Source organism: Neobacillus sp. SAB-20_R2A, from assembly GCF_049568635.1.
GTDB classification, from domain to species: domain Bacteria; phylum Bacillota; class Bacilli; order Bacillales; family Cytobacillaceae; genus Neobacillus; species Neobacillus citreus.
In genome coordinates this window covers 92,501-149,367 of the sequence record NZ_CP145895.1, presented here as the reverse complement: position 1 = coordinate 149,367, position 56,867 = coordinate 92,501, and the positions used below count along the sequence as shown (strand labels likewise).

General features: G+C 43.3%; 66 protein-coding genes, 3 rRNA genes and 2 other annotated features (2 of these 71 running past the window's edge). All 69 genes read right to left on the bottom strand.

The genetic code is table 11. The features are described from left to right. Positions 1-249: the 5' portion of a 30S ribosomal protein S9 gene (gene rpsI, locus V5M37_RS00840; protein WP_127484434.1), read on the bottom strand. The gene continues 144 nt to the left of window position 1, outside the view; only the first 249 of its 393 coding nucleotides appear in the window; the start codon lies at positions 247-249; its stop codon lies off the left edge, out of view. A 19-nt stretch (positions 250-268) separates the two neighbouring features. Next, positions 269-706, bottom strand: a complete 438-nt coding sequence (gene rplM / locus V5M37_RS00835) for a 50S ribosomal protein L13 (RefSeq protein WP_213148253.1) — start codon at positions 704-706, stop codon at positions 269-271. Between the two features lie 241 nt (positions 707-947). After that, entirely contained in the window at positions 948-1,685 is a 738-nt protein-coding gene (gene truA, locus V5M37_RS00830) for a tRNA pseudouridine(38-40) synthase TruA (protein ID WP_423800342.1), read from the bottom strand. A gap of 13 nt (positions 1,686-1,698) precedes the next feature. Next, positions 1,699-2,496 (bottom strand): energy-coupling factor transporter transmembrane component T family protein, encoded by a 798-nt coding sequence (locus tag V5M37_RS00825; protein ID WP_423800341.1) that lies wholly within the window; start codon positions 2,494-2,496, stop codon positions 1,699-1,701. Beyond that, on the bottom strand, positions 2,493-3,362 hold the full coding sequence (locus V5M37_RS00820) for an energy-coupling factor ABC transporter ATP-binding protein (protein ID WP_423800340.1): 870 nt from the start codon (positions 3,360-3,362) through the stop codon (positions 2,493-2,495). The genes V5M37_RS00825 and V5M37_RS00820 overlap by 4 nt, the downstream gene beginning before the upstream one ends. Next, positions 3,338-4,177: an energy-coupling factor ABC transporter ATP-binding protein gene (locus V5M37_RS00815; RefSeq protein ID WP_213148257.1), complete on the bottom strand. Its 840-nt coding sequence runs from the start codon at positions 4,175-4,177 to the stop codon at positions 3,338-3,340. The genes V5M37_RS00820 and V5M37_RS00815 overlap by 25 nt, the downstream gene beginning before the upstream one ends. A 354-nt stretch (positions 4,178-4,531) precedes the next feature. After that, on the bottom strand, positions 4,532-4,894 hold the full coding sequence (gene rplQ / locus V5M37_RS00810; RefSeq protein ID WP_423800339.1) for a 50S ribosomal protein L17: 363 nt from the start codon (positions 4,892-4,894) through the stop codon (positions 4,532-4,534). Between the two features lie 41 nt (positions 4,895-4,935). Beyond that, entirely contained in the window at positions 4,936-5,880 is a 945-nt protein-coding gene (locus V5M37_RS00805) for a DNA-directed RNA polymerase subunit alpha (RefSeq protein ID WP_213121064.1), read from the bottom strand. A gap of 173 nt (positions 5,881-6,053) precedes the next feature. Next, the gene (gene rpsK, locus V5M37_RS00800; protein ID WP_046524788.1) at positions 6,054-6,443 is read right to left on the bottom strand and encodes a 30S ribosomal protein S11; all 390 of its coding nucleotides are present in this window, start codon (positions 6,441-6,443) and stop codon (positions 6,054-6,056) included. Between the two features lie 22 nt (positions 6,444-6,465). Beyond that, positions 6,466-6,831, bottom strand: coding sequence for a 30S ribosomal protein S13 (rpsM, locus tag V5M37_RS00795; RefSeq protein WP_213121065.1), 366 nt, complete (start codon positions 6,829-6,831; stop codon positions 6,466-6,468). A 21-nt stretch (positions 6,832-6,852) separates the two neighbouring features. Further along, positions 6,853-6,966, bottom strand: coding sequence for a 50S ribosomal protein L36 (rpmJ, locus tag V5M37_RS00790; RefSeq protein ID WP_000868344.1), 114 nt, complete (start codon positions 6,964-6,966; stop codon positions 6,853-6,855). Between the two features lie 35 nt (positions 6,967-7,001). Then, a complete protein-coding gene (infA, locus tag V5M37_RS00785) occupies positions 7,002-7,220 on the bottom strand; it encodes a translation initiation factor IF-1 (RefSeq protein ID WP_007085268.1) in 219 nt (72 codons plus the stop codon). Positions 7,221-7,502: 282 nt separating this feature from the next. Beyond that, positions 7,503-8,153, bottom strand: coding sequence for an adenylate kinase (locus V5M37_RS00780; protein WP_423800338.1), 651 nt, complete (start codon positions 8,151-8,153; stop codon positions 7,503-7,505). A gap of 66 nt (positions 8,154-8,219) precedes the next feature. Beyond that, complete coding sequence (gene secY, locus V5M37_RS00775; RefSeq protein WP_423800337.1) at positions 8,220-9,515, bottom strand: preprotein translocase subunit SecY; 1,296 nt, start codon at positions 9,513-9,515, stop codon at positions 8,220-8,222. Beyond that, positions 9,515-9,955, bottom strand: a complete 441-nt coding sequence (gene rplO, locus V5M37_RS00770; protein WP_213148262.1) for a 50S ribosomal protein L15 — start codon at positions 9,953-9,955, stop codon at positions 9,515-9,517. The genes secY and rplO overlap by 1 nt, the downstream gene beginning before the upstream one ends. A gap of 32 nt (positions 9,956-9,987) precedes the next feature. Continuing rightward, entirely contained in the window at positions 9,988-10,170 is a 183-nt protein-coding gene (gene rpmD / locus V5M37_RS00765; RefSeq protein WP_213148263.1) for a 50S ribosomal protein L30, read from the bottom strand. A gap of 13 nt (positions 10,171-10,183) precedes the next feature. Beyond that, positions 10,184-10,684, bottom strand: coding sequence for a 30S ribosomal protein S5 (rpsE, locus tag V5M37_RS00760; RefSeq protein WP_213121070.1), 501 nt, complete (start codon positions 10,682-10,684; stop codon positions 10,184-10,186). A 23-nt stretch (positions 10,685-10,707) separates the two neighbouring features. Continuing rightward, positions 10,708-11,070, bottom strand: a complete 363-nt coding sequence (gene rplR / locus V5M37_RS00755) for a 50S ribosomal protein L18 (RefSeq protein WP_213148264.1) — start codon at positions 11,068-11,070, stop codon at positions 10,708-10,710. Between the two features lie 32 nt (positions 11,071-11,102). Then, entirely contained in the window at positions 11,103-11,639 is a 537-nt protein-coding gene (gene rplF / locus V5M37_RS00750; protein ID WP_423800336.1) for a 50S ribosomal protein L6, read from the bottom strand. Positions 11,640-11,670: 31 nt separating this feature from the next. Beyond that, the gene (gene rpsH / locus V5M37_RS00745; RefSeq protein WP_213121073.1) at positions 11,671-12,069 is read right to left on the bottom strand and encodes a 30S ribosomal protein S8; all 399 of its coding nucleotides are present in this window, start codon (positions 12,067-12,069) and stop codon (positions 11,671-11,673) included. Positions 12,070-12,100: 31 nt separating this feature from the next. Beyond that, on the bottom strand, positions 12,101-12,286 hold the full coding sequence (gene rpsN / locus V5M37_RS00740; RefSeq protein ID WP_009499044.1) for a 30S ribosomal protein S14: 186 nt from the start codon (positions 12,284-12,286) through the stop codon (positions 12,101-12,103). 23 nt (positions 12,287-12,309) lie between these two features. Next, on the bottom strand, positions 12,310-12,849 hold the full coding sequence (gene rplE, locus V5M37_RS00735) for a 50S ribosomal protein L5 (protein WP_213148266.1): 540 nt from the start codon (positions 12,847-12,849) through the stop codon (positions 12,310-12,312). A gap of 26 nt (positions 12,850-12,875) precedes the next feature. After that, positions 12,876-13,184, bottom strand: coding sequence for a 50S ribosomal protein L24 (gene rplX, locus V5M37_RS00730; protein WP_213121075.1), 309 nt, complete (start codon positions 13,182-13,184; stop codon positions 12,876-12,878). Positions 13,185-13,221: 37 nt separating this feature from the next. Continuing rightward, positions 13,222-13,590: a 50S ribosomal protein L14 gene (gene rplN / locus V5M37_RS00725; protein ID WP_038538479.1), complete on the bottom strand. Its 369-nt coding sequence runs from the start codon at positions 13,588-13,590 to the stop codon at positions 13,222-13,224. Positions 13,591-13,628: 38 nt separating this feature from the next. Next, positions 13,629-13,892, bottom strand: coding sequence for a 30S ribosomal protein S17 (gene rpsQ, locus V5M37_RS00720; protein ID WP_066321295.1), 264 nt, complete (start codon positions 13,890-13,892; stop codon positions 13,629-13,631). Positions 13,893-13,916: 24 nt separating this feature from the next. Next, positions 13,917-14,117: a 50S ribosomal protein L29 gene (gene rpmC, locus V5M37_RS00715; protein WP_213121076.1), complete on the bottom strand. Its 201-nt coding sequence runs from the start codon at positions 14,115-14,117 to the stop codon at positions 13,917-13,919. Beyond that, positions 14,107-14,541: a 50S ribosomal protein L16 gene (gene rplP / locus V5M37_RS00710; RefSeq protein WP_423800335.1), complete on the bottom strand. Its 435-nt coding sequence runs from the start codon at positions 14,539-14,541 to the stop codon at positions 14,107-14,109. The genes rpmC and rplP overlap by 11 nt, the downstream gene beginning before the upstream one ends. 2 nt (positions 14,542-14,543) lie before the next feature. After that, positions 14,544-15,200: a 30S ribosomal protein S3 gene (rpsC, locus tag V5M37_RS00705; RefSeq protein ID WP_213148268.1), complete on the bottom strand. Its 657-nt coding sequence runs from the start codon at positions 15,198-15,200 to the stop codon at positions 14,544-14,546. A 3-nt stretch (positions 15,201-15,203) separates the two neighbouring features. Next, on the bottom strand, positions 15,204-15,545 hold the full coding sequence (rplV, locus tag V5M37_RS00700; RefSeq protein ID WP_213121079.1) for a 50S ribosomal protein L22: 342 nt from the start codon (positions 15,543-15,545) through the stop codon (positions 15,204-15,206). A 17-nt stretch (positions 15,546-15,562) separates the two neighbouring features. Continuing rightward, positions 15,563-15,841: a 30S ribosomal protein S19 gene (rpsS, locus tag V5M37_RS00695; protein WP_213121080.1), complete on the bottom strand. Its 279-nt coding sequence runs from the start codon at positions 15,839-15,841 to the stop codon at positions 15,563-15,565. 60 nt (positions 15,842-15,901) lie between these two features. Then, complete coding sequence (gene rplB, locus V5M37_RS00690) at positions 15,902-16,732, bottom strand: 50S ribosomal protein L2 (protein WP_423800334.1); 831 nt, start codon at positions 16,730-16,732, stop codon at positions 15,902-15,904. Positions 16,733-16,759: 27 nt separating this feature from the next. Further along, entirely contained in the window at positions 16,760-17,044 is a 285-nt protein-coding gene (gene rplW / locus V5M37_RS00685; RefSeq protein ID WP_277398412.1) for a 50S ribosomal protein L23, read from the bottom strand. Continuing rightward, positions 17,044-17,667 carry a 50S ribosomal protein L4 gene (gene rplD, locus V5M37_RS00680; protein WP_213121082.1) on the bottom strand — a complete coding sequence of 208 codons (624 nt, stop codon included), beginning with the start codon at positions 17,665-17,667 and terminating at the stop codon, positions 17,044-17,046. Before rplD ends, rplW begins: the two co-directional genes overlap by 1 nt. Before the next feature lie 29 nt (positions 17,668-17,696). Beyond that, positions 17,697-18,323: a 50S ribosomal protein L3 gene (gene rplC, locus V5M37_RS00675; RefSeq protein WP_423800333.1), complete on the bottom strand. Its 627-nt coding sequence runs from the start codon at positions 18,321-18,323 to the stop codon at positions 17,697-17,699. Positions 18,324-18,361: 38 nt separating this feature from the next. Beyond that, positions 18,362-18,670 (bottom strand): 30S ribosomal protein S10, encoded by a 309-nt coding sequence (rpsJ, locus tag V5M37_RS00670; RefSeq protein ID WP_034676072.1) that lies wholly within the window; start codon positions 18,668-18,670, stop codon positions 18,362-18,364. A gap of 382 nt (positions 18,671-19,052) precedes the next feature. Next, positions 19,053-20,240: an elongation factor Tu gene (gene tuf / locus V5M37_RS00665; RefSeq protein ID WP_213148272.1), complete on the bottom strand. Its 1,188-nt coding sequence runs from the start codon at positions 20,238-20,240 to the stop codon at positions 19,053-19,055. A 127-nt stretch (positions 20,241-20,367) separates the two neighbouring features. Continuing rightward, a complete protein-coding gene (gene fusA / locus V5M37_RS00660) occupies positions 20,368-22,449 on the bottom strand; it encodes an elongation factor G (protein ID WP_423800332.1) in 2,082 nt (693 codons plus the stop codon). 48 nt (positions 22,450-22,497) lie between these two features. Next, positions 22,498-22,968, bottom strand: a complete 471-nt coding sequence (gene rpsG, locus V5M37_RS00655) for a 30S ribosomal protein S7 (RefSeq protein ID WP_213148274.1) — start codon at positions 22,966-22,968, stop codon at positions 22,498-22,500. Between the two features lie 39 nt (positions 22,969-23,007). Next, positions 23,008-23,430, bottom strand: a complete 423-nt coding sequence (rpsL, locus tag V5M37_RS00650) for a 30S ribosomal protein S12 (protein WP_213121087.1) — start codon at positions 23,428-23,430, stop codon at positions 23,008-23,010. A gap of 103 nt (positions 23,431-23,533) precedes the next feature. Continuing rightward, positions 23,534-23,782 carry a 50S ribosomal protein L7ae-like protein gene (locus V5M37_RS00645; protein ID WP_213148275.1) on the bottom strand — a complete coding sequence of 83 codons (249 nt, stop codon included), beginning with the start codon at positions 23,780-23,782 and terminating at the stop codon, positions 23,534-23,536. Between the two features lie 134 nt (positions 23,783-23,916). After that, positions 23,917-27,516, bottom strand: coding sequence for a DNA-directed RNA polymerase subunit beta' (gene rpoC / locus V5M37_RS00640; RefSeq protein WP_423800331.1), 3,600 nt, complete (start codon positions 27,514-27,516; stop codon positions 23,917-23,919). A gap of 127 nt (positions 27,517-27,643) precedes the next feature. Further along, positions 27,644-31,204: a DNA-directed RNA polymerase subunit beta gene (gene rpoB, locus V5M37_RS00635; protein ID WP_423800330.1), complete on the bottom strand. Its 3,561-nt coding sequence runs from the start codon at positions 31,202-31,204 to the stop codon at positions 27,644-27,646. A 245-nt stretch (positions 31,205-31,449) separates the two neighbouring features. Continuing rightward, positions 31,450-32,058, bottom strand: coding sequence for a class I SAM-dependent methyltransferase (locus tag V5M37_RS00630; RefSeq protein ID WP_423800329.1), 609 nt, complete (start codon positions 32,056-32,058; stop codon positions 31,450-31,452). Between the two features lie 109 nt (positions 32,059-32,167). Further along, positions 32,168-32,530: a 50S ribosomal protein L7/L12 gene (rplL, locus tag V5M37_RS00625; protein ID WP_213148279.1), complete on the bottom strand. Its 363-nt coding sequence runs from the start codon at positions 32,528-32,530 to the stop codon at positions 32,168-32,170. A gap of 55 nt (positions 32,531-32,585) precedes the next feature. Then, entirely contained in the window at positions 32,586-33,086 is a 501-nt protein-coding gene (gene rplJ / locus V5M37_RS00620; RefSeq protein ID WP_423800328.1) for a 50S ribosomal protein L10, read from the bottom strand. Between the two features lie 33 nt (positions 33,087-33,119). Beyond that, positions 33,120-33,264: a sequence feature (ribosomal protein L10 leader region), on the bottom strand. A 62-nt stretch (positions 33,265-33,326) separates the two neighbouring features. Continuing rightward, entirely contained in the window at positions 33,327-34,025 is a 699-nt protein-coding gene (rplA, locus tag V5M37_RS00615; protein WP_217037297.1) for a 50S ribosomal protein L1, read from the bottom strand. A 114-nt stretch (positions 34,026-34,139) separates the two neighbouring features. Next, positions 34,140-34,565 carry a 50S ribosomal protein L11 gene (rplK, locus tag V5M37_RS00610; RefSeq protein WP_042453928.1) on the bottom strand — a complete coding sequence of 142 codons (426 nt, stop codon included), beginning with the start codon at positions 34,563-34,565 and terminating at the stop codon, positions 34,140-34,142. A gap of 416 nt (positions 34,566-34,981) precedes the next feature. Continuing rightward, complete coding sequence (gene nusG, locus V5M37_RS00605; protein ID WP_213148282.1) at positions 34,982-35,515, bottom strand: transcription termination/antitermination protein NusG; 534 nt, start codon at positions 35,513-35,515, stop codon at positions 34,982-34,984. A gap of 173 nt (positions 35,516-35,688) precedes the next feature. Further along, the gene (secE, locus tag V5M37_RS00600) at positions 35,689-35,871 is read right to left on the bottom strand and encodes a preprotein translocase subunit SecE (protein ID WP_423800327.1); all 183 of its coding nucleotides are present in this window, start codon (positions 35,869-35,871) and stop codon (positions 35,689-35,691) included. Positions 35,872-35,919: 48 nt separating this feature from the next. After that, the gene (gene rpmG / locus V5M37_RS00595) at positions 35,920-36,066 is read right to left on the bottom strand and encodes a 50S ribosomal protein L33 (protein ID WP_213148283.1); all 147 of its coding nucleotides are present in this window, start codon (positions 36,064-36,066) and stop codon (positions 35,920-35,922) included. Positions 36,067-36,179: 113 nt separating this feature from the next. Further along, complete coding sequence (sigH, locus tag V5M37_RS00590; protein ID WP_213121098.1) at positions 36,180-36,830, bottom strand: RNA polymerase sporulation sigma factor SigH; 651 nt, start codon at positions 36,828-36,830, stop codon at positions 36,180-36,182. 71 nt (positions 36,831-36,901) lie between these two features. Continuing rightward, positions 36,902-37,411 (bottom strand): NYN domain-containing protein, encoded by a 510-nt coding sequence (locus V5M37_RS00585; RefSeq protein WP_213148284.1) that lies wholly within the window; start codon positions 37,409-37,411, stop codon positions 36,902-36,904. A 3-nt stretch (positions 37,412-37,414) separates the two neighbouring features. After that, the gene (rlmB, locus tag V5M37_RS00580) at positions 37,415-38,164 is read right to left on the bottom strand and encodes a 23S rRNA (guanosine(2251)-2'-O)-methyltransferase RlmB (RefSeq protein WP_213148285.1); all 750 of its coding nucleotides are present in this window, start codon (positions 38,162-38,164) and stop codon (positions 37,415-37,417) included. Then, entirely contained in the window at positions 38,161-38,586 is a 426-nt protein-coding gene (locus tag V5M37_RS00575; protein ID WP_423800326.1) for a Mini-ribonuclease 3, read from the bottom strand. Before V5M37_RS00575 ends, rlmB begins: the two co-directional genes overlap by 4 nt. A gap of 5 nt (positions 38,587-38,591) precedes the next feature. Next, positions 38,592-39,989, bottom strand: coding sequence for a cysteine--tRNA ligase (gene cysS, locus V5M37_RS00570; protein ID WP_423800325.1), 1,398 nt, complete (start codon positions 39,987-39,989; stop codon positions 38,592-38,594). After that, the gene (gene cysE, locus V5M37_RS00565; protein WP_423800324.1) at positions 39,970-40,638 is read right to left on the bottom strand and encodes a serine O-acetyltransferase; all 669 of its coding nucleotides are present in this window, start codon (positions 40,636-40,638) and stop codon (positions 39,970-39,972) included. Before cysE ends, cysS begins: the two co-directional genes overlap by 20 nt. Positions 40,639-40,699: 61 nt before the next feature. Then, positions 40,700-40,961 (bottom strand) — a binding site (T-box leader). A 43-nt stretch (positions 40,962-41,004) separates the two neighbouring features. Further along, a complete protein-coding gene (gltX, locus tag V5M37_RS00560) occupies positions 41,005-42,465 on the bottom strand; it encodes a glutamate--tRNA ligase (RefSeq protein ID WP_423800323.1) in 1,461 nt (486 codons plus the stop codon). A gap of 73 nt (positions 42,466-42,538) precedes the next feature. Beyond that, positions 42,539-43,021 (bottom strand): 2-C-methyl-D-erythritol 2,4-cyclodiphosphate synthase, encoded by a 483-nt coding sequence (gene ispF / locus V5M37_RS00555; RefSeq protein WP_423800322.1) that lies wholly within the window; start codon positions 43,019-43,021, stop codon positions 42,539-42,541. Positions 43,022-43,024: 3 nt separating this feature from the next. Further along, positions 43,025-43,714 (bottom strand): 2-C-methyl-D-erythritol 4-phosphate cytidylyltransferase, encoded by a 690-nt coding sequence (ispD, locus tag V5M37_RS00550; RefSeq protein ID WP_423800321.1) that lies wholly within the window; start codon positions 43,712-43,714, stop codon positions 43,025-43,027. Positions 43,715-43,731: 17 nt separating this feature from the next. Then, positions 43,732-44,820, bottom strand: coding sequence for a PIN/TRAM domain-containing protein (locus V5M37_RS00545; RefSeq protein WP_423800320.1), 1,089 nt, complete (start codon positions 44,818-44,820; stop codon positions 43,732-43,734). 194 nt (positions 44,821-45,014) lie between these two features. Then, on the bottom strand, positions 45,015-46,088 hold the full coding sequence (disA, locus tag V5M37_RS00540; protein ID WP_213148292.1) for a DNA integrity scanning diadenylate cyclase DisA: 1,074 nt from the start codon (positions 46,086-46,088) through the stop codon (positions 45,015-45,017). 3 nt (positions 46,089-46,091) lie between these two features. Next, positions 46,092-47,474 carry a DNA repair protein RadA gene (gene radA, locus V5M37_RS00535; protein ID WP_423800319.1) on the bottom strand — a complete coding sequence of 461 codons (1,383 nt, stop codon included), beginning with the start codon at positions 47,472-47,474 and terminating at the stop codon, positions 46,092-46,094. A gap of 109 nt (positions 47,475-47,583) precedes the next feature. Then, positions 47,584-50,025 (bottom strand): ATP-dependent protease ATP-binding subunit ClpC, encoded by a 2,442-nt coding sequence (gene clpC, locus V5M37_RS00530; RefSeq protein ID WP_423800318.1) that lies wholly within the window; start codon positions 50,023-50,025, stop codon positions 47,584-47,586. Between the two features lie 4 nt (positions 50,026-50,029). Then, positions 50,030-51,112, bottom strand: a complete 1,083-nt coding sequence (locus tag V5M37_RS00525; protein WP_213148295.1) for a protein arginine kinase — start codon at positions 51,110-51,112, stop codon at positions 50,030-50,032. A 2-nt stretch (positions 51,113-51,114) separates the two neighbouring features. Next, on the bottom strand, positions 51,115-51,663 hold the full coding sequence (locus V5M37_RS00520; protein WP_423800317.1) for a UvrB/UvrC motif-containing protein: 549 nt from the start codon (positions 51,661-51,663) through the stop codon (positions 51,115-51,117). Between the two features lie 20 nt (positions 51,664-51,683). Beyond that, on the bottom strand, positions 51,684-52,145 hold the full coding sequence (locus tag V5M37_RS00515; RefSeq protein ID WP_213148297.1) for a CtsR family transcriptional regulator: 462 nt from the start codon (positions 52,143-52,145) through the stop codon (positions 51,684-51,686). A gap of 243 nt (positions 52,146-52,388) precedes the next feature. Next, positions 52,389-52,505, bottom strand: a 5S ribosomal RNA gene (gene rrf, locus V5M37_RS00510). Positions 52,506-52,744: 239 nt separating this feature from the next. Further along, positions 52,745-55,679: ribosomal RNA gene (locus V5M37_RS00505) — 23S ribosomal RNA — on the bottom strand. 203 nt (positions 55,680-55,882) lie between these two features. Then, positions 55,883-56,867: ribosomal RNA gene (locus tag V5M37_RS00500) — 16S ribosomal RNA — on the bottom strand; it runs 565 nt beyond the window's last position. Together the 16S, 23S and 5S rRNA genes form the textbook arrangement of a ribosomal RNA operon.

The window sequence follows — 56,867 nt, the reverse complement described above, 5'->3', positions numbered from 1 at the left end:
AATACCGTGGCGGATTGCGCCAGCTTGACCAGTGTAGCCGCCGCCGCTTACGTTTACAAGAACATCGTAGCTGCCAACAGTTTCAGTAGCTACTAATGGTTGTCTTACAACAACACGTAAAGCTTCGAATGGGATATAAGTGTCGATGTCACGATCGTTAATAACAATTTTACCTGTGCCTGGAACTAAGCGTACACGAGCAACTGAGCTCTTACGACGGCCAGTACCGATATATTGAACTTGTGCCAAGTTAATTCCCTCCTCTTAATTAACCGCGAAGTTCGTAAACTTCAGGTTGTTGTGCTTGGTGTTTATGTTCTGCACCAGCATAAACGTGTAATTTTTTGAACATTTGACGGCCAAGAGAATTCTTTGGAAGCATGCCTTTTACAGCTTGCTCAAGCATTTTCTCAGCATAGTTCGTACGCATTTCAAGAGCAGTTCTCTGCTTTAAACCGCCTGGGTGATTTGTGTGACGGTAGTAGATTTTGTCGTTTATTTTGTTACCAGTTAATTCAATCTTAGATGCATTAAGAATGATGACATGATCACCAGTGTCAACATGTGGTGTATAAGTTGGCTTATGTTTACCACGTAGGATAGATGCTACTTCAGAAGCAAGACGTCCAAGAGTTTTGCCCTCAGCATCAACTACGTACCATTTGCGCTCGATATTGTTGGCATTTGCCATAAACGTTGTACGCATGAGTTTCCCTCCTATTAAATCGTAAAAATAATATTTTCGCACCTTCACTGGCTATTTCCGTTCAATTCTGTTCCGGGAATGAACAGGACGCCACTTTGTGCAGTCATTTTCAAAAGCTATATTTTCAATCACGATGAAGACTTTCCGGGGCTTTATCGTGGGATTAAAAACACACACATATAATATAATAAATACTTAAGGTAAAATTGTCAAGAAGATGTTACACCTGGATGGGTTGTTTTTAATAAAGCACTTCCCAAAGGTATAACCCACGCGCTGGAGCGGTTTTTCCAGCAGCAGACCGGTCCTTCTTTTCCAAAATGGAAGGAATTTCTTCAGGTGACAGGTCACCAGATCCAACCGCCAACAAAGTCCCCACAAGAATCCGCACCATGTTGTATAAAAAACCATTGCCGACAAAGCGGATAGTCAAAAGATCGCCATCCAATAAAAAGTCGATCTCCTTAATTGTCCTAACCTTGTCCTGAACCTCCGTCTTAGCGGCGCAAAAGCTGGTAAAGTCATGGGTTCCAAGCAGATACCTGCTTGCCTTCCGCATTGCCTCCAAGTTCAAAGCATAGGGATAGCGGTACACATAATTCCGCTGAAACGGGTCCCTAAAACCCGATAATTGCAATTGATAACGGTATTCCTTTCCCGCAGCATCAAAACGTGCATGAAACGCATTATCAGCCTTGTCAACAAATAAAACGGCCAAATCCTCTGGAAGCAAAGAATTAAGGGCAACTACCCAGCGATCTTCGGGAATTGCCAGCGGTGAATCAAAATGAATCACCTGCCCCTTGGCATGGACCCCCGCATCCGTTCGGCCGGAAGCAGTTACCTTCACAGGGACGCCCTTATGAATTTTCGCCAGGGCTGATTCAAGCTCTGCCTGCACCGTCCGCCCTTTTGGCTGGACCTGATAACCAAGAAACCCGGTGCCGTCATATGAAATAATTGCTTTATACCTCTGCATCAGCCTATCTCCATTATGAACGTAATAGGACCAACAAAATCGTTAATACTGCAAGAAGAACGATTTGTACGGTATCTGCCGCAGCCCAGCTTAACTGGCGGTATTTCGTCCGGCCTTCTCCGCCGCGGTAACCCCTTGCTTCCATGGCGACCGCCAGCTCCTCGGCACGCTTAAAGGAACTGACAAACAGCGGAATGAGAAGCGGAATAACAGCCTTGATCCGCTCTTTTAGAGGACCGCTTGCAAATTCCACACCGCGGGCAATTTGTGCTTTCATAATTTTGTCGGTTTCCTGCATAAGAGTTGGAATAAACCGTAATGAAATCGACATCATTAGTGCCATTTCATGAACAGGAAAGCGGATTTTCTTTAAAGGATTTAATAATGTTTCTAATCCATCCGTTATCTCAATCGGAGTCGTCGTTAACGTCAACAAGGAGGTCATTAAAATTAAAAAGAAAAATCGCAAAGAAATAAAAATTCCCATCTTGAGGCCTTCTTCGTAGATCTTCACGGGCCCCCAGTGAAAAAATAGACTGCCACCTTTAGTAAAAAACAATTGCAGAATAAAGGTAAACAGAACAAGCCATATGATCGGCTTCAGACCGCCATATAAAAACCGAATAGGAATTTTTGATAATCCCAGCATTAAAAAAGTATATATACCAATAAGTGCATAAGTTAGCCCATTGTTTGCCAAAAAGATGACACAAACAAACAAGAAAATAATAATCAGTTTGGAACGAGGGTCCATTTTATGAATAAGAGAATCAGCCGGTACATAGCGTCCAAAAATCATTTTTTCCATCATGAGCGGACACCTCTCTTTAAACGTTCTGAAATGGCAGCCGATAGCTCTCCAATGGAAAGGTAAATTTTATCCAGCTTACTGCCTATTTTTTCTTCAAGCTTCAGCTGAAAACGGACCACCTCAGGTACATCTAGTCCCATTTGAATTAATTCGGCAGTCTCTGAGAAAATCTCTTCTGGAGTACCCTTTTTGGCGACCCGGCCTTGCTGCATGATGACGATTTGGTCAGCATACCTTGCCGCGTCCTCCATGCTGTGAGTGACAAGAATAGTTGAGAGGCCCCTCTCTTTATGAAGAGAATAAAACATATCCATAATCTCTTTTCGGCCGCGTGGGTCCAGACCAGCAGTAGGCTCGTCCAAAACGATGACATCAGGGCCCATTGCCAATACCCCGGCAATCGCAACCCGCCGCATTTGTCCGCCAGAAAGATCGAATGGTGATTTCTCTAAGATTTCTTCACCGAGTCCAACCTGTTTTAAGGCAACTCGTGCCCGCTTTTTTGCCTCTGATTCGGAAACGCCAAAATTCATCGGACCAAAAATAATATCCTTTTCCACTGTTTCCTCAAATAATTGATGTTCAGGGAATTGGAATACAATTCCGACCTTTTGCCGGACTGTCTTTAAATTTTTATTTTTTTGATGAGCCTTTATTTCCTGGCTCCCAATTAGCACCGTTCCTTCTGTCGGCTGCAAAAGAGCATTTAAATGCTGCAAAACAGTGGATTTACCTGAGCCGGTATGGCCGATTAAAGCGAGATAGGTTCCGGATGGAATATCAATCGAAACATCGGAAATAGCAAGTCTTTCAAATGGGGTATTAGCTTGATAACGGTACTCTACAGATTTAAGCGAGATGTCCATAACTCTGTCACCAACTCTTCTTCCGATAAATAATTCTTTGTAAACGTAAGACCCATTTGACGAAATGCCTTTGTCATTTTCACTGAGAATGGAATATCCAGCCCCAGTTCAATTAATTCCTCATCAAGTGAGAAGATTTCTTCGGGAGTACCCTCCCGGTAAACCTCTCCTTTATTCATCACAATAATTCGGTCAGCTTTCGCCGCCTCATCTAAATCATGCGTAATGGAAATAACCGTCAACTGTTTTTCAGCCTTTAAATCTCTAACCGTTGCTAAAACCTCTTCTCTTCCTCTAGGGTCCAGCATTGATGTTGCTTCGTCTAAAATAATGATTGCGGGTCGTAACGCCAGAACACCTGCTATCGCGACACGCTGCTTTTGACCGCCCGAGAGATGGTGGGGCTCTTGATATAGAAATTGATCCATCTTCACCTTTTTCAAGGCATCCTCAACACGATGAACCATTTCATTCCGTGGTACCCCCATATTTTCTAAACCAAAAGCCACATCATCTTGGACTGTGGTTCCGACGAATTGATTATCTGGATTCTGAAAGACCATTCCCAGTTGTTTTCGGATATCCCAGATTGTCTCTTCATTCAAAGGTAAACCGCAGACGGTTATTTCACCGGACTTAGGAAACTGCAGCCCATTAAGAAGCTTGGCCATCGTAGATTTACCGGAACCATTATGACCGACGATCGCCAGCCACTCACCTTCAAAAATATCAAATGTAACATTATTTAAAGCATACCGTTCCTGATCATCATATTGAAACGAAACTTCCCTCAAACTGACGATTGACTTTTTCATCCTGCTCCCCCCTCGCCTCAACTCTGCTCTTTATTATAAAAAAGCCCATATATACAAAAAAAGCCTGCACCTCATCCCCAGGCAGGAACGATTTTCAACTGCCTTTACAAAACATTTCCAATTAGGAAATAGGAGGAGGTGCATGAGCTAGACGAGTCGCAAAAAAGATTACCAAAAGTTATTCTTTCCGGAAGCAAATGGTGCTTGCTTATTTCGCTCCAGCTAGTGGAGTCACGCTCATCGTAACGCTCTTTTTGGCTTGGTTCGTACATATATACTTGTTTTTACAGAAAAAGGGCAAAGAACAAGTTTGTTCTTAAACTGTCCAATACCCTTGTTGTCTGTTAGAAAATATTAAACTAACTCGATAATAACCATTGGTGCACCATCACCGCGGCGTGGTCCAAGTTTCATAATGCGGGTATAGCCGCCTTGGCGCTCTTGGTAACGTGGAGCAATGTCAGTGAAAAGCTTTTGTAATGCATCTGTACCTGTTTCAACATTTGCTACTTCGTTACGAACGTATGCAGCAGCTTGACGACGGGCATGTAGGTCACCGCGTTTGCCAAGAGTGATCATTTTCTCAACAGTTGAGCGAAGTTCTTTCGCACGGGTTTCTGTTGTTTCAATGCGCTCGTTGATGATTAAATCAGTTGTTAAATCACGAAGCATAGCTTTACGCTGTGCGCTTGTGCGTCCTAACTTTCTGTATGCCATGAAGGGTTCCCTCCTTTTTGAAGTCGTTAAACGGATTTAGACTAGTCGTCTTTACGTAAGCCTAATCCAAGCTCTTCTAGTTTTGCCTTCACTTCTTCAAGTGATTTGCGGCCTAAGTTACGTACCTTCATCATATCTTCTTCAGTCTTATTCGCTAATTCCTGAACAGTGTTGATGCCTGCACGCTTTAAGCAGTTATAAGAACGAACGGATAGATCGAGTTCTTCAATGGTCATTTCAAGAACTTTTTCTTTCTGATCTTCTTCTTTTTCAATCATGATTTCAGCATTTTGTGCTTCATCAGTAAGACCAACAAAGATGTTTAAATGCTCAGTCAAAATTTTCGAACCAAGTGCAATCGCTTCTTTTGGCCCAGTGCTTCCATCTGTCCAAACATCAAGCGTTAGCTTGTCATAGTTTGATAATTGACCAACACGGGTGTTTTCTACCTGATAAGAAACACGAGCAACAGGAGTGTAAATGGAATCAATCGGAATCACACCGATTGGCTGATCCTCTCTTTTGTTTTGATCAGCTGGCGTATATCCGCGACCGCGTTTAGCAGTCAAACGCATATGAAGATGTCCATTTGCAGATAATGTTGCAATATGAAGGTCTGGATTTAAAATCTCCACATCACTGTCATGCGTAATGTTGCCAGCAGTAACAGGTCCTTCACCTTGAACATCAATTTCAAGTGTCTTTTCTTCATCAGAATAGATTTTTAAAGCTAATTTTTTAATGTTTAAAATGATGGATGTTACATCCTCTACGACGCCTTCAATTGTTGAGAACTCATGAAGTACCCCATCGACCTGAATCGAAGTAACAGCGGCACCTGGGAGTGAAGATAATAGGATACGACGTAAGGAGTTACCCAAAGTGGTACCATATCCACGCTCAAGTGGCTCTACGACGAATTTGCCGTATTTGGCATTTTCGCTGATCTCAACCGTTTCGATTTTTGGTTTTTCTATTTCGATCATCCAATAACCCTCCTTCAAAACGTCGAAACCTCGATTAGAGTTCTAATCGAAATTCCCCCATGTATACGTTCCCGTTTTGTGCACAACAACTGGAATAAGATTTCTGTATAAAAGGCAATAAATTCATATCATATCCCATTATAGACAGATGATATAAATTCTATACAGAAAAATTACACACGACGGCGTTTTGGCGGACGGCATCCGTTATGTGGAACAGGAGTAACGTCTTTAATTGCCGTAACTTCAAGACCAGCAGCTTGAAGAGCACGAATAGCTGCTTCACGACCTGCACCAGGGCCTTTAACTGTTACCTCTAAAGTTTTCATACCATGTTCCATTGATGTTTTTGCTGCAGTTTCAGCTGCCATTTGCGCTGCGAATGGAGTAGATTTACGAGAACCTTTAAATCCAAGCGCACCTGCACTAGACCAAGAAATTGCATTTCCATGAACATCAGTGATGGTTACGATCGTATTGTTAAATGTTGAGCGGATATGAGCAACCCCAGCTTCAATATTCTTTTTAACACGACGCTTACGTGTATTAGTTTTACGAGCCATTTAATTTAACCTCCTTTGCCGATTACTTCTTCTTGTTCGCAACAGTCTTACGAGGACCTTTGCGTGTACGGGCGTTGTTTTTCGTATTTTGTCCACGAACCGGTAGGCCGCGACGATGACGCAATCCGCGGTAGCAGCCAATTTCCATTAAACGTTTAATGTTAAGTGAAATTTCACGGCGAAGGTCACCTTCAACCTTTAGCTTGTCAACGATATCACGGATTTTGTTTAATTCATCTTCAGTTAAATCACGTACACGAGTATCTTCAGAAACAGCAGCTTCTGCTAAGATTTTTTGTGCAGTTTTTTTGCCAATACCATAAATGTAAGTTAAAGAGATAACTACACGTTTTTCACGTGGAATATCTACACCAGCAATACGTGCCATATATGTGCACCTCCTTGTCGATTAACCTTGTTTTTGTTTATGTTTAGGGTTTTCACAGATAACCATTACTTTGCCGCGTCTGCGGATAACTTTGCACTTTTCGCAGATCGGTTTAACAGATGGTCTTACTTTCATTATCCTAACCTCCTTGAGTTTCGGAGTGCAAACAATTATTTGAAACGATAGGTAATTCTACCGCGCGTTAAGTCATATGGAGAAAGCTCAACAGTCACTTTGTCACCTGGCAAGATCCTGATAAAGTGCATGCGGATTTTCCCGGAAACGTGAGCCAGCACAGTATGACCATTTTCCAATTCTACCTTAAACATTGCATTTGGCAAAGTTTCAATGACTTTACCTTCAATCTCAATTACATCATCTTTGGCCACAGTCTCGTCCCCCTTCTCTTTAAAGAATTATCGTTCGTAAGACTAGTAATGTATAGCGAGTCTTCTCGTTCGTACGTAGTTAGCAACCCTACAATTTTAACATATTGTTGTGTCTTTGTCCGCAAGTAATTTCTGCATAAAAGAAGAATAATTTCTTCAGTCATTCTTGCCCAACTCTCGGTTCTGCATACCCAGTACAATAGAAAAGCCAGTTACTTGCACATACAATTGAATTCTATGAGAGAAAAGTGAGAGTCGCGTGCCAATTGGGAATGATGAGCATTAACGAAGACCCCGCAAAAGTTCTTCGATATCAGCAAATACTTTGTTAATATCCTGCTGACCATCAAGAGTACGCAAGTACCCTTTCTCTTCATAAAAAGATAATAAAGGTTCTTGCTGTTTGATATTGACATCTAATCTGTTTTGAACTGTTTCAGCGTTATCATCTGCTCTCTGATACAACTCACCGCCGCAACGATCGCATACACCCTCTTTTGCAGGAGGATTGAATACTAGATGATAGGTTGATCCACATTCCTTACAGATACGACGTCCAGTCAAACGCTCCATTAAAATGCCTTTATCAACATTTATATTGATTACGTAGTCGATTTTTTTATTTAAATCTACTAGTAAGTTTTCTAATGCATCTGCTTGTGGTACTGTTCTAGGAAAGCCATCAAGTAAAAAGCCATTTTGACAGTCTTCTTTACTTAACCGTTCACGAACGATGCCGATTGTTACTTCATCAGGAACAAGCTCGCCTTTGTCCATGAAGGATTTAGCTTTTAAACCCAGTTCAGTTCCTTCCTTCATTGCTGCACGGAACATATCTCCAGTTGAGATATGAGGGATGCGGTATTGTTCAACAATTTTTTCAGCCTGAGTGCCCTTACCTGCACCAGGTAGCCCCATTAATACTAAATTCACACATATTCCCCCTCGTGCTATATGTGAGGTTTATTGGGGCCCATTAAAGGGTCCCGCAAAACCCTTTTATTTAATAAATCCTTTATAGTGACGTTTAACTAATTGTGCTTCAAGCTGCTTATACGTTTCAAGTGCAACACCGACGACGATCAGCAAGCTTGTTCCGCCAATTTGTGCCGATTGTGGCAGATTCGCAATTTTAATAAATAAAACTGGAAGTACTGCAATAATAGCAAGGAAAATGGCGCCGATAAAAGTCAACCGATATAGGACGCGTGTTAAATATTCCTGCGTGCTCTTACCAGGACGAATTCCAGGTATATAGCCGCTCTGCTTTTGTAAGTTTTCCGCTGCTTGTTCAGGGTTAACTTGAATAAAGGCATAAAAATAAGTAAACGCGATAATTAACGCTGCATAAAGTGTCATCCCGATTGGATGAGAATAATCAAACACTTTCATAATCCAAAGCGTTACATCATTCGTTGGGAAGAAGGATGCAATCGTTCTTGGCGTAACAATAAACGAAACGGCAAAGATTACAGGGATTACTCCAGCTGCATTTACTTTTAATGGCATATGGGTAGACTGGCCGCCCGCAGGATTACGTCCTACTGCCATCCGTTTCGCATATTGAATTGGAATTTTCCGAGTTGCCTGTTGGATGAAGATTACACCCACTACAATAGCAATAATTGCTACTGCAATTAGAACAACAGTCACGATACGTAGGAATAATTGCTCGCCAGCATTTTCAAACTGCTGAACATACATTTGATTTAAAACATTTGGGATTCCGGCAACAATACCTGCAAAGATGATGATAGAAATACCATTTCCAACACCTTTAGCAGTAACTTGCTCCCCTAACCACATTAAGAACGATGTACCGGCAGTCAGCACAACGGCAATTAATAAATACGTTCCAATTCCAGGGTTTTCAATCAATTGTCCTTGGGACAAATTGTTAAAGCCGTATGACATACCTAATGCTTGGATAAACCCAAGCACGACGGTAAAATATCGAGTGAATTGGGCAAGCTTCCGACGCCCTGCTTCACCTTGCTTTGACCACTCCGTAAACTTTGGAACAACGTCCATCTGCAGGAGCTGAATAATAATCGAAGCAGTGATGTAAGGCATAATCCCCATTGCAAAAATAGAGAATTGCTTTAATGCGCCTCCGCCGAATGTATTTAAAACACCGAAAACACTTAGCTTATCTTGTGCAGCTAGAGCTTCAGCATTTACATTCGGAACTGGAATGAAAGTGCCGATTCGAAATACGACTAACATTAAAAGGGTGAATATGATCTTTCGACGTATATCACCCACGCGCATAAAATTGGAGATTGTCTGGAACATTAGATCACCTCAGTAGTTCCACCGGCAGCTTCGATCGCTTCCTTAGCAGCAGAGGAGAATTTATGAGCTTTAACTGTAAGCTTTTTCTCTACGTTCCCTTTAGCAAGAATCTTGATTCCTGCTTTTTCGTTACTTACCACACCTGATTCGATAAGAAGTTCTGGAGTAACTTCTGTACCTTCTTCAAAGCGGTTCAATGCATCAAGATTAACTACGGCGTACTCTTTACGGTTGAAATTGGTGAAACCGCGTTTTGGTAAACGACGGAATAATGGTGTTTGACCACCTTCAAAACCGATACGGACACCGCCGCCTGAACGAGCATTTTGTCCTTTATGACCTTTACCTGCAGTCTTACCTTGACCAGAGCCGATACCACGGCCTAGACGCTTACGCTCATGACGAGAACCTTCGGTAGGCTTTAATTCATGAAGTTTCATATTGGCACCTCCTTATGAAAGAAAACAATGAATTATTGTTCTTTTACTGTTACAAGGTGAGCAACTTTAGTAATCATACCGCGAATAGCAGCGTTATCTTGATGCTCAACTGTTTGATTTAATTTACGTAAACCTAGCGCTTTAACTGTTTCGCGTTGGTCTTGTGAACGACCGATTACGCTGCGGCTGAGGGTAACTAAAAGTTTATTCGCCATTTGATTTCCCTCCTTATCCTAACAGTTCTTCTACTGATTTACCACGTAATTTTGCTACGTCTTCAGCACGTTTAAGTTGTTTTAATCCTTCTACAGTAGCACGTACCATGTTAATTGGTGTGTTAGTACCTAATGATTTAGATAGGATATCCTGAACACCTGCTAATTCTAGTACTGCACGAACAGGACCGCCGGCAATAACTCCAGTACCTTCAGAGGCAGGCTTTAGAAGTATTTCACCAGCACCAAAACGTCCAATTACTTGGTGAGGAACAGTTGTTCCAACCATTGGCACTTCTACTAGGTTTTTCTTTGCATCTTCGATTGCTTTGCGGATTGCATCAGGTACTTCCTGCGCTTTACCAGTACCGAAACCGACATGGCCGTTTTTATCTCCCACTACGACAAGTGCAGAGAAACGGAAGCGACGTCCACCTTTAACAACCTTCGCAACACGGTTAACTGTAACTACGCGTTCTTCAAGTTCAAGTTTGTTTGGATCAATGCGACGCATCTAATTTGTCCCTCCTTTGTCTATTAAAATTGTAAGCCGTTTTCGCGGGCAGCATCAGCTAATGCTTGAATACGTCCATGGTAAAGGTATCCTCCACGGTCAAATACAACTGCAGAGACTCCTTTTTCCACCGCACGTTTAGCGACTAATTCTCCAACCTTTTGTGCAGCTTCAGTATTGCTAGTTGACTCAAGGCTAAGTTCTTTATCTAATGTAGAAGCACTTGCTAAGGTAACTCCATTAGTGTCATCGATTACCTGTGCATAAATATGCTGGTTAGAACGAAACACGTTTAGACGTGGACGAGCAGAGGTACCGCTAAGCTTCGCACGAACACGAGCGTGTCTTTTACGGCGAGTAGCGTTTTTATCTTGCTTCGTAATCATTTACGTCACTCCTTTCGTTTACTTATGCGGCATTACTTACCTGTTTTACCTTCTTTGCGACGAACAAATTCGCCTTCGTAACGGATTCCTTTGCCTTTATACGGCTCTGGAGGACGAACTTGACGGATATTTGCTGCTAATGCACCAACACGTTCTTTGTCAGTACCTCTTACAGTAATTTTTGTATTTGCAGGAACTTCAATTTCAAGGCCTGTTTCAGGTTCGATTTCAACAGGATGAGAGTATCCAACGTTTAGTACAAGCTTGGTACCTTGCTTTTGGGCACGGTAACCAACCCCGATCAACTCTAATCTCTTTTCGAAGCCTTTAGAAACACCTTCGACCATATTTGCGAGTACCGCACGAGTTGTACCGTGCAATGCGCGGTGTTCTTTCACATCTGATGGACGAGAGATGGTAACAACATTCTCTTCAACGTTGATTGTAATATCTGGATTAAAAGAACGAGAAAGCTCGCCTTTTGGTCCTTTAACAGTAACAGTGTTGTTGTTCACAGCAACTGTTACACCTGCTGGGATTTCAATAGGTTTTTTTCCTACGCGAGACATTTAGTGCACCTCCATTCATTCAAAAAATCTCTTACCAAACGTATGCTAAAACTTCTCCGCCGATTTGTTTAGCACGAGCTTCCTTATCAGTGATCACGCCTGTTGAAGTAGAAACTAGCGCAATACCAAGTCCATTTAAAACACGCGGCACTTCGTTAGATTTTGCATAAACGCGAAGACCAGGCTTGCTTATACGCTTTAATCCAGTAATAACACGTTCGTTATTTGCACCGTATTTTAAGAAGATACGGATGATACCTTGTTTATTATCTTCGATATATTCCACGTCACGGATGAAACCTTCACGCTTTAGAATTTCAGCGATTTCCTTTTTGATATTAGAAGCAGGTACTTCTAATTTCTCGTGACGCACCATATTCGCATTACGAATGCGAGTGAGCAAATCAGCAATTGGATCTGTCATGACCATTGTTTTTTACCTCCTTCCACAAACTCTAGTTTTACCAGCTAGCTTTTTTAACACCAGGAATTTGTCCTTTGTATGCTAATTCACGGAAACAAATACGGCAAAGCTTAAATTTACGATATACAGAGTGTGGACGACCACAGCGTTCGCAGCGTGTGTACTCTTGTACTTTGTATTTAGGCGTGCGCTTTTGTTTCGCAATCATTGACTTCTTAGCCACGTTTTCGCCTCCTTATTTAGCGATTACTTTTGGAACGGCATTCCGACTTGAGTTAACAATTCACGAGACTCTTCATCAGAATTTGCAGTTGTTACGATAACGATATCCATACCACGAACCTTGCTTACCTTATCGTAATCAATCTCAGGGAAAATTAGCTGTTCTTTAATACCCAATGTATAGTTGCCGCGACCATCAAATGCTTTTTTAGAAACACCACGGAAGTCACGTACACGTGGTAAAGAAACAGAAACTAACTTATCAAGGAATTGATACATACGCTCACCGCGAAGAGTGACTTTTGCACCAATTGGCATTCCCTCACGAAGACGGAAACCAGCGATAGATTTTTTCGCACGAGTTACTAAAGGCTTCTGACCAGTGATCATTGCTAATTCTTCAACTGCATTATCAAGAGCTTTAGCATTTTGAACTGCGTCACCAACACCCATGTTAATAACGATTTTTTCAATCTTAGGTACTTGCATAATGGATTTATAGTTGAACTTGCTCATAAGAGCAGGCGTGATTTCTTTTAAATACTTTTCTTTTAGGCGGTTCATAGAGTGTACCTCCCTTCTTCTTTAGACTATTTATCTAATAATTCACCGGATTTTGCTACTCGGACTTTCTTGCCATCTACCGATTTGTAACCTACACGTGTAGGGTTACCTGTTTTAGGATCGATAGGCATTACATTTGATACATGAATTGGAGCCTCGAAGCTGATAATGCCGCCCTGTGGGTTTGCTTGTGAAGGTTTAGCGTGTTTTTTCACGATGTTCACGCCTTCTACAAGAACACGGCTTTCTTTAGGATAAGCAGCCAGGATTGTACCTGTCTTGCCTTTATCCTTACCAGAGATGACTCTGACCTTATCACCTTTTTTTACATGCATCCGTAAGCACCTCCTTAAAGGCAATTGGAATTTATAATTATAGTACTTCTGGAGCTAGAGAAACAATCTTCATAAAGTTATTGTCGCGAAGTTCGCGGGCAACTGGTCCAAAGATACGAGTTCCACGTGGGCTCTTATCTTCTTTAACAATTACACATGCATTTTCATCAAAACGGATGTAGGAACCGTCAGGACGGCGGACACCGCTCTTTGTACGTACAACAACAGCCTTAACAACATCACCTTTTTTAACAACGCCACCAGGTGTTGCTTGTTTCACTGTACAAACGATAATATCGCCGATGTTAGCCGTTTTGCGGCCAGAACCACCAAGAACTTTAATGGTAAGCACTTCACGTGCACCAGAGTTGTCAGCAACTTTCAAACGTGATTCTTGTTGAATCATGTGTGTAACCTCCCTTCGGAAAAACTATCTCCGAACAATTAAATAATAACTGCTTTTTCTACTACTTCAACTAAACGGAAGCGTTTTGTAGCTGAAAGCGGGCGAGTTTCCATAATACGTACGATGTCGCCAACTTTTGCTTGATTTTGCTCATCATGAGCTTTGTACTTTTTAGAGTACTTTACGCGTTTACCGTAAAGGGGATGCTTTTTGTATGTTTCGACAAGAACAGTTACAGTCTTATCCATTTTGTCAGAAACAACGCGTCCAGTGTAAACCTTGCGCTGGTTACGTTCACTCATCACTCGTGAACCTCCTCTCGGATTTTACTTATTAACGCTGATTTCTCTCTCGCGAATCACAGTTTTCATGCGAGCGAGCGATTTGCGTACTTCACGGATACGAGCTGTATTTTCAAGTTGTCCAGTCGCCAATTGAAAGCGAAGGTTGAAAAGCTCTTCTTTTAACGATTTTACTTTTTGTTCAATTTCAGCAGTGGTAAGGTCACGAATTTCATTAGCTTTCATTTGATTCACCACCAATTTCTTCACGTTTTACAAACTTACACTTTACAGGAAGTTTGTGTGCTGCAAGACGAAGAGCTTCACGAGCAGTTTCCTCAGAAACGCCGGCAATTTCAAACATGATTTTTCCAGGCTTAACTACTGCTACCCAGCCTTCAGGTGAACCTTTACCGGAACCCATCCGTACTTCTAGAGGCTTTGCAGTATATGGCTTGTGAGGGAAAATCTTAATCCAAACTTTACCGCCACGTTTCATGTAACGAGTCATCGCACGACGAGCAGCTTCGATTTGACGGTTAGTAACCCAGGATGCCTCCATTGATTGCAAACCGAATTCACCGAATGATACTTCAGTACCGCCTTTTGCGTTTCCACGCATGTTACCACGATGTTGACGGCGGAATTTTACGCGTTTTGGCAATAACATGATTATTTGCCTCCTTCCCCAGTTTTCTTCTTAGTAGGAAGGATCTCTCCACGATAGATCCATACTTTTACACCAAGTTTACCGTAAGTAGTATCGGCTTCTGCTGTAGCGTAGTCGATATCAGCGCGAAGTGTATGAAGTGGAACAGTTCCTTCGCTATAATGTTCTGAACGAGCGATATCCGCACCACCAAGACGACCGGATACCATTGTTTTAATACCTTTTGCACCAGCACGCATAGCACGTTGAATTACTTGCTTTTGTGCGCGGCGGAAAGATACGCGGTTTTCTAATTGACGAGCAATGTTTTCAGCAACTAACTTCGCATCAACATCAGCCTTCTTGATTTCAAGAATGTTGATATGAACGCGTTTGCCAGTTAATTGGTTTAATGCTTTACGAAGTGATTCCACTTCAGTGCCGCCTTTACCGATTACCATACCAGGCTTCGCTGTATGGATTGTAACGTTAACACGGTTCGCAGCACGTTCGATTTCAACTTTAGACACAGAAGCATCTTTTAGGCGCTTCGTAATGTATTCACGAACCTTAATGTCTTCGTGTAAAAGATCAGCAAAGTCTTTACCTGCGTACCACTTAGATTCCCAATCACGGATGATTCCGATACGCAAACCGACTGGATTTACTTTTTGACCCACAGCTTATCCCTCCTTCTTCTCTGATAAAACGATTGTAATGTGGCTTGTGCGCTTGTTGATTTGGCTTGCACGGCCCATAGCGCGTGGACGGAAACGTTTTAAGGTTGGACCTTCATCAACAAATGCTTGTGATACAACCAAGTTATTTACGTCCATTTCATAATTGTGCTCAGCATTTGCCATAGCGGATTTTAAAACTTTTTCAACAACTGGAGAAGCAGCCTTCGGAGTCAGATTTAAAATCGCCACCGCTTCACCAACTTGCTTTCCTCGAATTAAATCGACGACTAAGCGGACTTTACGAGGAGCAATTCGGACTGTTCTTGCAACAGCTTTAGCTTGCATTGGGATGCCCTCCTCTCTTAACGTCTTGTTTTCTTATCATCGTTACCATGACCTTTGTAAGCACGTGTTGGAGCGAATTCTCCAAGCTTATGTCCTACCATGTCTTCAGTAACATACACAGGCACATGTTTACGGCCATCATAAACGGCGATCGTATGACCAATAAATTGTGGGAAAATCGTAGAACGACGAGACCAAGTCTTAATCACTTGTTTCTTATCGGATTCATTTAACTTTTCAACTTTAACCATTAAATGATCATCAACGAATGGTCCTTTTTTTAAGCTGCGACCCATGAATGAACCTCCCTTCGTGAGTGGTCTACGGCTCTGTCTTTGAACCGTAGTTCAATCACGTTATTTTTTACGACGACGAATAATAAGTTTGTCGGATTTGTTTTTCTTCTTACGAGTTTTGTAACCAAGAGTCGGTTTGCCCCAAGGAGACATTGGAGACTTACGTCCGATTGGTGAACGTCCTTCACCACCACCGTGTGGGTGATCGTTAGGGTTCATAACAGATCCGCGGACAGTTGGACGCACGCCTAACCAGCGAGAACGACCAGCTTTACCGATTTTAATAAGTTCGTGCTGTTCGTTTCCTACTTGACCGATAGATGCACGGCATTCAGAAAGAATCATGCGAGTTTCACCAGAAGTTAAACGTACAAGTACGTATTTACCTTCTTTACCAAGTACTTGAGCGCTTGTTCCAGCAGAACGAACTAACTGGCCGCCTTTACCTGGTTTTAATTCGATGTTGTGTACTACTGTACCAACTGGAATGTTTGCTAATGGAAGTGAGTTACCTACTTTAATATCTGCCTCAGGGCCAGACATTACCTCCATGCCTACTTCAAGATTTTTTGGAGCTAAGATATAACGCTTTTCACCATCAGCATAGTTGATTAGTGCAATGTTTGCAGAACGGTTTGGATCGTATTCGATAGTGGCAACGCGTCCAGGAATGCCATCTTTGTTACGTTTAAAGTCGATTAAACGATATTGACGCTTATGGCCGCCACCTTGATGACGAACAGTTAACTTACCTTGGTTGTTACGGCCGCCTTTGCTCTTTAATGGAGCTAAGAGTGATTTTTCTGGAGTACTTGTTGTGATTTCAGCGAAATCAGAAACAGTCATCCCACGACGTCCGTTAGAGGTAGGTTTGTACTTTTTAATCGCCATTTTATTTCCCTCCTCTTATATTAGATTTTAGCTTTCAAAGAATTCGATTTCTTTGCTGTCAGCAGTTAGTTTAACGATTGCCTTGCGGCGTTTGTTTGTGTAACCACCAAATTTACCCATACGCTTGAACTTACCTTTGTAGTTCATGATGTTGACTTTATCAACTTCTACGCCAAAGATTTCTTCGACAGCATCTTTAACTTGAGTTTTATTAGCCTTAACATCCACTTCAAAAGTATATTTCTTTTCAGCCATTAGGTCAGTAGTACGTTCAGTGATAACGGGGCGCTTAATGATATCGCGTGCATCCATTATGCAAGCACCTCCTCTACTTTTTCAACCGCTGCTTTAGTCATGATTAACTTATCATGATTTACAACGTCTAATACGTTGATTCCATCAGCAGTTACAACTGTTACACCAGGAATGTTGCGAGCAGATAATGCTACGTTTTCATCAAGGTCAGCTGTAACGATTAACGCTTTTTTCTCAACAGAAAGACCATTTAAAACAGCTTTGAAGTCTTTTGTTTTTGGAGCATCGAATGCTAAGCTTTCAAGTACTAACACTTTTTCTTCTAGAACTTTAGAAGATAGTGCAGATTTGATTGCTAAACGACGAACCTTTTTCGGTAATTTATAGCTATAGCTACGTGGTTGTGGACCAAATACAGTACCACCTCCGCGCCATTGTGGAGAACGGATTGACCCTTGACGAGCACGACCTGTTCCCTTTTGGCGCCATGGTTTACGACCACCGCCGGCTACCTCAGAACGATTTTTAACTTTATGAGTTCCCTGACGTAAAGAAGCTCTTTGCATAATGATCGCTTCAAATAATACGTGTTGGTTAGGTTCAATACCAAATACGGATTCGTTTAACTCGATTTCACCAACTTGTGAACCGCTTTGGTTAAATAATGCTACTTTCGGCATTCCTATGTTCCTCCTTTCTTATGAAGTGATTATGCTTTAACCGCACCTTTGATTTTTAGTAATGCTTTTTTCGCGCCTGGAACGTTACCTTTGATTAAAAGTAGATTGCGCTCAGCGTCAACCTTAACGATTTCAAGGTTTTGAACAGTAACTTGCTCTCCACCCATACGTCCAGGTAATAATTTACCCTTGAATACACGGTTTGGAGCAACTGGTCCCATTGAACCAGGACGACGGTGATAACGAGAACCGTGAGCCATTGGGCCGCGTGATTGTCCGTGGCGCTTGATCGAGCCTTGGAAACCTTTACCCTTTGAGATTCCTGTTACATCTACTAAATCGCCTGCAGCGAAAATATCAACTTTGACTTCTTGACCAACTTCATAGCCTGCTAAGTCATCTCCGCGGAATTCGCGAACGAAGCGCTTAGGAGCAGTATTTGCTTTTGCAACATGTCCCTTTTCAGGTTTGTTAGCTAACTTTTCACGTTTATCTTCGAAACCTACCTGAATAGCTTCGTAGCCATCAGTTTCCGCAGATTTCTTTTGAAGAACAACGTTTGGAGCTACTTCAACTACTGTTACAGGAATTAAGTTTCCATTCTCAGCAAATACTTGAGTCATACCAATCTTTCTTCCTAAGATTCCTTTGGTCATGTAAGTCACACCTCCTAATTTTATAAAATTTTATTTGCTTATAATTTGATTTCGATATCTACACCGGATGGTAAATCTAATCTCATTAATGCATCAACTGTTTGTGGAGTTGGATTAACGATGTCGATTAGACGCTTATGTGTCCGCATTTCAAATTGCTCACGAGAATCTTTGTACTTGTGAACCGCACGAAGAATCGTATAAATAGATTTTTCAGTTGGAAGCGGAATCGGACCAGACACAGCTGCACCTGAACGCTTTGCTGTTTCAACGATTTTTTCTGCAGATTGATCAAGGATTCTGTGATCATATGCTTTTAAGCGGATACGAATTTTTTGTTTTGCCATTATTTTCCCTCCTTTATTCGCCTATTTTTAAAATAGACATTTCTCAGTGAGAATTTCCCTAACACAGCGCCATGGCAAAGCGGCCGGGTGTGTCAGCAACCTCCCACATCATCGCAGTCAAAGACCAACATTGTCTATTATACATAAAACATAAAGCAAACGCAACATTTTTTACGATTTTTTTTAGTCTTATGTCCTGAACACTTTTATTATTATAAAGGTTGATATACATGATTTCAACACATAATAATAATCTCCAGTAATCTCCTAATTAAATTACATTTAAACATTCATAATTATATAGAAGAAACACGGTAAATTTTTAAAAGAACATATAAAAAAGCAGCTGGATCGTCACCCAGCTGCTTCTGTTATTGATTAATTACTCAATGATTGTAGTGATTGAACCTGAACCTACAGTACGTCCACCTTCACGGATAGAGAACTTAGTTCCTTCTTCAATCGCAACTGGAGCGATAAGCTCAACAGTCATTTCTGTGTTATCGCCAGGCATGATCATTTCAGTACCTTCTGGAAGAATAATGATACCAGTGATATCAGAAGTACGGAAATAGAATTGTGGACGATAGTTTGAGAAGAATGGAGTATGACGTCCACCTTCTTCTTTAGATAATACGTAAACTTGTGCTTTGAACTTTGTGTGTGGAGTGATGGACTTTGGCTTAGCCAAAACTTGTCCACGCTCGATTTCTTCACGGGCTACACCACGAAGAAGGGCACCGATGTTGTCACCAGCTTCAGCAAAGTCAAGAAGCTTACGGAACATTTCTACACCTGTTACAGTTGTAGATTTTGGCTCTTCAGTGAAACCAACGATTTCAACTACGTCACCAACTTTAACTACACCACGCTCAACGCGTCCTGTAGCTACTGTACCACGGCCAGTGATTGAGAATACGTCCTCTACTGGCATCATGAATGGCTTGTCAGTGTCACGAGTTGGGTTTGGAATGTAGCTGTCAACAGCATCCATAAGTTCGATAATTTTTTCTTCCCATGCAGCATCGCCTTCTAATGCTTTAAGAGCAGAACCTTTGATAACTGGAGTGTCATCGCCAGGGAAATCGTATTCAGAAAGAAGGTCACGAATTTCCATTTCTACTAATTCAAGTAATTCTTCGTCGTCAACCATGTCACACTTGTTCATGAATACAACAAGGTAAGGTACGCCTACCTGACGAGAAAGAAGGATGTGCTCACGAGTTTGTGGCATTGGACCATCAGTTGCAGATACAACTAAGATACCGCCGTCCATTTGTGCTGCACCAGTGATCATGTTTTTAACATAGTCAGCGTGTCCTGGGCAGTCAACGTGTGCGTAGTGACGTGCATCAGTTTCATATTCAACGTGTGCAGTAGAGATTGTGATACCACGCTCTCTTTCTTCTGGAGCACCGTCGATTTGATCGTATGCACGAGCTTCTGCTTTACCTTGCTTAGCAAGTACAGAAGTGATTGCAGCAGTTAAAGTAGTTTTACCATGGTCAACGTGTCCGATTGTACCAATGTTAACGTGTGGCTTTGAACGGTCGAATTTAGCTTTTGCCATTTGGAAAATCCTCCTTTGGATTAAAAAAATTAAGTATATTTAAGCGGAAACTGTAAAGAGGTTGTCCTCGTTTCACAGTTTCCATTCTTACATAAGTAGTTATACTTTAAAGATAAGTAAAAATCAATTACTCACCTTTATTTTTTTTGATGATTTCTTCAGAAACTGATTTAGGTACTTCTTCGTAGTGATCAAAGTGCATAGAGAATACTCCACGACCTTGTGTGCTAGAACGAAGCGCAGTTGCATATCCAAACATTTCTGATAGAGGAACCATAGCACGAACAACTTGTGCGTTACCACGAGCTTCCATACCTTCAACACGTCCGCGACGTGCAGTGATTTGTCCCATAATGTCTCCAAGATACTCTTCAGGGATAACAACTTCTACCCTCATCATCGGTTCAAGGATTACTGGCTGACACTTAGATGCTGCATTTTTAAGTGCCAATGAAGCGGCAATTTTAAATGCCATTTCAGAGGAGTCAACATCATGGTAAGAACCATCGAATAGTTTTGCTTTAATATCAACTAATGGATATCCAGCAAGAACACCGCGTTGAAGCGCATCTTCAAGTCCAGCTTGAACAGGAGCGATGTATTCACGAGGAACAACACCACCAACGATGGCATTTTCGAATTCGAAGCCTTTTCCTTCTTCGTTTGGTGAGAATTCAATCCAAACGTGTCCGTATTGACCGCGTCCACCAGACTGACGAGCAAACTTACCTTCAACTTGTGCAGTAGCACGGAATGTTTCGCGGTAAGCAACCTGCGGTGCACCTACATTAGCTTCAACTTTGAATTCACGACGCATACGGTCAACGATGATATCTAGGTGAAGTTCACCCATACCAGCAATGATTACTTGTCCAGTTTCCTGGTCAGTATGTGCACGGAAGGTCGGATCTTCTTCTTGCAGCTTTTGCAGAGCAGTTGTCATTTTGTCTTGGTCAGCTTTTGATTTAGGTTCAACTGAAAGCTGGATTACTGGCTCTGGGAATTGCATAGACTCTAGGATAACAAGGTTTTTGTCGTCACATAGAGTATCACCAGTAGTTGTATCTTTCAAACCTACAGCAGCAGCAATATCACCGGCATAAACCTTTGAGATTTCTTGACGGCTGTTTGCGTGCATTTGCAGGATACGTCCGATACGTTCACGTTTGCCTTTAGTTGAGTTCTGAACATATGATCCAGACTCTAAAGTACCAGAATAAACGCGGAAGAACGTTAATTTACCAACATAAGGGTCTGTCATAACTTTAAATGCAAGAGCTGAGAATGGCTCTTCGTCACTTGAGTGACGCTCAACGATTTCCTCTTCATCATCCACAGCATGACCTTTAATGGCAGGTACATCTAATGGAGATGGAAGGTAATCGATAACTGCATCTAACATTAACTGAACACCTTTGTTTTTGAAAGCAGATCCACAGATAACTGGGTAGAATTCAACGTTAACAGTACCTTTACGGATTGCGGCTTTTAACTCATCTTTTGAGATTTCCTCTCCGCCAAGGTATTTTTCCATTAACTCTTCATCAAGTTCAGCTACTGCCTCAACTAATTTTTCACGATATTCTTCAGCTTGCGCACGGTATTCTTCAGGAATCTCACGAACTTCAATATCAGTTCCTAAGTCGTTTCCGTAGAATACTGCGTTCATTTCCACAAGGTCAATGATAGCTGAGAATTGATCTTCAGCACCGATTGGTAACTGAATTGGATGAGCATTCGCTTGCAGACGATCATGTAATGTTTTTACAGAGTAGAGGAAGTCTGCGCCGATTTTGTCCATCTTGTTTACGAATACTACACGTGGTACTCCGTAAGTTGTTGCTTGACGCCAAACTGTTTCAGTTTGTGGTTCAACACCTGACTGAGCATCCAGAACGGCTACCGCACCATCAAGTACACGAAGGGAACGTTCTACTTCTACAGTGAAGTCTACGTGTCCTGGAGTGTCGATGATGTTAACACGGTGGCCTTTCCATTGTGCAGTTGTTGCAGCGGAAGTGATTGTGATTCCGCGTTCTTGTTCTTGCTCCATCCAGTCCATCTGAGAAGCACCTTCATGTGTTTCACCGATTTTATGAATCTTACCAGTGTAATAAAGGACACGCTCAGTGGTAGTCGTTTTACCGGCATCGATGTGTGCCATGATGCCGATATTACGAGTATTTTCTAAGGAGAACTCTCTTGCCATTGGGTCTTTCTCCTTCCTAGTAGAAAGTTTTTATATTTGAAGGTTAGATTACCAACGATAGTGAGCAAACGCTTTGTTTGCTTCAGCCATTTTGTGTGTATCTTCACGTTTCTTAACAGACGCACCAGTGTTGTTAGCTGCATCCATAATTTCGTTTGCTAAGCGCTCTTCCATTGTTTTTTCACCGCGAAGACGCGCATAGTTTACCAACCAGCGAAGACCAAGAGTTGTACGGCGGTCAGGACGCACCTCAACTGGAACTTGGTAGTTAGCACCACCGACACGGCGTGCTCTTACTTCTAGAACTGGCATGATATTTTTCATTGCTGCTTCGAATACTTCCATAGGTTCTTTTCCAGAACGCTCACGGATTGTATTAAATGCAGAGTAAAGAATTTCTTGAGATTTACCTCTTTTACCGTCAATCATCATTTTGTTGATAAGACGAGTAACTAATTTTGAATTGTAAAGTGGATCTGGTAACACGTCTCTCTTTGCTACAGGACCTTTACGTGGCATGCTTTTTCCTCCTTTCAAAGAAGCTTCTATTTAGTATGATTATTTCTTAGCTGCTTTTGGTCTCTTAGTACCATATTTTGAGCGGCCTTGCATACGGTTGTTAACTCCAGCTGTATCAAGCGCTCCGCGTACGATGTGATAACGTACCCCCGGTAAGTCTTTTACACGTCCGCCACGGATAAGAACAACACTGTGCTCTTGAAGGTTGTGGCCGATACCAGGAATGTATGCAGTCACCTCGATACCATTTGTCAAGCGTACACGAGCATATTTACGTAACGCTGAGTTTGGTTTCTTTGGAGTCATTGTACCAACACGAGTACATACCCCGCGTTTCTGTGGTGAAGATACATTTGTTTGTGATTTTTTGAAGCTGTTATAACCTTTATTTAGCGCAGGTGACTTTGACTTCTCAGTCGTTGACTGACGTGGCTTGCGCACTAATTGGTTAATTGTAGGCATGTTTTTTTCCTCCCTTCATTATTTGTAAGCCCACACATCCAGGTGGTTCATTTTTTTGCAAAAACAAAGTTTTTGCAGACTACTCTATCTACAAAAACAGTTTTTAACGGATAATTGCAACAGCGGCCGCACCTACTTGAATTCCGCATGCTTTACCAAGTTTTTTCATGGAGTCGACATACAGAACAGGAACTTCTAAGTCTTGGGCTGTTGTGACCACCTGAGCCGTAACTTTTTGGTCAGCATCTGCCGCGATAATCAGCTCTTCGACTTTTCCTTCCTTTAGTGCTTTCACTGCTTGTTTTGTCCCTATAATAAAACTCTTCGCCTGCAATACTTTTTCATAAGACATGATTGCTATCCTCCAAAGTATCAGGTGTATAGGAGCACCTTTGATATAGTAACATCTTAGAAAATAGTTGTCAACAAAACATTTAAATTTTTTCTTAAAATAGAGGCTGACGAAGGTCAGCCTCTGACATTTATTTAATCAATTGTTACCGGCTCTTCTGAGGTTGTATCCCGAAGGACTGGCTCTGCTTTGCGGTAGCGCTGCATACCCGTTCCGGCAGGAACCAGTTTCCCGATGATAACATTCTCTTTTAAACCAAGCAATTCATCGCGCTTGCCCTTAATTGCTGCATCAGTAAGAACTCTTGTTGTTTCTTGGAATGATGCTGCAGACAAGAATGAATCAGTTTCAAGAGATGCTTTGGTAATACCAAGTAATACAGGTCGCCCTGTAGCCGGTATTTTGCCGTTTAGTAAAGCTGATTCATTGGCATCCGTAAACTGGTGAATGTCTAGCAGTGTACCCGGTAATACATCTGTATCTCCAGCCTCACTGACACGCACTTTGCGGAGCATTTGTCGGACCATAACCTCGACGTGCTTATCGCCAATTTCAACACCCTGCATCCGGTAAACCTTTTGCACTTCACGAAGCAGGTATTCCTGAACGGAAATTACATCTTTTACCTTAATCAGTTCTTTTGGATCGATTGATCCTTCGGTTAATTCCTGACCTCGTTCAATCCGGTCTCCGACAGCAACCTTCAGACGGCCAGTATACGGAGCAGTATAACTGCGCTGCTCAACTTCACCTTGAACAACAATTTCGTGCTGGCGGTCTCGTCCTTCGTTAATGCTGATGACCACACCGTCAATTTCTGAAATTACAGCCTGCCCTTTAGGGTTACGCGCTTCGAAAATTTCTTGAATACGCGGCAAACCTTGCGTAATATCGTTACCCGCAACACCGCCGGTATGGAATGTACGCATCGTTAGCTGTGTTCCTGGCTCACCGATAGACTGGGCCGCGATAATACCAACCGCTTCACCTACTTCGACCTCTTGACCAGTCGCTAGGTTACGGCCGTAACATTTTTTACAAACACCATGGCGGGTGTTACATGTAAATGCCGAACGGATTTTAACCTCTTCAATTCCAGCCTCTACAATGACAGTAGCAAGGTCTTCTGTAATTAGGCCATTTTCCGGAACAAGGACTTCCTTTGTTTCAGGATGTTTAATTGGCGTACGTGCATATCGGCCAATTAGACGCTCTTCAAGTGGTTCAATAACCTCTGTACCATCTTTTAAAGCGCTGATAGTAAAGCCGCGGTCTGTTCCACAGTCATCCTCACGAACAATAACGTCCTGTGCAACGTCAACGAGACGGCGGGTTAAGTAACCTGAGTCAGCTGTCTTAAGGGCTGTATCGGCAAGACCTTTACGCGCACCGTGAGTAGAGATAAAGTACTCTAATACCGTTAATCCTTCACGGAAACTTGACTTGATTGGTAACTCGATGATCCGACCTGCCGGGTTGGCCATCAGACCACGCATACCTGCTAACTGTGTAAAGTTAGACGCATTACCACGGGCACCGGAGTCACTCATCATGAAGATTGGATTAGTCTTATTCAAGGATTTCATCAATTTACCTTGAATAGTATCCTTCGCCTGGCTCCAAATAGAGATGACACGGTCATAACGCTCATCCTCTGTAATTAAACCACGTCTAAACTGTTTAGTAACATTATCAACCTTAGCCTGCGCATCATGAAGAATTTGCCCTTTCTCTTTAAGTACGACGATATCGGCAACACCAACAGTAATACCGGCTTTAGTTGAATATTTGAAACCTAAATCCTTCATGCGGTCGAGCATTTTGGATGTTTCGGTAATTTTGAAACGCTTGAATACTTCCGCAATGATATTACCAAGAATTTTCTTCTTAAACGGATCGATCAAAGGCATATTTTTAATCTTTTCTTTGATATCCTCGCCTTTTTCGACAAAGTACTTAGCAGGTGTTTCAACCTCTAAATTGTGTTTAGTTGGTTCATTGATATAAGGGAATGATTTTGGAAGAATCTCATTAAACACAAGCTTACCAACGGTTGTGATTAACAGCTTGTTGTTTTGTTCTTCTGTAAAAGTCTCATTTCCTAATTTACCGGCATTAACAGCAACCCTTGTATGCAGGTGAACATAGCCGTTTTGATAGGCAAGAAGGGCTTCGTCCGTATCATTAAACACCATGCCCTCACCGACGGCACCTTCTCTTTCAAGAGTTAGATAATAGTTTCCTAATACCATGTCCTGTGAAGGAGTAACAACCGGTTTACCATCTTTCGGGTTAAGAATGTTTTGGGCAGCAAGCATTAAAAGGCGGGCTTCAGCCTGCGCTTCTGAAGAAAGCGGTACGTGCACTGCCATTTGGTCTCCGTCAAAGTCGGCATTGTATGCAGTACATACTAACGGGTGAAGACGAATAGCACGGCCTTCAACGAGCGTAGGTTCAAATGCCTGGATCCCTAAACGGTGAAGCGTAGGGGCACGGTTTAACAGAACCGGATGCTCCTTAATGACATCTTCAAGCACATCCCAAACATCCGGGGACACTCTTTCAATTTTGCGCTTTGCTGATTTAATATTATGGGCTAATCCCTTTTCAACAAGCTCCTTCATCACAAATGGCTTAAATAACTCAAGCGCCATTTCTTTTGGAAGCCCGCATTGATACATTTTTAGATTAGGACCTACGACGATAACCGAACGGCCGGAATAGTCAACACGTTTTCCAAGCAGGTTTTGACGGAAACGCCCTTGCTTACCTTTCAGCATATGGGACAGTGACTTTAACGGACGGTTACCAGGACCTGTAACCGGGCGGCCGCGGCGGCCGTTGTCAATTAAAGCATCGACTGCTTCCTGGAGCATCCGCTTTTCGTTTTGAACGATAATGCTAGGCGCACCCAGATCTAATAAACGCTTTAAGCGATTGTTACGGTTAATCACACGGCGATATAAATCGTTTAAGTCAGAAGTCGCAAATCTTCCGCCATCTAATTGAACCATTGGGCGCAGCTCCGGTGGAATGACCGGAAGAACATCTAACACCATCCAAGATGGTTCATTCCCGGAATTACGGAATGCTTCGAGAACCTCAAGACGTTTAATCGCACGTGTACGGCGTTGGCCTTGAGCTGTTTTAAGCTCTTCTTTTAAACCATCAACTTCTTTGTCTAAATCGATATCTGACAGCAGTTTCTTGATGGCTTCAGCACCCATAGATGCTTGGAATTTATTACCGTACTTTTCACGATAGGCACGATATTCTTTTTCTGATAAAAGCTGTTTCTTTTCAAGAGCAGTGTCACCTGATTCTGTCACTACATATGAAGCAAAGTAAATGACTTCTTCAAGCGCCCTTGGAGACATGTCTAAAACAAGCCCCATTCTACTTGGAATGCCTTTAAAATACCAGATATGCGAAACAGGTGCGGCAAGTTCAATATGCCCCATTCGTTCGCGGCGGACCTTTGCACGAGTAACCTCTACACCGCATCGGTCACAGACAACACCTTTATAACGGACACGCTTGTACTTTCCGCAATGACATTCCCAATCCTTTGTCGGACCAAAAATTCTTTCGCAGAATAAACCGTCCTTTTCTGGCTTTAACGTACGATAGTTAATGGTTTCAGGTTTTTTAACCTCACCGAATGACCAAGAGCGGATTTTATCCGGTGATGCAAGACCTATTTTCATGTACTCAAAATTATTAACGTCCAGCAAGGGGCCTACCTCCCTATTTATGTCCAGGTTTTACCCTTATATAAAAGCTTAAAAGCGCACCAAGGAACAGCAATAGCTTGTTCACAGCAGGAGCTATTCTCTTAAGTGCGCTTAAACTAAGAATGGATTACTCTTTTGAACCTACTTTTTCGGATTCAAAGCTTGGTGCGTCAGGAACGATGTTTAATGTGTCGACTTGTTGTATGTCCTCTTCATCTTCCATATCGCGCATTTCAATCTCTTCTTCATCACCGGATAAGATTTTGACATCCATACCCAAGCTTTGAAGTTCTTTGATTAATACCTTAAATGACTCAGGAACGCCCGGTTCTGGAACATTTTCGCCTTTTACAATGGCTTCATATGTTTTAACCCGGCCAACCACGTCATCCGACTTAACCGTAAGAATCTCCTGCAGCGTGTATGCAGCACCATATGCTTCAAGCGCCCATACCTCCATCTCACCGAAACGCTGTCCGCCAAACTGGGCTTTACCGCCAAGTGGCTGCTGTGTAACAAGTGAGTAAGGACCTGTTGAACGTGCATGCAATTTATCGTCAACCATGTGAGCAAGCTTAATCATATACATGACACCGACTGATACACGGTTATCAAATGGTTCACCCGAACGGCCGTCATAAAGAACCGTTTTGGCATCGCGGGCCATGCCGGCTTCCTCAATCGTTGCCCATACATCTTCCTCACGTGCACCATCAAAAACTGGCGTTGCAACATGAATGCCAAGAGCTCTGGCAGCCATACCTAAGTGAAGCTCAAGAACCTGCCCGATATTCATCCGAGAAGGTACCCCTAATGGATTTAACATAATATCAACCGGTGTGCCATCTGGAAGGAATGGCATATCCTCTTCCGGTAAAATTCTTGAGATAACCCCTTTATTCCCGTGGCGTCCCGCCATTTTATCGCCTGCGGAGATTTTCCGCTTTTGAACGATATAGACACGGACTAACTGATTAACGCCTGGAGGCAGTTCATCGCCATCTTCACGGTTAAAGACTTTTACATCCAGAACAATACCGCCTCCGCCGTGTGGAACACGAAGAGAAGTATCACGGACTTCACGAGCCTTTTCACCAAAGATAGCATGTAAGAGACGTTCTTCAGCGGTCAATTCTGTTACCCCTTTTGGTGTAACCTTACCAACTAAAAGGTCTCCGTCTTTTACTTCTGCACCAATACGGATAATACCGCGCTCATCAAGATTGCGAAGGGCGTCTTCACCCACGTTAGGAATATCACGAGTAATTTCCTCTGGTCCAAGCTTTGTATCACGAGATTCAGATTCATATTCCTCGATATGAATAGAAGTATAGACATCGTCTTTTACAAGACGTTCACTCATGATAATCGCATCTTCATAGTTGTATCCATCCCAATTTATGAAGGCAACAAGAACGTTTCTTCCTAACGCTAATTCGCCAAGCTCCATAGATGGACCATCAGCAAGAATTTCACCTTTTTTGACACGGTTGCCAACAGCCACAATCGGACGCTGGTTATAGCATGTTCCTTGGTTGGAACGGATAAATTTCAACATCCGGTATTTATCGAGGTCACCTTTAACCTCTTGACCATCTATCTCTTTCACACGACGCACCCATACCTGACGGGCTTCAACGTGTTCCACAATACCATCATGCTTACAAACAACCGCTGCCCCGGAGTCTTTTCCGGAGACATATTCCATGCCGGTACCAACTCTTGGCGCCTCAGGCTGCATTAATGGGACCGCCTGACGCTGCATGTTTGCACCCATCAGTGCACGGTTGGAGTCGTCATTTTCAAGGAACGGAATACATGCCGTTGCAGCCGAAACAACCTGCTTTGGTGATACGTCCATATAATCGATCCGGTCGCGTTTAACAACCGTGTTCTCACCACGGAAGCGGGCAATAACATCTTCATCAAGGAAGGAGCCATCATCACCAAGACGGGCATTCGCCTGAGCGACAACATAATTGTCCTCTTCATCGGCTGTTAAATAATCGATTCGGTCTGTCACATTACCTGTATCAGGATCAACACGGCGGTAAGGTGTTTCTATAAATCCAAAGCGATTAACTTTTGCATAACTTGATAATGAGTTAATCAAGCCAATGTTCGGACCTTCCGGTGTCTCAATCGGACACATCCGGCCATAGTGAGAGTAGTGAACGTCACGAACTTCCATACCGGCACGTTCACGTGTTAAACCACCTGGTCCAAGCGCTGATAAACGACGCTTATGGGTTAATTCCGCAAGCGGGTTTGTCTGATCCATGAACTGTGATAACTGTGAACTTCCGAAGAACTCTTTGATGGAAGCAATAACTGGACGAATATTGATTAACTGCTGCGGCGTTATCGTTGCTGTATCCTGAATGGACATTCTTTCACGAACAACGCGCTCCATCCGGGACAATCCAATTCGGAATTGGTTTTGCAGTAGCTCACCAACTGAACGAAGACGTCTGTTCCCCAAATGGTCGATATCATCTGTATCACCTACTCCGTGCAGCAAATCAAAGAAGTAGCTGATTGACGCAATAATATCAGCAGGAGTGATATTTTTAATTGGTTCTGCCACATAGGCATTACCTAAGACATTAATAACCTTTTCATTTTCATCGCCAGGAGCGTAAATCTTGATGCCCTGCATAATGATTTCTTCTTCCACTACACCACCAACAGGGTTGTAGCTTTTGAAATTAATATTTTTCTCAAGCGCAGGCAGGATTCTGTCCAGATTTCTTCTATCCAAAACAGTTCCCTTTTCTGCAATGATTTCACCTGTTTCAGGGTCTGCCAGCGTTTCCGCTAAGCGCTGATTGAATAGGCGGTTTTTAATGTGAAGCTTTTTATTAATTTTATAACGACCTACATTAGCCAGGTCATATCGTTTTGGATCAAAGAAACGAGAAATCAATAAATTCTTCGCATTTTCAACAGTCGGAGGTTCACCTGGACGAAGACGTTCGTAAATCTCAAGTAACGCTTTATCAATACCTTCCGTATTATCTTTTTCAAGCGTGTTGCGGAGATATTCGTTATCACCAATCAATTCAAGAATTTCTTGATCAGAGCCGAAACCAAGTGAACGCAAAAGAACCGTAACGGGCAGTTTCCGAGTACGATCGATTCTGACATATACGACATCCTTGGCATCTGTTTCATATTCAAGCCAAGCGCCGCGGTTCGGAATGACAGTAGCTGTGTAGCCCTTTTTTCCGTTTTTATCGGTTTTTCCGCTGAAATAAACGCTCGGTGAGCGCACCAGCTGTGAAACAATAACACGTTCCGCACCATTAATAACAAACGTGCCAGTTTCCGTCATTAACGGGAAATCACCCATGAATACATCTTGATCCTTTACTTCGCCTGTTTCTTTGTTTACAAGACGTACTTTGACACGCAATGGAGCAGAATATGTAACGTCCCGTTCTTTTGATTCTTCTACAGAATACTTTGGATCGCCAAGACTGTAATCAATAAATTCCAGTGATAAGTTACCTGTAAAATCTTCAATCGGTGAAATATCCTGGAACATTTCACGCAATCCCTCATCAAGAAACCACTGATAAGATGAGGTTTGGATTTCAATAAGGTTTGGTAACTCTAAAACTTCACTGATTCGTGCGTAACTCCTCCGCTTCCGGTGGCGTCCATACTGAACTAGTTGACCTGTCAACTGATTCACCCCTCAAATCAAGCGTAATTTAAAAATCTATGCACATCTTTTGAGCAGTGCTTTAAAGCCCTATCCAAAAGACAAAAAGAAAAAGGGTTTTTTCCCAAAAACCACATTTTCACATTTTGACTATTATTTTGTCATCATTTCCTTTTTATCCCTATTTTATACAGACAAAATGTATTTATAGGAATAATTCGGTAAATATTATGATGGCATTTTATAATGCTATCACAACGACATTATCAAGTCAACTGTTTTTTAGCCTTTATGATGAAATATCCTTTTGATTTTTCAATTACTTCAGCATTAGAAAACAGTTCTTTCATTTTCTCCATCGCCGAGGGAGCTCCCTGCTTCTTTTGAATGACTACCCATAATTCACCGCGGGCAGCAAGACGCTCATAAGCTTGTTCAAAAATATCATGAACAGTCTTTTTTCCAGCGCGAATGGGGGGATTAGTTAAAATAGCGGAAAAGGAATCTTCCTTTACACTAAGCAGCCGGTCACTTTCATAGATTTTTACATTCTCAATTTTGTTGAGAACGGCATTTTCCCTCGCCAATTCAAGAGCCCGTTCATTCACATCTACCATATGAATGATCCGGTCTGGGTTGGCCTTTGCAATAGATAAACCAATGGGGCCATATCCGCAGCCAACATCGAGAATAGGACCGTTTATTTCCGGAATCGTATAAGATTCAATTAATAGACGTGAGCCAAAATCTACCTCTCTTTTTGAAAAAACTCCGTTATCCGTTTTAAACCGAAATTGATGGTTTCTTAAGGTGAAGTCCCAATATTTCGGGTCACTTTCAACCTTTTGGGAACGAGAATAGTAGTGTTCAGTCAAACGACTCACCTCCCGAGGATATAGGATAGAAGATAATGAGGCACCAGGACCTTTTTAAGATAGCCAAAAAAAGCCCGCTTATGCAGCGGACTTCTTTATAGTGTTAAGATTACTTAACTTCAACGTTAGCTCCAACTTCATCAAGCTTAGCTTTGATTGCTTCAGCTTCTTCTTTAGCAACGCCTTCTTTAACAGGCTTTGGAGTGTTGTCAACAAGGTCTTTTGCTTCTTTAAGACCAAGACCAGTGATTTCACGAACAACTTTGATAACTTTGATTTTTTGATCGCCAGCAGAAGCTAGGATTACATCAAACTCAGTTTGCTCTTCAACAGCAGCAGCACCTGCGCCGCCAACCATTGCTACAGGAGCAGCAGCAGTTACGCCGAATTCTTCTTCGATTGCTTTTACAAGATCGTTAAGTTCTAAAACAGTCATAGATTTAACTGCTTCAATGATTTGTTCTTTAGTCATTTTAATTTTCCTCCTTAATTTTCATTCCGTTATTGGTTAAGCGATAAGTTTTAACTTACGCGCCTTGTTCTTCTTTTTGATCTGCAACTGCTTTTGCTGCAAGAGCAAGGTTGCGGATTGGTGCTTGAAGCACGCTGAGTAACATAGAAAGCAAGCCTTCGCGTGAAGGAAGTTCAGCAAGAGCTTTAACCTCTTCAACAGTTGCGACGTTACCTTCGATAACACCCGCTTTTAATTCTAACGCTTCGTTCTTTTTAGCAAAATCGTTTAAGATTTTCGCTGGTGCTACTACATCTTCAGTACTGAACGCGATTGCGTTAGGACCTGTTAATGCATCGTTTAAGCCAGCAAGACCTGCTTCTTCAGCCGCACGGCGAGTCATAGAGTTTTTATAAACCTTGAACTCAACGCCAGCTTCGCGAAGTTGTTTACGAAGTTCAGTCACTTGACCAACTGTAAGGCCACGGTAGTCAACAACAATTGTTGATACGCTAGCTTTTAGTTTTCCAGCAATTTCTTCGACAACTTGTTTTTTAGCTTCGATTGCACTGCTCATCTTAACACCTCCTGTAGAATGTCTACATTTATACCGGTCAGTAAAATGCCTCTATATCATAAATTAGACATAGAGGCAGCATAATCAGCTAAAAAGATAGCTTAATTTATCGCATAACCTCGGCAGGATTATTAAGCACATAAGCCCCTGCTGTCTACGGTACAAATGTTTGTTATATTAAACAACAAAATTGATTATATAAAATCTAATTTCGATTGTCAATTGGAAAAATTAGTTACCTTATTTTGCTGCAACAGTAGAAGGATCTACTTTGATTCCAGGTCCCATTGTTGAAGTAACAGTTACGTTCTTCATGTAAGTACCTTTAGCAGCAGATGGCTTTACTTTTAACATTGTTTCGAACACAGTAGTGAAGTTCTCAACAAGCTTTTCGTTTTCGAAAGAAGATTTACCGATAGGCACGTGGATGTTTCCAGCTTTGTCAACACGGTATTCAACTTTACCTGCTTTAATTTCATTGATTGCTTTTGTTACATCAAATGTAACTGTGCCCGTTTTAGGGTTTGGCATTAAGCCTTTAGGTCCTAAAGTACGACCCAATTTACCAACTTCACCCATCATGTCAGGTGTTGCTACGATTACATCGAACTCGAACCAACCTTGTTGGATTTTGTTGATGTATTCTGCATCGCCAACATAATCAGCGCCAGCTGCTTCTGCTTCTTTCACTTTTTCACCCTTCGCGAATACTAATACGCGTTGAGTTTTACCAGTTCCGTTTGGAAGCACAACTGCTCCACGGATTTGCTGGTCAGCTTTCTTAGGGTCAACGCCTAAGCGGAAAGCAACTTCAAGAGTTGCGTCGAATTTCGCAATATTTGTTTGCTTAGCAAGTTCAATTGCTTCTGCAATTGGGTAAGCTTTTGAGCGATCTACAAGCTTAGCAGCTTCTAGGTACTTCTTACCTTTTTTAGCCATTTTTATTTCCTCCTAAATTGTGGTTTTAACGTCGTATAACTCCCACGAAAAAGGTTGCGAGTATTTTAAAACTGCGCAACCCCCTCATTACAACATAACAGTTACTTACATGGATTAGTCTTCGATAACGATACCCATGCTGCGTGCAGTACCTTCAACCATGCGCATTGCTGCTTCAACGCTAGCTGCGTTTAGGTCAGGCATTTTTTGTTCCGCAATCTCGCGTACTTTATCACGCTTTACTGTTGCTACTTTATTACGGTTAGGCTGGCCTGAACCAGACTGGATTCCAGCTGCTACTTTCAAAAGAACGGCAGCAGGAGGAGTTTTCGTAATAAATGTAAATGAACGGTCTTCAAACACCGTGATTTCAACAGGAATAATCAATCCAGCTTGATCTGCTGTACGAGCGTTAAATTCCTTACAGAATCCCATGATGTTAACACCGGCTTGACCTAGTGCAGGACCAACTGGCGGCGCAGGATTTGCTTTACCAGCAGGGATTTGTAATTTAACAACTTTAATTACTTTTTTAGCCACGAGACACACCTCCTTAAAGTCCGTGATGTGGTTAATAGGGTATTAACCCTCCCACTCATCTGAAGTCTTTATATGAATACAAAGAGCTTGACAAAAGTCTTGTCCAAGGAGTTTTCCTTAGACATACTGACCTATGAAATATTATCATTTTTTAAAACTGATTTCAAGTTTTTTTACAATATCAGATAATATTTCTTTAAAATTGATCCTTTTTGGACCTTTTTCTGCTTTAAAAAAGGGCTGTTGATTGGAGCTCCGGGCACTTCGCTTTCCGCGGGCGTTTCGGGGAGCCTCCTCGTCGCTAAAGCTCCTGCGGGGTCTCCCCTGAACCGTACTCCCGCAGGAGTCTTCGTGCCCTCCACCCCAATCAACAGGGTAGAAAAACTTATCTTCAACTTTTTATTATTGTTTTAAAATTAAAGCTTATCAATTTGTGTGAATTCAAGTTCTACTGGGGTGTCACGGCCGAACATGTTGACTAGTACTTTAAGCTTGGCTTTGTCCTTGTCCATTTCTTCGACGACTCCTGTGAAGTTGGCGAATGGGCCTTCTTTGACTTTTACGGTTTCGCCGATTTCGTAGTTAACGTCAATACGCTTTTCTTCTACGCCCATACGTTTCAGCAAACCGGTCACTTCTTCCGGAAGCAGCGGAGTTGGCTTTGAACCTGATCCAGCAGAACCAACGAACCCTGTTACACCCGGTGTATTCCGTACGACATACCAAGAATCGTCGGTCATCACAAGCTCAACCAACACATATCCAGGGAACACCTTACGTTTGACAACTTTTTTCTTACCGTTTTTAATTTCTGTTTCTTCTTCTTCCGGAACTACGACACGAAAGATTTTATCTGACATGCCCATGGATTCCACACGTTTTTCTAAATTAGCCTTTACCTTATTCTCATAGCCTGAGTAAGTATGAACAACATACCAATTCTTTTCCATTTAAGAGGACTTGTGCGTCCGTCCCTCCCTAATTTAAATTCAACTATTTTTTGACTGTCTAGCTTCAGCGCCTAGGCGCTTCCGCTTTTCTGAACAAATTAAAAAACCCGCTAATGACGGGTTTTTTGCTAAAAATTCCTTGTGTTTTCCATTATACCATGAAGTACAAGTTATTATTCAAGAATTAACCGAATCAATTTTGAAATTCCCAAATCTAAAACAGCAAAGAAAACGGCAAAAAAAGCAACAGTTGTTATAACAGTTACAGTAGAGCGAGTCAGTTCTCCGCGTTTTGGCCAGCTGACTTTTCTCATTTCACGAACTACGTCACTGAAGAATTTCTTTATGCGAGACATTTAGTAACCCCCAACTATCGTAAATAGCAATGCTAGAATGTTAATCTTTTATTTTGTTTCACGATGAACAGTATGCACACCACAGGTTTTACAATATTTATTTAATTCCAATCTCTCTGTTTGTGTATCCTTGCTGACGGTGGAATAATTTCTTGAACCGCAGATTGTGCAGGCAAGAACTCTTTTTTTACTCATCCTTAGGCACCCTCTTTATATCCCTAAAAATGTATCATGACCCCTATTTATTGTCAATAACATTCGACAGGAGATTCGGTGAACTGACATAAATCTGTGAGCGCATACAAAACTTACAGGGAAAACTCGCGAAACTCCAGGTACCGCTCTAGCTTTCTTTTTACACGCTGCAAGGCATTATCAATCGATTTCACATGACGGTTAAGTTCTTCAGAAATTTCCTGGTACGATTGCCCATCCAAGTACAGGGCCAATACCTTTCGTTCTAAATCACTTAACAATTCCGTCATTTTTACTTCTATATGGTCAAACTCTTCCTGGTTAATGATTAGCTCTTCCGGGTCGAGAACCTTTGCACCCGATAATACATCCATCAACGTCCGGTCTGATTCTTCATCGTAAATAGGCTTGTCCAATGAAACATAGGAATTTAACGGAATATGCTTCTGCCTCGTTGCCGTTTTGATGGCTGTGATGATTTGCCTTGTGATGCACAACTCAGCGAATGCTTTGAAGGAGGTTAGCTTGTCCTCCCTAAAATCGCGGATCGCCTTATACAGACCAATCATTCCTTCTTGAACAATATCTTCCTTATCCGCGCCAATTAAAAAATAGGATCTTGCTTTCGCACGTACAAAATTTCGATACTTATGGATTAAAAAATCCAAAGCTTCGCTGTCGCCTTGGTGAACCAAATCGACAATTTCCTCGTCTTCCATTACGAAAAACTGCTCGTTAACATTTGTCCCGAAGTCCGCACTCAACTTAAGATCCCCTCCACCGAACAAGCATAGATAGTATTATTATACATTAGAAATTTTTTGAAGTCGATAGCTCACTTCTGTCCACGGCGCCATTTTTCAAAAATTTCTGCCATTTCTTCGCTAATCGGTATTTTGTAGAAAGGTTTTTTCTCTTGAATTTTTTTTACCTTTTTCTCAATTCCTTTTTCAATGGAGGACATTTCTATTTCTAATTCCCGGGCTGATTTTCTTAAAGCACCCTGTCCAAAAATTTGCCATTGCTCTGTAAAATCAGAAGTGGCCACGTGAACCTGTGTTCTTCGATTACTCAGGCTGATCGCCATTTTTTCAATCCGTTCATCAGCTGATTCATTTTCCTTCGTAAAAATGACTTCAACCTTGTGATTTTCATACTTTTTTTCCGTTCCTTTTACATAATGAGCATCAAACACAACGATTACCCGAAAGCCGGAAAAGGCCTGATATTCGGCCATCTTTTCCACCAATCGGTCCCTTGCTGCCGGAAGGTCACGGTCTTTTAATGCTTTAAGCTCCGGCCACGCCCCGATAATGTTATAGCCATCGACTAGCAGGATATCCATATACTATCCCTCTAAGGTGTGCCGTTTCCGGTATACCTCATACATCAGCAGTGCCGCCGCAACAGAAGCATTTAAGGATGTAACATGACCCGCCATTGGCAGATGAATGAGAAAATCACACTTATCACGGATTAACCGCCCCATTCCTTTTCCTTCGCTGCCAATCACAAGGCCAAGCGGAAGCGTTCCGTCCATTTGCCGGTAATCCTGTTTTCCCTTCGCATCTGTCCCAGCAATCCAGACTCCCCGTTCCTTCAGATCATCTATAGTACGCGCCATGTTTGTTACCCGGACAACCGGTATATATTCAATGGCTCCTGTCGAAGCTTTGGCGACCGTTGCCGTTAAGCCAACAGCCCTTCGCTTTGGAATGATGATCCCGTGCGCTCCGACTGCATCTGCAGTTCTCATGATCGAGCCGAGGTTATGAGGATCTTCAATCTCATCCAGCAGTAAAAAGAAAGGAGGCTCGTTATTCTTTTCCGCCGCCGCAAACAAATCATCCAATTCGGCATACTGATAGGCTGCGACATAGGCAAGGACACCTTGATGGTTCTGGTCAGTAATCTGGTCGATTTTTTTCTTTGGTACTAATTGCACGAGGACATTTCCTTCTTTGGCCAATTGGGTAATCTGCTGCATTTGCCCGCGCTGTGACCCTTCTGCAATTAAAATTTTATTGATATCCCGTTTTGATTTTAGCGCCTCAATCACCGGATTTTTACCCACGATGTATTCCTGTTCCTGATTCATGTTGACGTTCCTCCTTTCTTATTTTCCACATAGAAAAACGACTGGCGGACGAGTTCTTCTAGGCGGTCCTTCCTTCCCATTAAATATAAATAGCCAATTAACGCTTCAAAGGCAGTGCTGTATCGGTAGGTTTGAACATCGGTATTTTTCGGTACAGTTCCTGATTTCGCATTTCTGCCGCGCATAACAACCGCCATCTCCTCCTCTAGCAAAAGCCCTTCATCCATCATTTGAAAAAGAATCTGGCATTGCGCTTTTGCAGAAACATACCTCGTCCCTTCTCTGTGCAGCTGATGAGGCCGGACCTGCCCGCTGAACAAGAGGTGACGCCTTACATATGTTTCATAGACAGCGTCACCCATGTAAGCAAGTGCGAGACTATTCAATTGGCTGGCATCGACTGTTTTATCGTAATCAAGCATTTAAATTAGCCTCTTTTCCACCTTGTACCTTGTGGGGTATCCTCTAAAATGATATTCATTTCCTTTAACTGGTCACGAATTTGGTCAGCCAATTGGAAGTTACGATCCTTTCTGGCCTGAATCCGCTGTTCAATTAGGGCATCAATTTCTTCATCCAGTAATTCTTCTTGTTCAAAAGTCAGGCCAAGAACAGCAAACAGCTCTTCAAACTGCGCTGTAAACGCATCAATGACTTCTACCGCAGTATTTTTTTCCATGAGGTAATAATTTGCCAGTTTCGATAACTCAAATAAAACTGAAATGGCTTTGGCTGTATTAAAATCATCGTCCATCGCTTCGATAAATTCATCGCGGTGTCTGCTGATTTTATCAAGCCATTCTTGATTATTTTCCGTCAAGTTTGCGCTGTTCTCACGGCGGTGTTTTAAATTTTGGTAAGAGGTGGTTAACCGATCAAGGGCTGCCGTTGTGCTCTCCAATAACTCCTGACTGTAATTGATTGGATTGCGGTAGTGCACGGACAGCATAAAGAATCGTAACACCTGTGGGTTTATTTGCTTAATAATGTCATGGACCAGCACAAAGTTGCCAAGTGACTTTGACATTTTTTCATTATCAATATTAATATAGCCATTATGCATCCAATAGCGGGAAAAGATTTTCCCGCTTAACGCCTCGGATTGGGCAATTTCGTTTTCATGGTGCGGGAAGGTTAAATCCTGTCCGCCAGCGTGGATATCAATGGTCTCACCAAGATATTTTTTCGCCATCGCCGAGCATTCGATATGCCAGCCCGGTCTTCCCGGACCCCACGGGCTCTCCCAGAAAATTTCTCCTTCCTTGGCTGCTTTCCATAAAGCAAAGTCCAGGTTATCTTCTTTTTTCTCGCCTACTTCAATTCTAGCTCCAGCCTGCAGTTCATCAATTGGCTGGTGGGAAAGCTTACCGTACTCCACAAAGTGGCGTGTTCGGTAATAAACATCCCCCTCAGACTCATAGGCGTAACCCTTCTCGATTAATTGGCTGATAAAGTCGATAATAATCTCCATGTTTTCCATGACACGCGGATGGACATCTGCCTTTTTGCAGCCTAGTGCCAAAACATCTTCAAAATAGGCCTCAATAAACCGATTCGCAATTGTTGGTACATCTTCTCCGAGCTGATTGGCAGCGCGGATCAATTTATCATCGACATCCGTAAAGTTGGATACATATTTGACGTCGTAACCGCGGTATTCTAAATAACGGCGGACCGTATCAAATACAATTGCCGGGCGCGCATTTCCGATATGGATATAATTATAGACAGTTGGCCCGCAAACATACATTTTGACCTTGCCTTCTTCAAGCGGTACAAAGGTCTCTTTCTTGCGGGTAAGTGTATTATACAGTTGAATGGCCATTAACTTTTGTCCTTTCCTCTTTTAATTCTGCCAGTTCCTTTTTCATTTGATCCAGTTCCAGTTGCAAATCTTTAAAGCGATCTGCAACCGGGTCTGGCAAGTCGGAATGGTTTAAATCTTTCCCAACACGAATGCCGTCCTTCATGACGACTCTTCCCGGAATTCCCACGACCGTGGAGTTCGGCGGAACTTCCTTTAAAACTACCGATCCGCCGCCGATTTTGGAATTTTCGCCGATGGTTATCGAGCCTAAAACCTTGGCACCAGTGGAGATGAGTACATTATCCTTAATAGTCGGATGACGCTTTCCTTTTTCTTTCCCTGTACCGCCTAGTGTGACCCCTTGATAAATCGTAACATTATCGCCAATTTCACAGGTTTCTCCCACAACAACGCCCATTCCATGGTCGATAAAAAATCTTCTGCCTATTTTTGCCCCTGGATGAATTTCAATTCCTGTGAAGAAGCGGCTTACTTGTGAAATAACTCGAGCAATGAAAAACAATTTTCTCTTATAGAACCCATGCGCCAAGCGGTGCGCCCAAATCGCATGTAGACCTGAATAAGTTAGAATTACTTCCAAATAGCTTCTTGCTGCCGGATCCTGGTCAAATATTACATCAATATCCTCCTTCAATGTTTTGAACATTGATACTCCCCCCTTTGTTTTATACCCCTTTTTATAAAATAAAAAACGCCTCTGTCGTAAAGACAGAGACGCTTGATTTTAACGTGGTTCCACTCTGATTAGGTCACAATGAATACAGACACAAAAACTGTGTGCGCATTAATATGGCCTCACTCTACCTGTTAACGGAAAGGTTCCGCCCAAATCTACTCCAAAGGCAATCTGTTTCGAAGTGGGGCTCCGAGGTGCATTTTCAAAAAATGAGCGGCTTAAACCACTTTCAGCCGGTGATGGTTCTCTCTTTCAAGCATCATTTTTCTACTTTTCCTCATCAAAGCTTTAGCTCGTTTTATAATACTTATACTATATTACATTTTTTCTTGAATGTTAACTAATAATTTGCTTAATTCTATTTTGAACTTTCTCTCGGCCTAAAAGTTCAATCGATTTTGGCAGGTCTGGTCCATGGGTTTGCCCCGTCACAGCGGCCCGAATCGGCATAAACAGGTTTTTCCCCTTTTGCCCTGTTGATTTTTGGACAGCCTTCATCGCGGCCTGGATGCCTTCTGCCTGGAAGCTTTCAAGCTGATCAAGCTCCTGTAAGAAAGCCTTTAACACCTCTGGAACTTGTTCTCCGCCCAGTACTTCCTTCGCTTCTTCCTCATAGTCTGCCTCGTCCTTAAAGAACATATCCGAAAGCTCGATGATTTCTGCGCCAAAGCTCATTTTTTCCTGAAGGAGAGAAACCAAAGTGCGGACCCATTGTTGTTCTTCCTCTGACAGGTTCTCGCTGACACGGCCGGCCTTGATTAAATGCGGCAGGGAAAGTTCCACTACCCGCTCTAGCTCTACTTTTTTCATATATTGATTGTTCATCCAAGCAAGCTTTTGTTTATCAAATAATGCCGGTGATTTGGAAAGTCGATCTGCATCAAAGATTTGAATAAATTCTTCTTGCGCGAAAATCTCCTCTTCCCCTGCAGGAGACCAGCCGAGCAAGGCAATAAAGTTAAATAATGCTTCTGGCAGATAACCCAATTCCTCGTATTGCTCGATAAATTGAATGATGGACTCGTCCCGCTTGCTCAATTTCTTACGGCTTTCATTCACAATTAGCGTCATATGTCCGAAAATGGGCGGCTCCCAGCCTAATGCTTCGTATACCACCAGTTGCTTTGGCGTATTGGAGATATGGTCATCACCGCGCAGAACATGCGAGATTTCCATGAGACGGTCATCGATAGCAACCGCAAAGTTATAGGTTGGCGTGCCATCCTTCTTAACCATTACCCAGTCTCCGCCAATCGTATCTGATTCAAAGGATACAGTTCCTTTAACCATGTCATCAAAGGTATACGTCTTTCCTTCCGGAACAATGATGCGGATGCTTGGCTTGCGGCCTTCTGCCTCCAAACGGGCGCTGTCTTCCGGAGTTAAGTGCCGGCACTTGCCGGAGTAATGGGCGGTTTCACCACGGGCAATTTGCTCTTCCCGTTCTTTCTCCAATTCTTCTTCTGTACAGTAGCATTTATAAGCCTTTCCATTCTCTAAGAGCTGCTTATAGTAGGTTTCATAAATATCGTTTCTTTCCGATTGGCGGTAGGGACCGTATTCACCACCGACATCGACACTTTCATCCCAGTCCATTCCAAGCCATTTTAAATATTTTAATTGGCTTTGCTCGCCGCCTTCAATATTACGCTTCTTATCGGTATCCTCAATCCGGATAATAAACTTTCCGCCTTTATTGCGGGCAAACAAATAATTAAACAGTGCCGTACGGGCATTCCCGATATGTAAATGTCCGGTTGGACTTGGAGCGTACCTTACTCTAATCTCATTTGACATCATAATGCCTCCACTTTTTCCATTTGGTTCTCATACCGATATATTTTATCACTTGGCAGAACCTCAATAAAGTCTAAACCCCTACCTTTTTTAACAATACAACTGCCTGGGCCGCAACCCCTTCGCCCCTGCCAGGAAACCCGAGCTTTTCAGTTGTGGTCGCTTTCACATTCACCTGCTCCGGAGATGCCTCGAGAAGCTCGGCAATCCGCGCCTGCATCTCGCCAATGTAGGGAGCCATCTTTGGTTTTTGGGCAATGATTGTACAATCAGCATTCACAAGCTCATATCCTTTTTCTTTCACGATTCCCCAGACTCGCTCCATCAGCTTGGCCGAATCAGCGTCCTTAAAGTTTGGGTCCGTATCAGGAAAATGCCTTCCGATATCGCCTTCGCCAATTGCCCCTAAACAGGCATCGGAAACGGTATGTAATAATACGTCGGCATCGGAATGCCCCAACAGCCCTTTTTCATATGGAATCGTGATACCACCAATAATCAGAGGGCGTCCCTCGGTTAATTGATGAACATCAAAGCCCTGGCCAATTCGAAACATAATTCAAACTCCTTTAAGTCTCTTTTTTAAAATCGCTTCTGCAAAAAATAAATCTTCTGGTGTTGTAATTTTGATATTATCATAATCACCTTCGACCATCGCCACTGGATGTCCCAATCTTTCTACCAAACTGGCATCATCAGTGCCGAGAAAGCTGTCTCTTTCTGCTTTTTCATAAGCCTCATGGAGGAGGGAAATACGAAAAGCCTGCGGGGTATGCACTGCCCACAAGCTCGAACGTTCCACAGTCTCTGTTACAGTACCGCCCATGACTTTTTTCATCGTATCTTTTGCAGGCACGCCAATAATGGCAGCACCGGTCTCCTCTGTTACTCCCGTTAAACGGAGGATATGCTCTTTTTTGATAAACGGTCTGGCGGCATCATGAACAAGAACTATCCCATCGGTTTTGATGGTTTTTAACGCATTATAAATGCTGTGCTGGCGTTCAGAACCGCCCGGAACCATACTGACGGACTTTTTGATATGATGTTTATTGATTAAATCCGTGAATTCCTTTTCATCCTGCGGATTTACCGCTAAAATAATGGCCTCGCAATCCTCATCATCCGCAAAAACTTTAAGTGTATGAATGAGGATTGGCACACCTTCAAGTTCAAGCAAAAGCTTGTTTTTCCCCGCCCCCATTCGCTTTCCGGAACCGGCGGCAGGGATAATGACCCGGTAAGTCATAAATAACACAATCCTTTTTACAAAGCTTTTTCTAAAAGTTTCGGTTTGGCAAAAATCATTCTGCCGGCAGATGTCTGCAGGACGCTCGTTACGAGAACATCAATTCGTTTGCCGATATATTCTCTTCCTTCTTCCACAACAATCATCGTCCCGTCATCCAAATAGGCAACACCTTGATGATATTCCTTACCATCCTTGATTACTTGAACAGTTAATTCTTCACCTGGAAGAACGACTGGCTTCACAGCATTTGCCAGATCATTGATATTCAAAACGGAGACATTTTGGAATTCACAAACCTTATTTAAGTTAAAATCATTCGTCACAAGAATTCCGTTCGTTATTTTCGCCAGCTTAACAAGCTTCGAGTCGACTTCCTGAATTTCTTCAAAATCTCCCTCGTAAATCTCTACTTTTACAGCCAGCTCCTTTTGGATTCTATTTAAGATATCCAATCCTCGTCTGCCGCGATTGCGTTTCAACACGTCAGAAGAGTCCGCAATATGCTGCAATTCCTCAAGCACAAATTGGGGAATGACAATCGTCCCATCCAAGAATCCAGTTTGGCAAATATCAGCTATGCGTCCATCAATAATGACGCTTGTATCCAATATTTTTAAAGATTTAAATTCCGCCTTATCTGTTTCCTCTTCAGCGTTCTTTTTCTTGCCGTTACCTCGGCCAAACAAACCGAGAAGTTCATCGCGTTTTTTAAATCCCACCTGGAATCCTAAATATCCAAATAACAAGGTCAATAGAATCGGGGCCACTTCATTTAAGATTGGTACTTGTACGGCATTTAGGGCAAAGCCGATCAAGAAGGCAACCAACAAGCCAAATATTAGGCCAATACTTCCAAATAAAACATCTGTAACAGGAATCTTTACTAATGAATCTTCAGCCCATTTAATAAAATTAATAACGTAATCTACTGCCCAAAAGGTTATAAGATAAAAAATAATAGCACCTAAAATAGCAGTGACATAGGAATTATTGATAAGTTGGCTATCATTTAGATGAAGTAGAACAAGTAATTGTGGCAAAAACAAAATTCCAAGCGTTCCCCCAGTAATGAGAAAGCACGCCTGCACAATTCGTTTTAACATTCCTTCACCTCCTCTTTTTCATTATAAACACAATAGGAAAATTGAAACGTTGCAAGTAAGATTATTTTTCCAAATTGTGTTGATTTTGAAACAAATTTGTTACGTTAAAATCTAGGGTAGCATCGAAAAATGGGAGTGTCAAATAAATGAAAAACATTTATTTTAACATAGCCTTTTAGATTTTTTCAATAGTTTTATAGATGACGATCCGTATATAATCGCTCTTTAATTAATTTGAAGCCCTCTTTGATTTTATTCGCACGTATTTCCCCTATTCCCTCCACGTCATCAAGGTCTTCAACTGTTGCAGTCAGAATATTTGTCAGATTTCCAAAGTTATTGATAAGATTTTCGATGATGACACCAGGAAGCCTGGGGATTTTATTAAGAATCCGGTATCCGCACGGATTTCGGTATTCATCGAGGTGAACATAGCCGAGGTACCCCAATAGCCTTAACAAAACCATGTCGTCTATGGTCCCGCTCGCCGTCATAGTCTGCATCCGCTGCAGGACTTCGTTTGGTTTTACCTCTCTATCAAACGCATAGTCCTTCATAATCAGCATCATTTCTTCTTCCAGTTCTGTCAATATTTCATTCATCTGCAGCCGAATCAACCTGCCTTCAGTCCCCAGTTCATACAGGAACCCCAGCAGTTCATTTTTAATCTTTAAGACCATTTCAAAGCGGTGGAGGACAAGCAGAAAATCATTATACGTAACAGAATCCTCAAATTCTAAAATACTTAAATTGGTAATGCTTTGCTCTAGGACGGATTTATATTTTTCCAGTGTTTGAATGGCCTGATTCGCCTTTGTTAAAATGACAGCTATGTCCTTGAGGGCATAACGAAAATTCCCCTGATACAAAGTAATAACATTTCTTCTTTGGGAAATTGCAATCACAAGCGCTTTTGTCTGCTTGGCGACCCGTTCGGCTGTTCTGTGCCGCATCCCCGTTTCCGTAGAGGCGATATCAGTATCTGGGGCAAGCTGGGCGTTAGCAATCAAAATTTTATTTCCGGTTTCATTTAAGATGATTGCCCCGTCCATTTTCGCCAATTCATATAAAAAGCTTGGTGAAAAGGAACAATTAATTTCAAATCCCCCGTCGACTATCGCTTTTACTTTTTCGTTATAGCCAATCACAATCAACCCTCCGGTATTGGCCCGTAAAACATTATCAAGTCCTTCTCGAATCGGGGTACCCGGTGCAATTAACTGTACTACATCATGAATGGATAGTTCCCCTGATCTCTTATTGTCCATCCGCTACCCTCCCAAAGCCGCCTTCAGCGCCTCGCTGACCGACGAAACACCGATGAGTTCGACACCTATTGGCCCATTCCAGCCACTAAGATTATTAGCTGGCAGGATAACCCGCTCAAATCCCATTTTGGCAGCCTCCTGAACACGCTGCTCGATTCTTGAAACCCGTCTCACTTCTCCCGTTAAGCCGACCTCCCCAATAATACAATCTGTCGGCCTTGTTGGTTTGTCCCTAAAACTTGAAGCAATGCTTACGGCAATCGCCAAATCAATGGCCGGTTCATCCAATTTCACTCCGCCGGCAACCTTTAAATAGGCATCTTGATTGGCGAGGAGCATTCCGACCCGCTTCTCTAGAACAGCCATTAAGAGCGGTACTCGGTTGTGGTCAATCCCTGTTGCCATCCTTCTCGGATTCCCAAAGCTGGTGGGCGAAATAAGTGCTTGGATTTCCACAAGAACAGGCCGGGTCCCTTCCATCGAAGCGACAACAGTCGATCCTGCCGCACCTCTAGAGCGCTCCTCCAAAAAAATTTCCGATGGATTTTCGACCTCTTCAAGGCCAAATTCCTTCATTTCAAAAATTCCCATTTCATTTGTGGATCCAAAGCGGTTTTTTACAGCACGTAAAATTCGATAGGTATGGTGTCTTTCACCCTCAAAATAAAGGACCGTATCCACCATATGCTCGAGCAGCCTAGGACCGGCAATCGACCCTTCTTTTGTAACATGCCCGACAATAAAGATGGCAATGCCTTTCGTTTTGCCAATTCTCATTAATTCAGCCGTACATTCGCGAACCTGAGAAACACTACCGGGTGCTGAGGTAACCTCCGGGTGGTAAACCGTTTGGATGGAATCGATAATGACAAAGCTTGGATTTGTGCTTTCAATGGTCCTGTTAATTTCCTCAAGGTTTGTCTCCGCATATACCATTAAATTTGGCGAGGCGATGTTCAGCCGTTCCGCCCGAAGCTTGGTTTGCCGTAAGGATTCCTCACCGGATATGTACAATACTTGATGATCCTTATTTGCTAGCTGTGAAGATACTTGCAGAAGAAGCGTTGATTTTCCGATGCCCGGGTCGCCGCCAATTAATACTAATGACCCCTTAACAACTCCGCCGCCAAGAACGCGGTTCAATTCCTTTAAGTCAGTATGGATTCTCGGCTCGCTGACCGTTTCAATCGAAGTAATCGGAACCGGTTTAGAAAGAATGCCTGAACCGCCCTGAGAATGGGCAAATGCTCCCCGTCTTTGCGCCCCGGTAACCTCTACTTCTTCGACCATTCGATTCCAGCCGCCGCATCCTGGGCATTTTCCCATCCATTTTGGTGACTCATATCCGCAGTCCTGACACATGAATTTTGTTTTTCGCTTTACCATTCTTGCTCTTCCTCTCTGTGCGAAAAAGACGTTCCCTTACATGGAAAAAGAGGTACACGATTTAACATTATTTACGTGTACCTCCCTTAGTTGGTTTCATCTTACATAATTATTTTGCCAAACTCGTTTGCTCAGCTGATCTGACGACAAATTCACCATTCTCGACGTCAATAACAGCAAGCTGGCCGGTCAATAAATTCCCTTTTAGCAGCTCTTCCGACAGGCGGTCTTCAATATGTTTTTGAATGGCCCGTTTAAGCGGTCTTGCCCCATATTCAGGGTCATAGCCTTCTTCGGAAATTTTCCCTTTTGCCGCCGGAGTTAGTTCGATTTCTATTTTTTGTTCCTTTAATCGCTTAATTAACTGATCAGATAGTAATGTAACAATTTCCTCCAAATGCTTTTTCTCAAGTGCATGGAAGACGATTATTTCATCAATCCGGTTCAGGAATTCAGGACGGAATGCTTTCTTCAGCTCTTCCATAACTTTGCCCTTCATGTCTTTGTAGTCCTGGGCAGAATCCTGGATATTAAAGCCGACATACTTATTCCGCTTCAGGGCTTCCGCACCGACGTTAGATGTCATAATCAGAACTGTATTGCGGAAATCGACTGTTCTTCCCTTCGAGTCGGTTAAGCGGCCATCTTCCAATACCTGGAGCAGGATATTAAACACATCTGGGTGCGCCTTTTCAATTTCATCCAAAAGGACAACTGAATATGGCTTTCTGCGGACTTTCTCGGTTAATTGTCCGCCCTCCTCATATCCTACATAGCCTGGAGGGGAACCGACAAGGCGGGATGTCGAATGCTTCTCCATATATTCCGACATATCGATCCGGATCATCGCATCCTCATCGCCAAACATTGCCTCAGCAAGGGCACGGGCTAATTCTGTTTTCCCGACCCCGGTTGGTCCAAGGAAGATAAAGGAGCCAATCGGCCGCTTTGGATCTTTTAATCCTGCTCTCGCACGGCGGACCGCTTTGGATACAGCCAAAACTGCCTCTTCTTGACCAATCACGCGAGAATGCAAGATTTCTTCTAAGTTAAGCAGTCTCGCTGTTTCTGTTTCTGCAAGTTTAGAAACCGGAATTCCCGTCCAGCTCGATACAACGCTGGCAATATCCTCAACTGTTACTTGATTATTTTCTTTGCCCTGCTTTTCCTTCCAGCTTTTCTTCGTTTCTTCAAGCTGCTCACGCAGGCGCTGCTCTGAATCCCTTAATGATGCCGCCTTTTCGAATTCCTGGCTTTGCACGGCTGCATCCTTTTCCTTCCGCACTTCCTCGAGCTTCACTTCCAGCTCTTTTAAGTTTGGCGGAGTGGTATAGGAACGAAGACGAACCTTAGACCCTGCTTCGTCGATTAAATCAATCGCTTTATCAGGCAGGAAACGGTCTGAGATATAACGGTCGGAAAGCTTTACCGCTGCTTCAATCGCCTCATCGGTAATGGAGACACGATGGTGGGCTTCATAGCGGTCACGCAGCCCTTCTAAAATTTGAACGGATTCTTCCGCAGTCGGCTCATCCACCCTAATCGGCTGGAAGCGGCGCTCTAAGGCAGCATCCTTTTCGATATATTTGCGGTATTCATCAAGGGTTGTCGCCCCGATACATTGCAGCTCGCCACGGGCAAGCGATGGTTTTAAAATATTGGAAGCATCAATGGCACCTTCCGCCCCGCCAGCACCGATTAATGTGTGCAATTCATCAATGAACAGGATGATATTTCCGGCTTGGCGGATTTCATCCATTACTTTTTTCAGACGGTCTTCAAACTCGCCGCGATACTTGGTTCCCGCAACTACTGTTCCCATATCAAGTGTCATGACACGCTTATCGCGAAGGATCTCTGGCACCTCATTATTGACAATCTGCTGGGCAAGGCCTTCCGCAATAGCTGTTTTACCAACCCCAGGCTCGCCAATCAATACCGGGTTGTTTTTAGTCCGGCGGCTCAGCACCTCGATTACACGCTGAATTTCCTTGCTGCGGCCAATCACTGGGTCAAGGCTGCCTTCCCTGGCGATGGCTGTTAAATCTCTTGCCAGGCTGTCAAGTGTAGGCGTATTGGCACTGGCAGATGCTCCGCCATGCTGCCCGCCGCTCTCATTGCTGCCTAATAATTGCAATACCTGCTGGCGCGCTTTATTCAAGCTTACCCCAAGGTTATTAAGGACTCGGGCTGCCACCCCTTCTCCCTCACGGATCAGTCCAAGCAGAATATGCTCTGTCCCGACATAGGAATGTCCTAGTTTGCGTGCTTCATCCATTGAAAGTTCAATTACCTTTTTGGCTCTCGGAGTGTAGTGAATAATCTGTGAGGCTTCCTGCCCTTTGCCAATTAAATTTTCCACTTCTTTTTGAATCTTATCTGAGCCTAATCCAAGTCCATAAAGAGCTTTAGCTGCAATCCCTTCACCCTCGCGGATTAATCCCAATAAAATATGCTCAGTTCCTATGTTGTTATGCCCAAGACGAATTGCTTCTTCCTGTGCTAAAGCTAGAACCTTTTGTGCTCTTTCAGTAAAACGGCCGAACATCATACTATCACTCCTCACCAATATTTTTAGATTCCATTATAAAACGTTCCCGAATTAATGCCGCCCGCCTTATGTCTCTTTCATGCGGTCTTAATGGTCCTCCAGCATATTGCTGAAGAAAACCAGGCTGCGTTAAAATCATCAATTCATTTAAGATGTTCTTTGATACATAATTTATATATCCCATATCTATTCCAAGACGAACATCCGATAAACACTTTGCAGCTTCCTTCGTTTCAATAATCCGGCTGTTGGTTAGGACCCCTAGGGACCTGAACACCCTGTCTTCTAATTGTATGTTCGAAGTTTTGCGTAATGCTTCACGTGCCGACCTTTCTTGTGAAATTAACTGGCTGACAACCCCCATTAAATCGCGGCACATGTCTTCTTCAGATTTTCCAAGGGTAATTTGATTGGAAATTTGAAAAATATTGCCGAGTGCTTCACTTCCTTCACCGTAAATTCCCCGAACCACAAACCCTAATTGATTGATGGCTGGAATAATCCGGTTAATCTGCTGTGTTAAAATTAAACCCGGCAAATGCATCATCACCGATGCCCGAAGGCCAGTGCCGACATTTGTTGGACAGCTTGTTAAATAGCCGTATTTTTCATCAAAAGCATACTGGAGATGACCTTCAAGCCAATCGTCAATTTCATTGGCAGCATCTAATGCTTCTTTTAGCTGCAGCCCAGGAAATAGGCATTGAATCCGTATATGATCCTCTTCATTAATCATTATACTAACTTCTTCATTTTCGGATAATAAAACGGCACCATATGGTGAATCCTCTGCCAATTGCGGGCTGATTAGATGTTTTTCAACCAAGACCCTCTTTTGCAGCGGCTGCATCTCATCTATTTTCAGCAATTCCAAATGCCCAAAGTTTCGGAGGCTGGAAGTTTCCAAAATGCCCTCCAGCTCATTAATAACCTGTTTAGCTTCCTCATGTGAAAAAAGAGTTGGGAATTTATATGCTTCCAAGTTTCGCGCCAAGCGAATTCTCGAGCTGAGGACAATATCGGATTCAGGCCCTTCCTCACTCATCCAGGAGCTGACCGCTTGATTTAAAAAACGTTCGAGCGACACCGTTATTCCCCTCCCTCATGACCAGCCGCTAATTTTTTCTCCAGCTGACGGATTTCATCGCGGATGGTTGCGGCCTTTTCAAATTCTTCATGGATAATAGATTCTCTTAACAAGTTTTTCAGTTCATCAATTTGCTTGCGGAGATAAATGGCCCCGCCAACTCTTTTTGGAATTTTCCCGTTATGGGTCCAATTTCCGCCATGAAGCCGCCTTAGAACAGGTTTTAATTGTTCTTTAAAGGTCTCATAGCAGTGGGAACAGCCGAAGCGTCCTACTTTCAAAAACTGTGGAAATGTCATGGAACAATGGTGGCATTGCAGGATTTCTGCCTGTTGAAACGGGCTCTCGGTTGGCTGTTGAAATGCCGGGTCGAAATTTAATAAACCTGCTAATAAATTATTAAAAGAAAACCCTGATTCACCATTAAAAATAAACATATCGCCCTTTTCCTGAGCACACTTTTCACAAAGGTGCACTTCCGTCTTTTCACCATTAATAATTTTTGTAAAATGGAGTGCCGCAGGCCTTTGATTACATTCTTGGCAAATCATACTTTCACCCTCTGGCTATATTATTTATATTTCAAAGATGTTAACATTGCCTTTAACATTCTTGCTCTTAATTCATCCCGGTATGGAAGTTCAATATACAAAACAGATCGGTCAATTACGCTTAACATGATTTTAGCCTCTCTTTTTGTAATAATCTCTTCCTGAATAAGCCGGCCAATCACATCCTCCGCACTTGCCTGACTGCAACGGCTATGGATAAGTGACAGCAAATGGTCAATCAATTGGGCCGAATCATGAGACTGCACCTTAATAATCCGGATATATCCGCCCCCGCCCCGTTTGCTTTCCACGACATACCCCCGTTCAATCGTGAATCGGGTGTTAATGACATAGTTAATTTGTGAAGGAACACATTGAAATTTATCAGCAACCTCGCTGCGTTTGATTTCCACAATATCTTCTTCACTCATATCCAAAACCTGCTTCAGATATTTCTCGATAATATCGGAGATGTTTCTCATCTTCCCACCCCCTTGCACCATCTGACTTTGACTATATTTGACATTAATTATACTCAATTTTATTTCCAGATGCAACGATTCACTATTATATGATTTTCTCCAAATCTCGCGGTTGCGAAACCTATGATTGATGGGAAAAAACTACTAAATTTGAAGGATTGTGATGCATAGGGACGGTTCTTGTGCATCATTCGCACTTTACAACACAAAAAAGACAACCATTTTCAGGTTGTCTTTTTATTTGCCCGGCAGCGTCCTACTCTCACAGGGACTTGCGTCCCAACTACCATCGGCGCTGAGAAGCTTAACTTCCGTGTTCGGGATGGGAACGGGTGTGACCTTCTCGCCATTGCTACCGGACCTATTGAATTAGAGGTTTCATTCCCTCAAAACTAGATAACGCAGAAGAAGTTTAGTAAAAACGAGTTCACCTTATTACTTTGATAATTGTCTAGCTCCAGCGTCCAGCAACTAGTGTCCTTCGGTCTTTTCCCTACGATAAGTCAACATCGATTCGCTAGCGCTCATCGTGTTTCCTTTATCTCAGTCAAAGCCCTCCAGGCCATACGTTGCTAACCGGCCGCTTCCGCTTTTCGATTTTGGTTAAGTCCTCGATCGATTAGTATCAGTCAGCTCCACACGTCACCGCGCTTCCACCTCTGACCTATCAACCTGATCATCTTTCAGGGATCTTACTAGCTTGACGCTATGGGAAATCTCATCTCGAGGGGGGCTTCATGCTTAGATGCTTTCAGCACTTATCCCGTCCGCACATAGCTACCCAGCGATGCCTTTGGCAAGACAACTGGTACACCAGCGGTGCGTCCATCCCGGTCCTCTCGTACTAAGGACAGCTCCTCTCAAATTTCCTGCGCCCACGACGGATAGGGACCGAACTGTCTCACGACGTTCTGAACCCAGCTCGCGTACCGCTTTAATGGGCGAACAGCCCAACCCTTGGGACCGACTACAGCCCCAGGATGCGATGAGCCGACATCGAGGTGCCAAACCTCCCCGTCGATGTGGACTCTTGGGGGAGATAAGCCTGTTATCCCCAGGGTAGCTTTTATCCGTTGAGCGATGGCCCTTCCATGCGGAACCACCGGATCACTAAGCCCGACTTTCGTCCCTGCTCGACTTGTAGGTCTCGCAGTCAAGCTCCCTTGTGCCTTTACACTCTGCGAATGATTTCCAACCATTCTGAGGGAACCTTTGGGCGCCTCCGTTACACTTTAGGAGGCGACCGCCCCAGTCAAACTGCCCACCTGACACTGTCTCCCACCCCGATGAGGGGTGCGGGTTAGAATTTCAATACAGCCAGGGTAGTATCCCACCGACGCCTCCACCGAAGCTGGCGCTCCGGTTTCTCAGGCTCCTACCTATCCTGTACAAGCTGTACCAAAATTCAATATCAGGCTACAGTAAAGCTCCATGGGGTCTTTCCGTCCTGTCGCGGGTAACCTGCATCTTCACAGGTACTATAATTTCACCGAGTCTCTCGTTGAGACAGTGCCCAGATCGTTACGCCTTTCGTGCGGGTCGGAACTTACCCGACAAGGAATTTCGCTACCTTAGGACCGTTATAGTTACGGCCGCCGTTTACTGGGGCTTCGATTCAGAGCTTCGCTTGCGCTAACCCCTCCTCTTAACCTTCCAGCACCGGGCAGGCGTCAGCCCCTATACTTCGCCTTGCGGCTTTGCAGAGACCTGTGTTTTTGCTAAACAGTCGCCTGGGCCTATTCACTGCGGCTCTTCGGGGCTATTCACCCCAAAAAGCACCCCTTCTCCCGAAGTTACGGGGTCATTTTGCCGAGTTCCTTAACGAGAGTTCTCTCGCTCACCTTAGGATTCTCTCCTCGCCTACCTGTGTCGGTTTGCGGTACGGGCACCTTTTATCTCGCTAGAGGCTTTTCTTGGCAGTGTGGAATCAGGAACTTCGGTACTATAATTCCCTCGGCATCACAGCTCAGCCTTAAGGTGAACGGATTTTCCTATTCACCAGCCTAACTGCTTGCACGCACATATCCAGCAGTGCGCTTACCCTATCCTCCTGCGTCCCCCCATCACTCAAACGATAAAGAGGTGGTACAGGAATATCAACCTGTTGTCCATCGCCTACGCCTTTCGGCCTCGGCTTAGGTCCCGACTAACCCTGAGCGGACGAGCCTTCCTCAGGAAACCTTAGGCATACGGTGGATGAGATTCTCACTCATCTTTCGCTACTCATACCGGCATTCTCACTTCTAAGCGCTCCACCAGTCCTTACGGTCTAGCTTCAACGCCCTTAGAACGCTCTCCTACCGCGGACACCACAAGGTGTCCACCCACAGCTTCGGTGATACGTTTAGCCCCGGTACATTTTCGGCGCAGAGTCACTCGACCAGTGAGCTATTACGCACTCTTTAAATGGTGGCTGCTTCTAAGCCAACATCCTGGTTGTCTAAGCAACTCCACATCCTTTTCCACTTAACGTATACTTTGGGACCTTAGCTGGTGGTCTGGGCTGTTTCCCTTTTGACTACGGATCTTATCACTCGCAGTCTGACTCCCACGGATAAGTCATTGGCATTCGGAGTTTGTCTGAATTCGGTAACCCGATGAGGGCCCCTAGTCCAAACAGTGCTCTACCTCCAAGACTCTAACTACGTGAGGCTAGCCCTAAAGCTATTTCGGAGAGAACCAGCTATCTCCAAGTTCGATTGGAATTTCTCCGCTACCCACACCTCATCCCCGCACTTTTCAACGTGCGTGGGTTCGGGCCTCCATCCAGTGTTACCTGGACTTCACCCTGGACATGGGTAGATCACCTGGTTTCGGGTCTACGACTACATACTAATTCGCCCTATTCAGACTCGCTTTCGCTGCGGCTCCGTCTCTTCAACTTAACCTCGCATGCAATCGTAACTCGCCGGTTCATTCTACAAAAGGCACGCCATCACCCATGAACGGGCTCTGACTACTTGTAGGCACACGGTTTCAGGATCTCTTTCACTCCCCTTCCGGGGTGCTTTTCACCTTTCCCTCACGGTACTGGTTCACTATCGGTCACTAGGGAGTATTTAGCCTTGGGAGATGGTCCTCCCTGCTTCCGACCGGATTTCACGTGTCCGGCCGTACTCAGGATCCACTCAGGAGGGAACGAAGTTTCAACTACAGGGCTTTTACCTTCTATGGCTGGCCTTTCCAGACCGCTTCATCTACCCCGTTCCTTTGTAACTCCATGTTGAGTGTCCTACAACCCCGAAAGGCAAGCCTTTCGGTTTGGGCTGTTCCCGTTTCGCTCGCCGCTACTCAGGGAATCGCGTTTGCTTTCTCTTCCTCCGGGTACTTAGATGTTTCAGTTCCCCGGGTCTGCCTTCAATACCCTATGTATTCAGGTAAAGATACTGCTCCATTACGAACAGTGGGTTTCCCCATTCGGAAATCTCCGGATCGGCGCTTACTTACAGCTCCCCGAAGCATATCGGTGTTAGTCCCGTCCTTCATCGGCTCCTAGTGCCAAGGCATTCACCGTGCGCCCTTTCTAACTTAACCTAAAAGGTTTTTACTCTTAAAAATAAGAGAGAAAAACTAAAATGGCGATTACTCGGTTCTTACTTGGTTACTTCTTCTTTTACGATTATCTAGTTTTCAAGGAACAAAAAGTTTTGAGAGATAATTCCCTCAAAACTAAACAAACAAGAAACAATCAAACAAACATGTATTGTCTGGCTCATATGTCCAGCTTATATCCTTAGAAAGGAGGTGATCCAGCCGCACCTTCCGATACGGCTACCTTGTTACGACTTCACCCCAATCATCTGTCCCACCTTAGGCGGCTGGCTCCTTACGGTTACCCCACCGACTTCGGGTGTTACAAACTCTCGTGGTGTGACGGGCGGTGTGTACAAGGCCCGGGAACGTATTCACCGCGGCATGCTGATCCGCGATTACTAGCGATTCCGGCTTCATGCAGGCGAGTTGCAGCCTGCAATCCGAACTGAGAATGGTTTTATGGGATTGGCTCCACCTCGCGGCTTCGCTGCCCTTTGTACCATCCATTGTAGCACGTGTGTAGCCCAGGTCATAAGGGGCATGATGATTTGACGTCATCCCCACCTTCCTCCGGTTTGTCACCGGCAGTCACCTTAGAGTGCCCAACTGAATGCTGGCAACTAAGATCAAGGGTTGCGCTCGTTGCGGGACTTAACCCAACATCTCACGACACGAGCTGACGACAACCATGCACCACCTGTCACTCTGTCCCCCGAAGGGGAAATTCCTATCTCTAGGAGTGTCAGAGGATGTCAAGACCTGGTAAGGTTCTTCGCGTTGCTTCGAATTAAACCACATGCTCCACCGCTTGTGCGGGCCCCCGTCAATTCCTTTGAGTTTCAGCCTTGCGGCCGTACTCCCCAGGCGGAGTGCTTAATGCGTTAGCTGCAGCACTAAAGGGCGGAAACCCTCTAACACTTAGCACTCATCGTTTACGGCGTGGACTACCAGGGTATCTAATCCTGTTTGCTCCCCACGCTTTCGCGCCTCAGCGTCAGTTACAGACCAGAAAGCCGCCTTCGCCACTGGTGTTCCTCCACATCTCTACGCATTTCACCGCTACACGTGGAATTCCGCTTTCCTCTTCTGCACTCAAGTCCCCCAGTTTCCAATGACCCTCCACGGTTGAGCCGTGGGCTTTCACATCAGACTTAAAGGACCGCCTGCGCGCGCTTTACGCCCAATAAT

What these genes read in the sequence shown, in the direction of transcription:
- fusA (WP_423800332.1), bottom strand. Translation starts at nt 22,449, where the DNA reads ATGGCAAGAGAGTTCTCCTTAGAAAATACTCGTAATATCGGCATCATG.
- rplP (WP_423800335.1), bottom strand. Translation starts at nt 14,541, where the DNA reads ATGTTATTGCCAAAACGCGTAAAATTCCGCCGTCAACATCGTGGTAAC.
- rplX (WP_213121075.1), bottom strand. Translation starts at nt 13,184, where the DNA reads ATGCATGTAAAAAAAGGTGATAAGGTCAGAGTCATCTCTGGTAAGGAT.
- V5M37_RS00825 (WP_423800341.1), bottom strand. Translation starts at nt 2,496, where the DNA reads ATGATGGAAAAAATGATTTTTGGACGCTATGTACCGGCTGATTCTCTT.
- rplO (WP_213148262.1), bottom strand. Translation starts at nt 9,955, where the DNA reads ATGAAACTTCATGAATTAAAGCCTACCGAAGGTTCTCGTCATGAGCGT.
- disA (WP_213148292.1), bottom strand. Translation starts at nt 46,088, where the DNA reads ATGGACAATAAGAGATCAGGGGAACTATCCATTCATGATGTAGTACAG.
- rpsJ (WP_034676072.1), bottom strand. Translation starts at nt 18,670, where the DNA reads ATGGCAAAACAAAAAATTCGTATCCGCTTAAAAGCATATGATCACAGA.
- V5M37_RS00805 (WP_213121064.1), bottom strand. Translation starts at nt 5,880, where the DNA reads ATGATCGAAATAGAAAAACCAAAAATCGAAACGGTTGAGATCAGCGAA.
- V5M37_RS00515 (WP_213148297.1), bottom strand. Translation starts at nt 52,145, where the DNA reads ATGAGAAACATCTCCGATATTATCGAGAAATATCTGAAGCAGGTTTTG.
- tuf (WP_213148272.1), bottom strand. Translation starts at nt 20,240, where the DNA reads ATGGCAAAAGCTAAATTCGACCGTTCAAAGCCACACGTTAACATTGGT.
- clpC (WP_423800318.1), bottom strand. Translation starts at nt 50,025, where the DNA reads ATGATGTTCGGCCGTTTTACTGAAAGAGCACAAAAGGTTCTAGCTTTA.
- rplM (WP_213148253.1), bottom strand. Translation starts at nt 706, where the DNA reads ATGCGTACAACGTTTATGGCAAATGCCAACAATATCGAGCGCAAATGG.
- rpsM (WP_213121065.1), bottom strand. Translation starts at nt 6,831, where the DNA reads ATGGCACGTATTGCTGGTGTAGATATTCCACGTGAAAAACGTGTAGTT.
- secE (WP_423800327.1), bottom strand. Translation starts at nt 35,871, where the DNA reads ATGTCTCGCATAAAGAAATTCTTCAGTGACGTAGTTCGTGAAATGAGA.
- rpsS (WP_213121080.1), bottom strand. Translation starts at nt 15,841, where the DNA reads ATGGGTCGCAGCTTAAAAAAAGGACCATTCGTTGATGATCATTTAATG.
- V5M37_RS00545 (WP_423800320.1), bottom strand. Translation starts at nt 44,820, where the DNA reads ATGTTAAAACGAATTGTGCAGGCGTGCTTTCTCATTACTGGGGGAACG.
- cysS (WP_423800325.1), bottom strand. Translation starts at nt 39,989, where the DNA reads ATGGCCATTCAACTGTATAATACACTTACCCGCAAGAAAGAGACCTTT.
- rplV (WP_213121079.1), bottom strand. Translation starts at nt 15,545, where the DNA reads ATGCAAGCTAAAGCTGTTGCAAGAACAGTCCGAATTGCTCCTCGTAAA.
- rplQ (WP_423800339.1), bottom strand. Translation starts at nt 4,894, where the DNA reads ATGGCATACAGAAAGTTAGGACGCACAAGCGCACAGCGTAAAGCTATG.
- V5M37_RS00520 (WP_423800317.1), bottom strand. Translation starts at nt 51,663, where the DNA reads ATGATTTGCCAAGAATGTAATCAAAGGCCTGCGGCACTCCATTTTACA.
- truA (WP_423800342.1), bottom strand. Translation starts at nt 1,685, where the DNA reads ATGCAGAGGTATAAAGCAATTATTTCATATGACGGCACCGGGTTTCTT.
- V5M37_RS00585 (WP_213148284.1), bottom strand. Translation starts at nt 37,411, where the DNA reads ATGGATATCCTGCTAGTCGATGGCTATAACATTATCGGGGCGTGGCCG.
- V5M37_RS00645 (WP_213148275.1), bottom strand. Translation starts at nt 23,782, where the DNA reads ATGTCTTATGAAAAAGTATTGCAGGCGAAGAGTTTTATTATAGGGACA.
- rplN (WP_038538479.1), bottom strand. Translation starts at nt 13,590, where the DNA reads ATGATTCAACAAGAATCACGTTTGAAAGTTGCTGACAACTCTGGTGCA.
- rplJ (WP_423800328.1), bottom strand. Translation starts at nt 33,086, where the DNA reads ATGAGCAGTGCAATCGAAGCTAAAAAACAAGTTGTCGAAGAAATTGCT.
- rplW (WP_277398412.1), bottom strand. Translation starts at nt 17,044, where the DNA reads ATGGATGCACGCGATATCATTAAGCGCCCCGTTATCACTGAACGTACT.
- rplD (WP_213121082.1), bottom strand. Translation starts at nt 17,667, where the DNA reads ATGCCGAAAGTAGCATTATTTAACCAAAGCGGTTCACAAGTTGGTGAA.
- cysE (WP_423800324.1), bottom strand. Translation starts at nt 40,638, where the DNA reads ATGTTCAAAACATTGAAGGAGGATATTGATGTAATATTTGACCAGGAT.
- rpmG (WP_213148283.1), bottom strand. Translation starts at nt 36,066, where the DNA reads ATGAGTAAAAAAAGAGTTCTTGCCTGCACAATCTGCGGTTCAAGAAAT.
- rplB (WP_423800334.1), bottom strand. Translation starts at nt 16,732, where the DNA reads ATGGCGATTAAAAAGTACAAACCTACCTCTAACGGACGTCGTGGGATG.
- ispF (WP_423800322.1), bottom strand. Translation starts at nt 43,021, where the DNA reads ATGTTTCGAATTGGCCAGGGCTTTGATGTTCATCAATTAACCGAGGGA.
- rpmJ (WP_000868344.1), bottom strand. Translation starts at nt 6,966, where the DNA reads ATGAAAGTAAGACCATCTGTTAAACCGATCTGCGAAAAGTGCAAAGTT.
- gltX (WP_423800323.1), bottom strand. Translation starts at nt 42,465, where the DNA reads ATGTCAAATGAGATTAGAGTAAGGTACGCTCCAAGTCCAACCGGACAT.
- rpmD (WP_213148263.1), bottom strand. Translation starts at nt 10,170, where the DNA reads ATGGCGAATAAACTTTTAGTTACCCTCAGCCGCAGCGTAATCGGTCGT.
- V5M37_RS00820 (WP_423800340.1), bottom strand. Translation starts at nt 3,362, where the DNA reads ATGGACATCTCGCTTAAATCTGTAGAGTACCGTTATCAAGCTAATACC.
- rpsQ (WP_066321295.1), bottom strand. Translation starts at nt 13,892, where the DNA reads ATGAGTGAACGTAACCAGCGCAAGGTTTACACTGGACGCGTTGTTTCT.
- rplA (WP_217037297.1), bottom strand. Translation starts at nt 34,025, where the DNA reads ATGGCTAAAAAAGGTAAGAAGTACCTAGAAGCTGCTAAGCTTGTAGAT.
- rpsH (WP_213121073.1), bottom strand. Translation starts at nt 12,069, where the DNA reads ATGGTCATGACAGATCCAATTGCTGATTTGCTCACTCGCATTCGTAAT.
- rplR (WP_213148264.1), bottom strand. Translation starts at nt 11,070, where the DNA reads ATGATTACGAAGCAAGATAAAAACGCTACTCGCCGTAAAAGACACGCT.
- rpsK (WP_046524788.1), bottom strand. Translation starts at nt 6,443, where the DNA reads ATGGCTCGTAAAACTAATACACGTAAGCGTCGTGTTAAAAAGAATATT.
- rplC (WP_423800333.1), bottom strand. Translation starts at nt 18,323, where the DNA reads ATGACCAAAGGAATCTTAGGAAGAAAGATTGGTATGACTCAAGTATTT.
- V5M37_RS00815 (WP_213148257.1), bottom strand. Translation starts at nt 4,177, where the DNA reads ATGAAAAAGTCAATCGTCAGTTTGAGGGAAGTTTCGTTTCAATATGAT.
- secY (WP_423800337.1), bottom strand. Translation starts at nt 9,515, where the DNA reads ATGTTCCAGACAATCTCCAATTTTATGCGCGTGGGTGATATACGTCGA.
- nusG (WP_213148282.1), bottom strand. Translation starts at nt 35,515, where the DNA reads ATGGAAAAGAATTGGTATGTTGTTCATACTTACTCAGGCTATGAGAAT.
- V5M37_RS00575 (WP_423800326.1), bottom strand. Translation starts at nt 38,586, where the DNA reads ATGCTTGATTACGATAAAACAGTCGATGCCAGCCAATTGAATAGTCTC.
- ispD (WP_423800321.1), bottom strand. Translation starts at nt 43,714, where the DNA reads ATGACTTACCGGGTCATTATCCCTGCCGCCGGTTCCGGAAAGCGAATG.
- rpsG (WP_213148274.1), bottom strand. Translation starts at nt 22,968, where the DNA reads ATGCCACGTAAAGGTCCTGTAGCAAAGAGAGACGTGTTACCAGATCCA.
- rplF (WP_423800336.1), bottom strand. Translation starts at nt 11,639, where the DNA reads ATGTCTCGCGTAGGAAAAAAACCTATTGAAATCCCAGCAGGTGTAACA.
- rplE (WP_213148266.1), bottom strand. Translation starts at nt 12,849, where the DNA reads ATGAACCGCCTAAAAGAAAAGTATTTAAAAGAAATCACGCCTGCTCTT.
- radA (WP_423800319.1), bottom strand. Translation starts at nt 47,474, where the DNA reads ATGGTAAAGCGAAAAACAAAATTCATGTGTCAGGACTGCGGATATGAG.
- rplL (WP_213148279.1), bottom strand. Translation starts at nt 32,530, where the DNA reads ATGACTAAAGAACAAATCATTGAAGCAGTTAAATCTATGACTGTTTTA.
- rpsE (WP_213121070.1), bottom strand. Translation starts at nt 10,684, where the DNA reads ATGCGTCGCATTGATCCAAACAAACTTGAACTTGAAGAACGCGTAGTT.
- rpsL (WP_213121087.1), bottom strand. Translation starts at nt 23,430, where the DNA reads ATGCCTACAATTAACCAATTAGTGCGCAAGCCACGTCAGTCAACGACT.
- rlmB (WP_213148285.1), bottom strand. Translation starts at nt 38,164, where the DNA reads ATGAATCAGGAACAGGAATACATCGTGGGTAAAAATCCGGTGATTGAG.
- rpmC (WP_213121076.1), bottom strand. Translation starts at nt 14,117, where the DNA reads ATGAAAGCTAATGAAATTCGTGACCTTACCACTGCTGAAATTGAACAA.